Origin of the sequence: Rhodococcus sp. O3 (assembly GCF_048897285.1) — a bacterium.
Lineage (GTDB): Bacteria > Actinomycetota > Actinomycetes > Mycobacteriales > Mycobacteriaceae > Rhodococcus.
The window spans coordinates 1-50914 of sequence record NZ_JBMBTE010000032.1; the positions used below are offsets into that span (position 1 = coordinate 1).

34 protein-coding genes are annotated in these 50914 nt (G+C 66.1%); 17 read left to right on the forward strand and 17 right to left on the reverse strand.

Going from position 1 to position 50914, the window contains the following annotated elements; translation table 11 throughout:
• The 4 genes from ACN675_RS11795 to ACN675_RS11810 all read left to right on the forward strand — a co-directional run.
• On the forward strand, positions 1-261 hold a 261-nt coding region (locus tag ACN675_RS11795), incomplete at its 5' end, for a response regulator transcription factor (protein ID WP_420751043.1).
• Complete coding sequence (locus ACN675_RS11800) at positions 252-1868, forward strand: hypothetical protein (RefSeq protein ID WP_420751044.1); 1617 nt, start codon at positions 252-254, stop codon at positions 1866-1868. The genes ACN675_RS11795 and ACN675_RS11800, both read left to right, overlap by 10 nt.
• Positions 1869-1934: 66 nt before the next feature.
• Positions 1935-3251, forward strand: coding sequence for a S1 family peptidase (locus ACN675_RS11805; protein WP_420751045.1), 1317 nt, complete (start codon positions 1935-1937; stop codon positions 3249-3251).
• 165 nt (positions 3252-3416) lie between these two features.
• On the forward strand, positions 3417-4709 hold the full coding sequence (locus tag ACN675_RS11810) for a S1 family peptidase (protein WP_420751046.1): 1293 nt from the start codon (positions 3417-3419) through the stop codon (positions 4707-4709).
• Positions 4710-4785: 76 nt separating this feature from the next.
• Here ACN675_RS11810 and ACN675_RS11815 read toward each other — a convergent pair whose 3' ends face one another.
• Together ACN675_RS11815 and ACN675_RS11820 are read right to left on the reverse strand one after the other, a co-directional pair.
• Positions 4786-5283, reverse strand: a complete 498-nt coding sequence (locus tag ACN675_RS11815) for a hypothetical protein (protein WP_420751047.1) — start codon at positions 5281-5283, stop codon at positions 4786-4788.
• 348 nt (positions 5284-5631) lie between these two features.
• Positions 5632-6324 carry an ammonium transporter gene (locus ACN675_RS11820; RefSeq protein ID WP_420751048.1) on the reverse strand — a complete coding sequence of 231 codons (693 nt, stop codon included), beginning with the start codon at positions 6322-6324 and terminating at the stop codon, positions 5632-5634.
• Positions 6325-6735: 411 nt separating this feature from the next.
• Here ACN675_RS11820 and ACN675_RS11825 point away from each other — a divergent pair, with 411 nt between their 5' ends.
• Positions 6736-10005: a (Fe-S)-binding protein gene (locus ACN675_RS11825; RefSeq protein ID WP_420751049.1), complete on the forward strand. Its 3270-nt coding sequence runs from the start codon at positions 6736-6738 to the stop codon at positions 10003-10005.
• Positions 10006-10071: 66 nt separating this feature from the next.
• On the opposite strand, the gene ACN675_RS11830 is transcribed toward ACN675_RS11825, so the two are convergent.
• The gene (locus ACN675_RS11830) at positions 10072-15507 is read right to left on the reverse strand and encodes an amino acid adenylation domain-containing protein (RefSeq protein WP_420751050.1); all 5436 of its coding nucleotides are present in this window, start codon (positions 15505-15507) and stop codon (positions 10072-10074) included.
• A gap of 316 nt (positions 15508-15823) precedes the next feature.
• On the opposite strand from ACN675_RS11830, the gene ACN675_RS11835 reads away from it, so the two are divergent.
• The 4 genes from ACN675_RS11835 (at position 15824) to ACN675_RS11850 (ending at position 22181) form a co-directional block, all read left to right on the forward strand.
• Positions 15824-17494 carry a DUF4012 domain-containing protein gene (locus ACN675_RS11835; RefSeq protein WP_420751051.1) on the forward strand — a complete coding sequence of 557 codons (1671 nt, stop codon included), beginning with the start codon at positions 15824-15826 and terminating at the stop codon, positions 17492-17494.
• Positions 17487-18641 carry a glycosyltransferase gene (locus ACN675_RS11840; RefSeq protein ID WP_420751052.1) on the forward strand — a complete coding sequence of 385 codons (1155 nt, stop codon included), beginning with the start codon at positions 17487-17489 and terminating at the stop codon, positions 18639-18641. The genes ACN675_RS11835 and ACN675_RS11840 overlap by 8 nt, the downstream gene beginning before the upstream one ends.
• A 16-nt stretch (positions 18642-18657) precedes the next feature.
• Positions 18658-19692 (forward strand): alpha/beta hydrolase, encoded by a 1035-nt coding sequence (locus ACN675_RS11845; RefSeq protein ID WP_420751053.1) that lies wholly within the window; start codon positions 18658-18660, stop codon positions 19690-19692.
• A 218-nt stretch (positions 19693-19910) separates the two neighbouring features.
• Positions 19911-22181, forward strand: a complete 2271-nt coding sequence (locus ACN675_RS11850) for a glycosyltransferase (RefSeq protein WP_420751072.1) — start codon at positions 19911-19913, stop codon at positions 22179-22181.
• Positions 22182-22628: 447 nt separating this feature from the next.
• Here the strand turns inward: ACN675_RS11850 and ACN675_RS11855 are convergent, their stop codons facing one another.
• The 8 genes from ACN675_RS11855 to ACN675_RS11890 all read right to left on the reverse strand — a co-directional run bounded on the left by ACN675_RS11855 (position 22629) and on the right by ACN675_RS11890 (position 33875).
• Positions 22629-25211 (reverse strand): glycosyltransferase, encoded by a 2583-nt coding sequence (locus ACN675_RS11855; RefSeq protein WP_420751054.1) that lies wholly within the window; start codon positions 25209-25211, stop codon positions 22629-22631.
• A gap of 127 nt (positions 25212-25338) precedes the next feature.
• Positions 25339-26559, reverse strand: coding sequence for an ABC transporter ATP-binding protein (locus ACN675_RS11860; protein WP_420751055.1), 1221 nt, complete (start codon positions 26557-26559; stop codon positions 25339-25341).
• On the reverse strand, positions 26556-27371 hold the full coding sequence (locus ACN675_RS11865) for an ABC transporter permease (protein ID WP_420751056.1): 816 nt from the start codon (positions 27369-27371) through the stop codon (positions 26556-26558). Before ACN675_RS11865 ends, ACN675_RS11860 begins: the two co-directional genes overlap by 4 nt.
• Positions 27372-27519: 148 nt before the next feature.
• A complete protein-coding gene (locus ACN675_RS11870) occupies positions 27520-29304 on the reverse strand; it encodes a glycosyltransferase (protein WP_420751057.1) in 1785 nt (594 codons plus the stop codon).
• 6 nt (positions 29305-29310) lie between these two features.
• Positions 29311-30804 carry a sugar transferase gene (locus tag ACN675_RS11875; RefSeq protein WP_420751073.1) on the reverse strand — a complete coding sequence of 498 codons (1494 nt, stop codon included), beginning with the start codon at positions 30802-30804 and terminating at the stop codon, positions 29311-29313.
• Between the two features lie 365 nt (positions 30805-31169).
• Complete coding sequence (locus tag ACN675_RS11880) at positions 31170-32180, reverse strand: alpha/beta hydrolase (protein ID WP_420751074.1); 1011 nt, start codon at positions 32178-32180, stop codon at positions 31170-31172.
• A 112-nt stretch (positions 32181-32292) separates the two neighbouring features.
• Complete coding sequence (locus tag ACN675_RS11885; RefSeq protein ID WP_420751058.1) at positions 32293-33450, reverse strand: alkane 1-monooxygenase; 1158 nt, start codon at positions 33448-33450, stop codon at positions 32293-32295.
• A 221-nt stretch (positions 33451-33671) separates the two neighbouring features.
• A complete protein-coding gene (locus tag ACN675_RS11890) occupies positions 33672-33875 on the reverse strand; it encodes a cold-shock protein (protein ID WP_197255165.1) in 204 nt (67 codons plus the stop codon).
• Between the two features lie 151 nt (positions 33876-34026).
• Here ACN675_RS11890 and ACN675_RS11895 point away from each other — a divergent pair, with 151 nt between their 5' ends.
• Positions 34027-35292 carry a pyridoxal phosphate-dependent aminotransferase gene (locus ACN675_RS11895; RefSeq protein WP_420751059.1) on the forward strand — a complete coding sequence of 422 codons (1266 nt, stop codon included), beginning with the start codon at positions 34027-34029 and terminating at the stop codon, positions 35290-35292.
• A gap of 677 nt (positions 35293-35969) precedes the next feature.
• Positions 35970-37256, forward strand: coding sequence for a YibE/F family protein (locus ACN675_RS11900; RefSeq protein ID WP_420751060.1), 1287 nt, complete (start codon positions 35970-35972; stop codon positions 37254-37256).
• A 14-nt stretch (positions 37257-37270) separates the two neighbouring features.
• On the opposite strand, the gene ACN675_RS11905 is transcribed toward ACN675_RS11900, so the two are convergent.
• Entirely contained in the window at positions 37271-38713 is a 1443-nt protein-coding gene (locus tag ACN675_RS11905; protein ID WP_420751061.1) for an Hsp70 family protein, read from the reverse strand.
• 172 nt (positions 38714-38885) lie between these two features.
• On the opposite strand from ACN675_RS11905, the gene ACN675_RS11910 reads away from it, so the two are divergent.
• Positions 38886-39083, forward strand: coding sequence for a hypothetical protein (locus tag ACN675_RS11910; RefSeq protein WP_420751062.1), 198 nt, complete (start codon positions 38886-38888; stop codon positions 39081-39083).
• A 207-nt stretch (positions 39084-39290) separates the two neighbouring features.
• On the opposite strand, the gene ACN675_RS11915 is transcribed toward ACN675_RS11910, so the two are convergent.
• Complete coding sequence (locus tag ACN675_RS11915; protein ID WP_420751063.1) at positions 39291-39584, reverse strand: hypothetical protein; 294 nt, start codon at positions 39582-39584, stop codon at positions 39291-39293.
• A gap of 896 nt (positions 39585-40480) precedes the next feature.
• Entirely contained in the window at positions 40481-40657 is a 177-nt protein-coding gene (locus tag ACN675_RS11920; RefSeq protein ID WP_420751064.1) for a hypothetical protein, read from the reverse strand.
• 383 nt (positions 40658-41040) lie between these two features.
• Between ACN675_RS11920 and ACN675_RS11925 the strand changes: the two genes are divergently transcribed.
• A complete protein-coding gene (locus ACN675_RS11925; protein ID WP_420751065.1) occupies positions 41041-41973 on the forward strand; it encodes a ScbA/BarX family gamma-butyrolactone biosynthesis protein in 933 nt (310 codons plus the stop codon).
• Positions 41974-41987: 14 nt separating this feature from the next.
• Here the strand turns inward: ACN675_RS11925 and ACN675_RS11930 are convergent, their stop codons facing one another.
• Complete coding sequence (locus tag ACN675_RS11930) at positions 41988-42629, reverse strand: ScbR family autoregulator-binding transcription factor (RefSeq protein WP_420751066.1); 642 nt, start codon at positions 42627-42629, stop codon at positions 41988-41990.
• A 129-nt stretch (positions 42630-42758) separates the two neighbouring features.
• On the opposite strand from ACN675_RS11930, the gene ACN675_RS11935 reads away from it, so the two are divergent.
• Positions 42759-43637 carry an NAD-dependent epimerase/dehydratase family protein gene (locus tag ACN675_RS11935; protein WP_420751075.1) on the forward strand — a complete coding sequence of 293 codons (879 nt, stop codon included), beginning with the start codon at positions 42759-42761 and terminating at the stop codon, positions 43635-43637.
• An 80-nt stretch (positions 43638-43717) separates the two neighbouring features.
• On the opposite strand, the gene ACN675_RS11940 is transcribed toward ACN675_RS11935, so the two are convergent.
• Together ACN675_RS11940 and ACN675_RS11945 are read right to left on the reverse strand one after the other, a co-directional pair.
• Entirely contained in the window at positions 43718-45250 is a 1533-nt protein-coding gene (locus ACN675_RS11940) for a sugar transferase (protein ID WP_420751067.1), read from the reverse strand.
• A gap of 673 nt (positions 45251-45923) precedes the next feature.
• The gene (locus ACN675_RS11945) at positions 45924-47018 is read right to left on the reverse strand and encodes a glycosyltransferase (RefSeq protein WP_420751068.1); all 1095 of its coding nucleotides are present in this window, start codon (positions 47016-47018) and stop codon (positions 45924-45926) included.
• Positions 47019-47209: 191 nt separating this feature from the next.
• Between ACN675_RS11945 and ACN675_RS11950 the strand changes: the two genes are divergently transcribed.
• The 3 genes from ACN675_RS11950 to ACN675_RS11960 all read left to right on the forward strand — a co-directional run.
• The gene (locus ACN675_RS11950; RefSeq protein ID WP_420751069.1) at positions 47210-48934 is read left to right on the forward strand and encodes an alpha/beta hydrolase; all 1725 of its coding nucleotides are present in this window, start codon (positions 47210-47212) and stop codon (positions 48932-48934) included.
• Positions 48931-50322 (forward strand): O-antigen ligase domain-containing protein, encoded by a 1392-nt coding sequence (locus tag ACN675_RS11955; RefSeq protein ID WP_420751070.1) that lies wholly within the window; start codon positions 48931-48933, stop codon positions 50320-50322. The genes ACN675_RS11950 and ACN675_RS11955 overlap by 4 nt, the downstream gene beginning before the upstream one ends.
• The coding region (locus ACN675_RS11960; RefSeq protein ID WP_420751071.1) for a glycosyltransferase at positions 50211-50914 on the forward strand (704 nt) is incomplete at its 3' end. The genes ACN675_RS11955 and ACN675_RS11960, both read left to right, overlap by 112 nt.

The window sequence follows — 50914 nt, forward strand, 5'->3', positions numbered from 1 at the left end:
ACGACCGGACCGTTGTCCGAACGCGAAGCACAGGTCGCCGACCTCGTGGTTTCCGGCCTGACCTATCGCGAGGTCGGTGCACGGCTGTACATTTCCGGCAAGACCGTCGAACATCATGTGGCCAGGATCCGGCGCCGACTCGGTGCCGGTTCCCGCTCGGAGCTGATCTCCATGCTCCGTGCGATGGGGCACGGGGGCGACGGTCGCATTAGTACGAGTAGTAGCAGTGAGAAGAAGGGGGGAACTTCGGCATGTCCGTAGGCGTCGGCCTGCGCGTGGGCACCACCGTTGCATCGGTTGCCGTGACCTCCGCCGTCCCCGGTCAGCCGGGTCCCGCACCGATCGAACGTCGAAGTGCAGTGCACCTGCACCAGGACGGTACCGCGACCCTCGGCGAGATCGACCCGGTTCTCGATCAGGGTGCCAGTTCCTTCACCAACTTCCTGGAACACGTCGGCAACCAGGCCGGCATCCGCGCCGCGGACGGATCACTGTCCCGCGCCGAGGACCTGGTGGCGACCGCGATGGAATGCCTGCTGGCCGACGCCGCGCCGCTGATCGGCGACCGCGAGTACACCGTCGTCGCGACCCATCCGACGGACTGGGCGCCCTCGACCGTCGCGGTGCTCCGCAACGCCCTCGACTACGTCGGCCTGCGGCACGTGTCGCTCGTGTCCGACGCCGAGGCCGCCGCGGCCTGGTTCGAATCCCAGGTGTCGCGTCAGACCGGCCGTCTCGTCGCGGTCTATCACATCGACGACCTCGGTTCGACGGTCACGCTGGTCCGTGCCGGTATCGCCGCGGGCAAGCCCGTCCGGTTCGGGATCGCCGACGCACCGCCCGTCACGAAGCAGCTGTCGACGGCACTGGCAGGCTTCGGATGGCAGATGGCGAACCTCGATGCCGTCGTCGTCACCACCGATGAGAACGTGGACACCGCCGCAGCGCAGCTCGTCGCGCAGTCCGTCAAGGCCGGGCTGGGGACGAGGTGCGCGCTCGCGCCGGATCCGCACCAGACGATGGTGCGCGGCGCCGCGCTCGCGGCCGCGGCCGGTTCCGTCGAGTACCTCGGTTCGACACAGATCATCCCGACGACCCGCACGAGTCTGCCGCGCAAGCAGACTCCGCAGGGCAACGGGTCCGCTCCGCGACTCGTCGATCCCGACGCCACCACGGTGATCCCGAAGGTCGCGCCCCGCGAGCCGCACCGCGCGATGCCGACCGCGCAACCTCCGAAGCCCGATCGAGCCACCGCGTCGACGGCCCGGGCGGGCGACGTGGCGACGATCGCACCGGACGAGGACTCGCCCGAGCGGCGTCCCTCGCCGATCCTGCTGGCCATCTGCGCCGCGGCGGTCGTGCTGCTGGCCGTGGTGGGCGTGCTCGTGCTGACGCAACGTGGTTCGGCCGCGGAGACCGGTACGTCGGTGGCCGACCAGCGTGTGACCGCGACCATTCCGGAACTGCAATCGCCGCGCCCCACGCCGGCGAAGACCAGCGCCACGTCGACCACCACGAGTGCGCCGACGACGACGTCCGAAGCGGAGACCACGACTACCACGCTGCCGCCCGCACCCGTGGTGGCCTCGGTCGACGACTCGACGGCCACGGCGGAACCGGCGGAGACCACGACTTCACGTCAGGCGGAAGCGGTCACCACCACCACGGTGCCGCAGACCACGACCACCAGACCGGCCCCGGGTTGGCAGACCACCGAGGAGAAACCCACGCGGAGCCGGGACCGGGACACCCCGACACGAACAACGACGAGGCAGACCCCGACTCCGACCAGTACCCAGAGCGAGCCAGGGGGATCGCCGAGCACGGGTCCGGGTTCTTCCTCAACTCCCCCCGGGAACGATTCCTAGCCGAACCGCTCCCGTAGGCTGTTTCCGATCGTCGTAACCGCACATCGATCACAACGAAGGGCTTTCATGCGTCTCTCGCCGGCGTCGCGCGCCGCTGCACGTACCACTGCTCGCCGGCTGGCTGTCGCTGCCGCGTCGGCGCTGCTGCTGGTCGGTCCGTTCACTGCGACCGCTCAGGCGGACCCCGCGGACGAGCTTCCGGCCGAGTTGGTCGAGGCGGTCCAGCGCGATCTGCAGATGTCTCCCGAGGAGTACCTCGAGCGGTCGGCTCGGGCGCAGGAACTCGGCGAGTACGCCCGTGGTTTCCGGTCCGAGCGTCCCGCGGACTTCGCGGGCGCGTGGATCAACCGCAACGGCGAGCCGGTCGTCGCGGTCACGAACTCCGATGCGGCCCGCAAGGCCGAGAGCGACGGTTACACCGCGACGGTCGCGCCGGTGTCCGCCGACGGTCTCGAGTCGGCGCTCGCCGAACTGAACCGCTGGGTCGCGGCACTGCCGCGCGATGTGGCCGGTGTCGTGCAGTCCACCTCGATCGACGTGCTCAACAACCAGCTCGTCGTCGACGTCGTGAACACCCCGATCGGCCGTGCACTGAATCTCCCGTCGCTCATCGCGAACGTGCAGGTGCAGCTGACGCCGGGCCTGCCGCCGAACGATCCGGCGCCGCTCGGTGGTGACACCTACATCACCGCGGACGGCGACGTGCGTTCCACGCCGCTCGATCGCATCGGCATCTGCTCGTTCGGGTTCAACGCGGTCGACTCCAACGGTGACGCGGTGAACGTCACCGCAGGCCACTGCGACGCGGTAGCCCGCGCGCAGGGTGGCTCCACGGTGTACCTGCCGAACCGCGAGAACATCGACGAGAGCACCCGCATCGGGGCGTTCACCCGTTCATCGGTCGGCACCGACAGCCCCCTCGACTACGGGATCATCGGCTTCAACGAGGCCGGTGTCGACGCCGGGCTGAACCGGCCGGTGGTGCGCGGCGGCAACGGCTCGACGCTGACGGTCACCGGCACCGCGGTTCCGGTCGTCGGCGCCCCGGTGTGCAAGTCCGGCCAGTCGTCGTACTTCACGTGCGGAATCGTCTCCGCCGACCGCATCGAGACCCAGCTGGTCTACCCCGACGGTGACAGCACCACGATCCGCGGCTTCGCGACCACGGTGTGCACGCTGTCCGGGGACAGCGGCGGCGCGATCGTCACCGGCACCCTCGCGCTCGGCGTCATCAGCGGTTCGAACAGCGCCGGCGCCCCGGACTGCGTGGAGGCGAACCTGGTGCTCGCCCCGAACGGCGGCACGTCCAGCCTGGGCATCCCGATTCGCGACATCGAGAACGCGACGGGCACGCGGGTTCGAACCGCTATCGCACCTGCCTGACCCGCCGCCATCCACCCCGCTTCACCCCATATGATCTGACGCATCGACCGCCGCCCCGCGTTCGGGACGGCGGCTTTGCATAACAGCCAGACCAGACCGTGTAGACAGCAAGATCCCTGTAGTCGCCGAACCTGCACACGAGCAGGACCTATGAGGAAGGCATTCATGCGACGCTCCTTCGCACGTCGGGCAGCGGTGATCGGTTCGGCAGCAATGTTGCTGCTCGGCCCCACCATCGCCTCGGCGCAGGCCGAACCGGCCGACAAGCCCGCCGACCTGCCCATCGAGCTGGTCGACGCGCTTGCGCGCGACCTCGGCATCAGCCCCGAGCGATTCATCGCCGATGCCGACCGCAGTCAGGAGCTCGCGCAGTTCGCGGCGACCGCCCGTGAGAAGTTCGCGGACGTGTTCGCCGGTGTCTGGCTCGACGAGCAGGGCACCCCGACGGTCGGCCTGGCCGACGGCGACGAGCACGACGCCGCGCGCGACGCCGCCGAGGACGAAGGATTCACCGTTCAGCCGGTCGAGCGCAGCGAAAACGAGCTGGAAGGCCTGTCGAAGCAACTGAACGACTGGCTCGACACCCAGCCGCCCGCGGTCGCCGATCTCGTGCGCGGCATCGCGATCGACCTCGTGCACAACGACGTCGTGGTGCGCGCCTCCGATGTCGCCGGCCTGCAGCTCCCCGACGCCCTCCAGAGCGCGCGTGTGCTGCTCGCCCCGGCCACCCTGGAACCGGAGCTGCTGAAGCTCGAGCCGATCGCCGGGCTGGCCTCGGCCGATGCGCTGTTCGGTGGCGACGCCTACGCGGCGTTCGGCGCCGGCACCGGCCTGCGCTGCTCGCTCGGGTTCAACGGTGTCGACGGTTCCAATCAGCCGGTGAACATCACCGCCGGTCACTGCGACCCGAACCGTGCCCAGGCCGGCACGCAGTACGCCTCCGAGGTCTTCCAGGTCATCGGTGACGGACTCGGCCAGAAGGTCGGCACGTTCGAGAAGACCAGCCTCGACCACCGCGACTACGCGCTGATCCGCCCGACCTCCGAGGCTCGCGGCCGCTTCGAGAACAACGGCGTGCGCGTCCCGTTCGCAGCGCCGCTCGCCGTCACCGGCACCGCCGAGCCGGTCGTCGGCGCGCCCGTGTGCAAGTCCGGTGTCCGCACCGGGTACAGCTGCGGTGTCGTGACGGCCGCGAACCAGTCCGTCGAGATCGGCCACCGTGTGCTCGACGGTGGTTTCTCCACCAACCTGTGCGCCCTGCAGGGCGACAGCGGCGGCACCCTGGTGACCGGCACCCTCGCCTTGGGTATCTCCAGCGCGTCGAACGTCGGCCAGTACCAGATGTGCGAGATCGCCGGCGTCGTCAGCGGCATCCTGGGCGAGAGCCCCGAGCTGTACGCCACCCCGATCTCCGCGATCCTCGCCGAGAACCCGGGTCTGAAGGTCCGTACCTGGTAACAGGTCCACACATCGAAAAGGCCGCCTCCTGGATGGGAGGCGGTCTTTTCGGTTCTCGGGTACCGAGCGGGAGCGCTCAGGCGCAGACCGGCGAGGTCAGCTGCGCGAGGGAGACGAAACCGCAGGCGTTGTCCTTGGACAGCTTCCACACGCCGTCCTCGGCGACGAAGACGACGGTGCCCGGGTTCGGGTTGCCTCCGATGATCATGTCGATACCGGCGGTTGCGGTGCCGTCGCCGCCGTCGACCACGTCGACGACGGTGATGACCGCGTCGTTCGCCTTCGCTGCGGCAGCCACCTGGTTGATGAGCTCCGGGTCCTGCTCGGCGCCCTGAACGAGCGGAATCTTCTGCTCGAGCGGCACCGTCTCGTCGAAGGCCATCGCCAGGGACGCATTGAGCTCAGCGGCCGTCGGGACCGGCGGATACGCGGCAGCCTCGGTGGTGGTGGTAGCGGCGGTGGTGGTCGTCGAGGTTGCCGCCCCCTTGTCGTCGCTCTCGTCCGAGCCGCAGGCCGTCATCGTGAGTGCAGCGGCAAGTGCCGCGGTGGCGACAGTCGTCTTCCCAAACTTCAAGTTCTTGTTCCTTTGCATTCTTCGGTTCGAATCCGACAGCCCTGTGTTGGGCGATTCCCCCTTGCGAACCGGGGATCAGGATACCGGGGTCCGCCGGCCGCGACCGGGCGGGCGATACACGCCGAGCGAGACGCCTGCCACCTTCGCGCCGCCGGAATAGTTACGATCCGTACTTTCCGTCACCAACGAAATTGAGGTACCACCAGTGCTGGGCGTAATCGTCGATATCCTCGAGTACCTGATCCAGATCTTCATTTACTCCGGCTCCGTCGGCTGACGGAATCCATCCGGAAAACGGGTTCGGCCCGGCACCGAGGGGTGCCGGGCCGAACCAGTTTCACGACGAAATCACGCGTAAGGCGTGGTTCCCGGAGGAGCGACGAGGGTCTGGATCAGGCCGATTCCGGCGACGACCAGGGTCGGACCACCGGCGACGATCGTGCCGATGACGCCACCGACACCGGCGCCGGCAGCGCAGCCGGCAAGGAAGCCCGGAAGAATCCCGACCGGGGTACCGACCAGACCGCCGATGACACAGCCGATCACGGTTCCCGACAAACCGCCCACTGCAGTGGCGATACCCAGCTGCTGGGAGAAGTTGCTCTGGGCCTTCATGTTCTCGTCGACCGACGCGACGTCCTGCAGCTTGAGGCTGACCGGCGTCAGGCCGCGAGCGACCTTGTCCTCCGGTGCGACCGGGGTGGCCTTCGACAGGTCGGTGACCGGGGTCAGCGTGAGGGTCTTGCCGTCCTCGCTGATCTCCCGCTCGAGCGGCAGCTGGAGGTCGCCGAGCTGGATGGCGAGCGGCAGGCTGACGACGGCGTTGCCGTCGGCGTCCTGGAGCTCGACGCTCTCGCCGTCACCCGAGACCTTGAAGGCGCCCGCGTCGATGACGGTCACGACCGACTGGCCGTCGATCTTCGACTCGTAGTTGATTTCGTCCTGCGCAGCCTCGACGGGCGCCGCGTACGACGCGCCCGCAGTGATCCCCATCGCCGCGATGGTCATGGTGGCCACCGCTGCAAGCTTCCTGAGCTTCATTTGTTCCCGTTCTGTGACATGTGGCGCACGCCCCCGACGGACGCCCCCCTGGATGGATCAGCTTTGCACCGCAAAGTTTCACTCCCCATAGCGAGAAACCCCAGCGTGCAGGCTGTTGCAGATCATATCCGAAATCACACCCAACTTCGTTACCGGGTGGTGCCACACATGTGAGCGAAAAGCCGTGTGACGGTCGCCGATTCGAGACCCGGTAGGGACTTAGGTCATCCTGAGCAGTTGGGGTAAACGGTCCGACCTCTACCTTGTGGCATAGAACCATCAGCACTTCGTCACAAGTTACCCGCCAGTAACAAGATTGCCAGCAGTTACCGGCGAGTAACTTGTGACGCGCTACGATGCTGGGGCTGATACCAGGCGGCCCGGAGCCGCCCCCGACACGAAAGGCCACGTATGAATGCCCTGACGATCACGTTGGGCACGATCGGCGTGCTGCTGAGCCTCGTGTGTTGGTACTCGTTCATCGGCGGGGCCCTGAAGATGGTCAACACCGTCCGGATCGGCCAGCCGGCCCCGGATCGGTGGCGTCCGTTCTTCCCGCGCTTCAAGCAGATGATCGTCGAGTTCCTCGCACACACGCGAATGAACAAGTTCCGTACGGTCGGCTGGGCCCACTGGCTCGTGATGGTGGGCTTCCTGCTCGGCGCCATCGTCTGGTTCGAGGCATACGGACAGACGTTCAACCCCGAGTTCCACTGGCCGATCATCGGTGGCACTTCCGTCTACCACTTCATCGACGAGATCCTCGGCCTCGGCACGGTGATCGGCATCCTCACGCTGATCATCATCCGCCAGCTGAACCACCCGCGTCAGCCGGGCCGGTTGTCGCGTTTCGGCGGCTCGGACTTCAAGGCTGCGTACTTCGTCGAGACCGTCGTCCTCATCGAGGGCCTCGGCATGATCTTCGTGAAAGCCGGCAAGATCGCCACCTACGGCGGCGGCCACGCGAGCACCGACTTCTTCACGATGAACCTCGCCAAGCTGCTGCCGGCGAGCGCCGTGATGGTGTCGATCTTCGCGTTCGTCAAGCTGATGTCCGGCATGATCTGGCTCTACATCGTCGGCCGCAACATCACGTGGGGTGTGGCCTGGCACCGGTTCGCTGCGTTCTTCAACATCTACTTCAAGCGTGAGGACGACGGCGACGTCGCGCTCGGCGCGGTCAAGCCGATGATGTCCGGCGGCAAGCCCGTCGACATGGAAGACGCCGACCCGGACAAGGACACCTTCGGTGCCGGCCGGATCGAGGACTTCTCCTGGAAGGGCTGGCTGGACTTCACGACCTGCACCGAGTGCGGTCGCTGCCAGTCCCAGTGCCCCGCCTGGAACACCGGTAAGCCGCTGTCTCCGAAGCTGCTGGTGATGTCGCTGCGCGACCACGGCTACGCCAAGGCCCCCTACCTGCTGGCCGGTGGCCGCAAGGACCTCGGCGGCGACGAGGTCGGCCTGGTCGACGCCGAAGGCAACGTCAACGAGGCCGCGCTCGCGAAGATCCCCGAGGCCGCCCGCGCCGAAGCCGACCGCAAGCTCGTCGGTGAAACCGCCGAACTCGTCGAAGCGGGCGAGTTGGCGCCGGTCATCGACACCGAAACGCTGTGGTCGTGCACGAACTGCGGTGCATGTGTCGAGCAGTGCCCGGTCGACATCGAGCACGTCGACCACATCGTCGACATGCGTCGCTACCAGGTGCTCATCGAGTCGGACTTCCCGTCCGAGCTCGCGGGTCTGTTCAAGAACCTCGAGAACAAGGGCAATCCGTGGGGCCAGAACTCCAAGGACCGCCTGAACTGGATCTCCGAGATGGACTTCGAGATCCCGGTCTTCGGTCAGGACGCGGACAGCTTCGACGGCTACGAGTACCTGTTCTGGGTCGGTTGCGCCGGTGCCTACGAGGACCGGGCGAAGAAGACCACCAAGGCCGTCGCCGAACTCCTCGCCACCGCGGGCACCAAGTTCATGGTGCTCGGCGCCGAGGAGACCTGCACCGGTGACTCGGCTCGCCGCGCGGGCAACGAGTTCCTGTTCCAGCAGCTGGCACAGCAGAACATCGCGGTGATCGACTCGGTGTTCGAGGGCACCGAGAAGTCCAAGCGCAAGATCGTCGTGACCTGCGCGCACTGCTTCAACGCGCTGAACAACGAGTACCCGGAGGTCGGCGGCCACTACGAGGTCGTCCACCACACCCAGCTGCTCAACCGCCTGGTGCGGCAGAAGAAGCTGGTGCCGGTCGCGCGTCTGGGCGAGGACGTCACCTACCACGATCCGTGCTTCCTGGGTCGCCACAACAAGGTGTACAACGCGCCGCGTGAGCTGATGGAAGCCTCCGGTGCGACGCTGCGCGAGATGCCGCGTCACGGCGAACGTTCCATGTGCTGTGGTGCCGGTGGTGCCCGCATGTGGATGGAAGAGCGCATCGGTAAGCGCATCAACATCGACCGCGTCGACGAGGCACTGACGACCGCGCCGTCGAAGATCGCGACGGGTTGCCCGTTCTGCCGAGTGATGCTCACCGACGGTGTCACCGCCCGCCAGGAACAGGGCCAGGGTGAAGGTGTCGAGGTCGTCGATGTCGCGCAGCTGATGCTGTCGTCGATCTCGCGGCTCGAGGCAGGCCAGCTCAGCGCGAACATCAAGGTCGTGCAGGCCGAGAAGCCGCACACCCCGGTCACCGCCGAGGTCGAGGCCGAGGAACTCGAGGCCGAACGTGTCGCCGAGGTCGAGGAAGCCGCAGTTGCTGCTGCTCCGGCAGCTGCCGCAGCCCCGAAGGGTGGCGGCCTGCAGATGAAGGGCGGTCTGAAGGCCCCGGGTGGCAAGCCCGGTGGTCTGCAGATGAAGGGCGGCCTCAAGGCTCCCGGCGCGAAGACCGAGGCCCCTGCTGCTCCGGCGGCCGAGGCACCTGCGGCTCCGGCAGCACCTGCTGCCAAGCCGGGCGGGCTGGCCATGAAGGGTGGCCTGAAGGCTCCGGGCGCCAAGAAGGCTGCGCCTCCGGCCGCTGCCGCACCGGCGGCGGAAGCACCGGCCGCCGAGGCTCCGGCGACCCCGGCCGCACCGAAGGCCAAGCCCGGCGGACTGGCCATGAAGGGCGGCCTGAAGGCTCCGGGCGCCAAGAAGGCCGCGGCTCCGGCCGCTCCGGCACCGGCTGCCGAAGCTCCCGCCGCCGAGGCTCCGGCCGCAGCCGCACCCGCCGCAACGGAACCGCCGAAGGCGAAGCCGGGCGGACTTCAGATGAAGAGCGGGTTCAAGGCTCCGGGCGCCAAGAAGGCATCGGCACCTGCCGCTGCGGCTGCTCCGGCACCGGCTGCCGAAGCTCCCGCATCCGAGGCTGCGGCTGCTGAGGCTCCGGCTGCTGAGGCTCCGGCCGTCGCGGCAGCCACCGTGACGGAACCGCCGAAGGCCAAGCCGGGCGGGCTCCAGTTGAAGAGTGGATTCAAGACGCCGGGCGCCAAGAAGGCTGCGGCTCCGGCCGCTGCGGCCCCGGCACCCGCCGCTGCACCCGCAGCGGAAGAACCCACTACCGAAGCGGAGACACCGGTGGAGACGCAGGCGTCGGCGCCCGCTGCGGATGTTGCCGCAGCGAACTCCGAGGCACCGGCACCGCCGGCCGCGAAGCCCGGTGCGTTGGGCTTCAGGTCCGGCGCCAAGGCCCCCGGCCGACGCAAGTAGGCAACACGACGCAGCGTGCCCCTCACCGAAAATCGGTGAGGGGCACGCTGCGTTTCGAGCGGCAGACTAGTCGAGGAGCTCACGCAGGACCGGGCCGATCACGACGAGCGCGTCGGGTGCGGTCATGTCCCAGTGCGCCGCAGGTACCGGGTGATCGATCACGGTTCCGCTGGCTGCCTCGTTCCATCCAACTGCTCCGGGCCCGGCGACCTCATGATCGGCAGCGGCGGTGAAGTACACGATGTCCCCGTCGAACTGCTGTGGCCGATAGTTCTCCATCAACCGGACGTTCCGCTCGGCGTCGGCTGTCAGCTTCCCGACCACGTTCGCGACGTGGGCGCGGGGCAGCCCGGTCAACGACTGCAACCGCGCAACGATCACGTCCGGATCCCACGGGTCGTTCGCTGCCGACACAGCGGAATCGAGGCCGAGACCCGCGAGGATCTCGCTCGTCGACACTTCACGACTGCCGGCCTGCGAGGCGACGGGCGGTACGAAGCTGTCCAGCATCGCAAGCATCTCGACCTTCTCCCCCATTGCCTGCAACTGCACCGCCATGGCGTGCGCCACCACGCCGCCGAGAGACCATCCCAGCAACCGGTACGGGCCGGACGGGTAGACCCGCCGGATTTCGGTGACGTAGCGGTGTGCGAGTTCGTCCAGCGAGGCCGGGCAGAACCCGTCGTCGACGACGCCCGGGCTCTGCACACCGTAGAGGGGGGTGTCCACATGCTTCGACAGGCCCGAGTAGGGCCAGGCCAGGCCGGTGATCGGATGGATGCAGAACAGCGGAGCACCGGAACCGCCGGCGCGTAGCGGCAGCACCGTCGAGAACGGATCGCCGACGATTGCGACGTCGTGTTCCAGCCTGCGCGCCAACGCCCCGGTCGTGGTCTCGGTCAGCAGCCACTGGACCGGGACCGGTCTCCCGAGTTCGTTCTGGATCTGCGCGACCGCGCGGATCGCAAGGAGCGAATGGCCGCCGGACACGAAGAAGTCGTCGTCGAGTCCGATCCGCTCACGCCCCAGGACGTCCTCGAACGCTCGTGCCACAACGTGTTCGATGTGGGTGGCCGGCGGCCGGTATTCCGCGGGGGACGGCGTCGCCGGAACCGGGAGGGCCCGTCGGTCGAGCTTGCCCGACGGGGTCAACGGCAGTGCGTCGAGTGCGACGAGGAAGGTCGGCACCATGTACGCGGGCAGGATCTCGCCCAGTCGTCGACGAACCGCGTCCACGTCGACCGAGGTTCGGGGAACCAGATACGAAACGAGGACCTCTGTACCCGAGGCAGTCCGGCGCGTCGTCGTCACGACATCGGCGACGTCGGCGACGGCCCGGACGGCAGCGTCGATCTCGCCCAGTTCGATACGCAAACCCCGCAGCTTGACCTGATGGTCGATTCGCGCGATGAAGTCCAGGCGTCCGTCCGGTCGGCGGTACACCAGGTCACCCGTCCGATACATGCGCCCGGGCGCGACCGGGTTCGCGACGAACCGTTCCGCGGTGAGACGCTGCGCACCCAGGTAACCGCGGGCCAGGCCCTCCCCGGCGAGGTACAGCTCACCGATCCCGCCGAGCGGCACGGACCGCAGGCGGTTGTCGAGAACGAGGGCGGTCGTGCCGGGAATCGGGCTGCCGATCGTGACCTGCTCGCCGACCTCCTCGGCCGTCGCCACGATGGTCGACTCCGTTGGTCCGTACGCGTTGATCATCGAACGGTCGGGCACCTGGGGATGCGACGACCACTGCGTTGCGAGTTCGGGCGGCAGGGCTTCACCTCCCACCGCGACGACACGCAGCCCGCCGGATCGGGCGGGATCGAGGGACGCCAGAACCGCGGGGGTGGACAGGAAATGCGTCACCCGCTGGTCGATGAGGAACTGCTGCAGGTCCTCGCCGGCGAACACGTCGTGCGGCGCCACGACGAGGCAGGCGCCCGAGGCGAATGCAAGCAGCATTTCCAGTTGCGCCGCATCGAATGCCGGGTTGTAGCCCTGCAGCACACGGGAATTCGGCGTCACGCGATAGGCACTCACTGCCCAGGATGCGAGTGGCCCCAGCCCCCGGTGGGTGACGACGACCCCCTTGGGCAGCCCGGTGGAACCCGACGTGTAGATGACGTAGGCCGCGTCGTCGATCGACACCGGTGCATTCACAGGCTCCGCGGAACCGGTGAGCGAGTCCACTTCGACCCAATCGACCCACGAGCCCACACCGTCGGCAGGTTCCTTCTCACAGATCGCGACATCCACACCCGCTCCGCGCATTTCCTCGTCGATGCGGTGGTGCGGCTGGTTCGGATCCAGCAGCAGGTAGGCGGCGCCGGTCTTCGCGACCGCCCAGATGGCCGTCACGAGCCCGGCCGAGCGTGGCATCATCAGCGCGACCACGTTCCCGCGGGCGACACCGGCCTCAACGAGTTCCTGCGCCAATCGGTTCGATCGCTCGTCCAGTTCCCGATAGGTCAAGGTCGTGTGGGTATCGGCCACTGCCGGGAGTTCCGGATGGCGCGCCGCCGTATCGGAAAGGATCCGAGCCAACGTCCTGGGTGCGCCGGGAGCTTCCCCCTCGAGCGGACCTCCGGATTCCAGCGGAATGTCCCGGACCTCGATGGCCGGGTCCGCAGCAACGGATTCGAGAATGCCCTCCAACTGGCGGGCGATCGACTCCGCAAGAGATTCACCGAAAAGGTCTCGAACGAAACGTATTTCGATATCGATGCCCGCCACGTCGGCGCCGGTCGACAGTTCACGGAACGCGACGATCAGGTCGAGGTCCGCCGCCACGGACTCGTCACCGATGCCCGAGATCAACCCGACCTGTGGGTGCCGTCCGCCCAGGAGATCCGCGAGCTCGGCGTAGGGAACATCCACGGCTCGGAACGCCTGAGCATCGAAATCCTTTGCCACCCGCACCAGCTCACCGAACCTGTACCCCGGGTCGACCACGGTCCTGAGCGGGATCACGTTGCTACCGGTTCGAGATTCGATCGGTGCGCCGATCACGACGTCGTCGTCCTGCCCGAGTCGCGACAACAGCACCGAGAGCGCTGCGTGTACGAGAACGAACGTCGAGGCTCGCTCCCGCCGAGCCAGCACGACCAGCGCGCGATGAATCTCCACCGGTACGTGGGCTGTGGCCGTGCCGAATGTCCGGGCCGAGCCGGAGGCGGAAGTGCGCTCAACCTGCAGCGGCGCTGGGGTTTCGATACCGTCGAGAGCGCGTCGGCGTTCCGCCGAGGCCGCTGATGACGTGTCCCCGGACTCGACCGGGCGGAGCCGATGTTCGTGATCCCAGTAGCCGAATCTGCCCTGGCGGTACATCCGGCTTCCGGGAGGACCCACGGGATTCGCAACGAATGTCGTTGCCGTCCAGCCGGGCCGGCCTTCGAATCCCCGGGTCCACGCCGAGGCCACCAGATAGATCTCGCCCATCGAGTCGGGCGGTACCGGCCTCAGTCGCCCGTCCAGCAGGATCGCCGAGACGCGACTGTCCGGCAGACCGGACCCCTCCACCGCGTCGGACGGATCGAGGCGACCGAGAATCTCGTCGATCAGTGCCAGGCCGGGTCGGATGCGCTGCCGCGCGCCCTCGTCGTCGGGGCTGTTCGCGATCGCGAGGGTCCGGAGCAGGTTGGAGGCGCCGAGCTGGGTCATGGTCAGGCTCGCCGGCGGTCCGAACGGGGTGGATACGTAGCCGACGCAGGCCGCGTGGTCGAGGCGGATCGCATGCCGACGCTCCGGGTCCGGCGGCGTGTCGGCAGCGCGGGTTTCGTCCACGTCGATCCGGAGCACTCCGGCCGGGACGAGGAGCGGATCGGAGGCGATCGCGGCGACCACGCCGGCGTCCGCGAAGAAGAGGGCACGAACCGGTTCGGGAAGTTCCGGGTCGATCGGGACGAGAGTGGCGCCGCTGCGGATCACACCCCACGTCGCCGCGACCCGCTCGTTCGAGGGCGGCAGGACCACCGCGACCCGATCTTCCGCACCGAACCCGCGCTCGACGAGGTTCGCGGCGATCTGCCGGGAACGTTCCTCGAGGTCGTACCTATCGACGGTGTGCAGTCGGTTGGTGCGGTCGTCGGTGCAGTAGTCGCCCAGCACGTCGATCAGGGTTTGTTCGACGCCGGCTGCCGGTGTGGCGATCCGGGAGACCACGGCGCGCTCCGCTGTGGTGAGAATTTGGTAGTCGCCGATCGCGACGGTCGGCCCGGCAGTGACGAATGTCTCCAAATATCGCAGGAAACGTTCGTGGTGGCGTTCCAGTTCGTCCGGTTCGTAACGCGTGGGATTTGCTTCGAAGTCGATTCGTAGTCTGTTCGGATGAATTCCGGGGTAGATCGAAACGGACAAATCTTCGACCGGCCCGGTGCTGAGGACGTTGTATTCGCCGGTCACTTCGCCGAGCACAATTTCCCGGTGGAAGAGCATGATATTGACGAGGGGTCCGAAACCGGCGCTGCCGGCGGTGAGTCCGGACATTTCGCGGTACATGTCTTCGTATCGGTACCGCTGGTGCCGCAATGCCCCGGTGATCTCGGCCTGGATCGTCCGGACGAGGTTCTGCGGGGTGGCGGTGGGTTCGACGCGCATTCGTAGCGGCACCACGTTGGCGAGAGTTCCCCCGGACCGCTTCGCGGCGGCTGTGGTGCGAACCGCGACGGGCAGGCCCAGCACGATGTCGCTCTGTCCGGTCATGCGGGCGAGGAACGCCGCGAACGCAGCAATGACGATGGGTACCGCGGTGGTGCCCCAGTCCGCCGCTGCCGCATCCACATACCCCAACAGATCCGGACTCATCTCGTGCCGCACGAGGCGGGACGGCATGCGCGGGGGACCGGATCGGTCGGTCAGGCGCGCCGGCCGGGGCAGGTCCGCGACTCGCTCCGCCCAGTAGGCCCGATCGTCCTCGAATCGGGCACTGGTCCGGTACGCGTCCTCCATTGCGTACAGTTTCCGCAGGTCCACGGCTTTCGACGGCGGCGCCTCGGTGCCCTGTATCGCGTGCGTGTACAGCTCGGCCACCCGATTCATCAGCGTCATCGCGCCGTGGCCGTCGAGCACGAGGTGATGGGCCACGCTCAGCCAGAAGTAACGGTCTTCGGCGATGTGGAGCAGCTCGGTGGCGATCAGCCGATCCCGGTACAGATCGATCGGTCGGCTATACCGCTCGACCATGTAGTTCCGGGCCGCCTTTACCGGATCGTTGTCTTCCCGGAAGTCCCGATACCGAAGCGCGTCCTCGATGGTCGGATCCACGACCTGGTAGGGCTCGCCGTCCCGGTCGAGGATCAGCAGCCCGGGCGACAGCAACTCACGGGACGCCCGGTCCGCCGCATCGACGAGCACATCGAATTTCAGAGGGCCGCGAACGTCCACGTACTGGGCAATTGTGTACGGAACATCGGGAGAAATCTGCTGAGCAACGAAGAGTCCCCGCTGTGAGTGTGCCAGCGGAAACGGCGACAATGATGTTGATTCGCCGTCGCCCGACTTCGGCACGCCCGACCCCTTTTCGACACTCGGTGATCCCCGTACGCCACTGCGTACGTACAAAGACTTATCCTAGCGGGGAAAGAATCGTTACCTTTCGTATACATGACTGCACTCGGGGAGCGGTCGTATGTGTTCGACATCCGGTTACCGATCGGCGGAGACGGAAGCCTAGGAGTTGCATTTCATGGATGATCGGCCCAGCACTGAGCCGACCGGCGCAGGCGCCCTCCGGGAGGGGAGGAACCTGCGACGCCCACTGCTCGTGGCCGGTGGTGTTGTCGGGGCTGCAGTGATTCTGTGGTTCGGCTTCTCCACTTGGAGGGTGTACGACGGCCTGCAGGACGCGAAGGCCAGCGCCGAATCCGCCGTCGACGCCGCACTCGGCGGAGACATGAGTGCCGCCGGCGACTCCGTGGCCGCCGCAGAGTCGTCGGCAGCGAGCGCAGTCGACTCCTCCGAATCGGTTCCCTGGCGAGTCCTCCGCCTCCTCCCTCGCGTCGGCGCGCCATTCGAGACCGTGCACCAGATAGCAAAGGTGACCCAGGGACTCACCGCAAATGTCGCAAAACCGACCGTCGAGGCCGGCAGCGCATTCTCCCTCGACACGCTGGTTGCCCCCGGCGGTCGCATCGACGTCGCCCTGCTGCGCGACGCGGAGCCGATCCTCGCCGATGCGGCGATCGCGACGCGCCCGATCGCCGAGCAGGCGGCACGCATCCCCGAGGCCGGCTTGTCCCCGGTCGACAACGCCCGGGTCCAGGTTCGGGATCTGACCGCCCGGCTCGCCGATGCGCTCGACGAAGGTGCCGACGTCGCCCAGGTTCTGCCCGCGATGCTCGGCGCCGACGGACCCCGCAACTACTTCATGGCGTTCCAGACGCCCGCCGAGGCACGTGGTACCGGCGGCCTGGTCGGCGGCTTCGGCGTCGTCAAGGCAGAGAACGGCGTCGTCGGGATCGACACCCTCGCATCGAACAACGACGTCCCCTACTGGGAGAGGTTCGAACCGGTGGATCTCGGGCCCGATTTCGCGGCCACGTACGCGTTCTCCGACTCCGTCACCACCGACATCCGCAACAGCAACTTCAGCTCCCACTTCCCGTACACCGGCCGGATCTGGCAATCCCTGTGGGAGCAACAGTCCGGTCAACGCGTCGACGGTGCAATCGCCACCGATCCGATCGCGTTGAGCTACGTCCTCGAAGCGATCGGGCCCGTCACGCTGCCGAACGGGGATGTGATCGACGCCGGCAACATCGTCGACGTCACGCTCTCTTCCAACTACCTGCGCTTCGCCGACGACAACAACGGCCGCAAGCAGTACCTCCAGGACATCGCCGCCGCGGTGGTCGCGAAGATGACCGGATCCATCGAGTCGCCCAAGGCGCTGATGGACGCGTTGTCGAGGGCGGTGAGCGAAAACCGCATCGCGGTGTGGAGCGATCGTCCCGAGGAGCAGGAGGTTCTCGCCGACAGCGCCATCGGCCACACGGTTGCGGACACCCCGGCGCCCTATGCCGAAGTCGTGATCAACAACCACGCCGGCAACAAGATGGACTACTACCTGCGCCGCGAGATCGAGTACCGGGCGGAGACCTGCACGGGTGACACCCGCAAGTCGACCGTCACGGTCCGCCTCCACAACGACGCGCCCGAGGAAGTGGTCGGCTATCCGCGCTACGTCGCCGGGATCATGGAGACCCGAACCGAGAAGGTCCCCATGGGATCCAACCTCCCGATGGTCAGCCTCGTCGCCACACAGGGTGCCCGGCTCGACAAGGTCACCGTCGACGGCAATTCGGCGTTCCCGCTCCGCGGAACCGAAGTGGGGCATCCGGTTTTCCATATCCGCACAGCCGTCCCCCGGGGCGAGACCGTGGAGGTCGTGTTCGAAATGACCGAGCCGAGCGCACCCGGCGTCGCGCAGACGCCGATCCAACCGCTGGTCGACACCCCGACCGTGACCGTCGACGTTCCGGTGTGCAATGCGTGACCATTTGATGACCGAAGAGGGACGTTCGGTCGTAATCCTCGGCACGCGTGGCTATCCCAGCTACTACGGCGGTTTCGAGACCCTCGTGCGCAAGCTCTCCCCCTATCTCGTGGATCGCGGATGGGACGTGACCGTCTACGGACGCAACGGCACCACCGTGGTCGACGATCCGGGGCGCGATCGGCGCGTCAAGACGGTCACGACCGCCGGCGTCGAGTCCAAGGCACTGAGCACGCTGTCCTACGGGTTGACCTCGGCCGCCCATGCCGCGCGGCACCGCCCGGACGTCGCACTGATCATGAACGTAGCCAACGGTTATTGGCTGCCGCTGCTCAAGGCGCGCGGGATTCCCACCGTCCTCAACGTCGACGGCATCGAATGGGAACGCGACAAATGGAGCACCTCGGCAAAGACGGTGTTCAAGGGCGGTGCTCATCTCACCGCCCGGTTCGCCGACTGTCTGATCTACGACTCGCACGAGATCGCCCGCCGCTGGCAGCGTGATTGGAAGCGGGACGGAATCTTCATCCCGTACGGCGGCGCCGTTCCCCCGCAGCTGGCTCCCGTGGACGGACTGCCGTCACGGTCGTACGCCCTCATGGTGGCCCGCTTCGTTCCCGAAAACTCGGTGCGCGAATTCTTCGCTGCGGCAGAGAAACTCAGTCGGGATTGGGATGTCGTGATCGTCGGATCGTCAGGGTACGGCGACGAACTCGACGCCGAGGCCGATCGGCTGTCGCGATCCTCGGACCGCATCCACTGGCTCGGGCACGTCAGCGACGACGACAAGCTGTTCGCCTTGTGGCAGCACGCCGGCGTCTACTTCCACGGACACAGCGTGGGCGGCACCAACCCGGCCCTGGTGCAGGCGATGGCGTGCGGCGCACCCATCGTGGCGCGCGACACGGTGTTCAACCGGGAGGTTCTCGCCGACTCCGCCCGATTCGTACGGCCCGACGGCGACGCCATCGCAACGGAACTCGCGGCGGTCCTGTCGGATCCCACACTGCAGTCGGACCTCGGTCAACGCAGTCGCGAACGTCAGGCGAGCCACTACACCTGGGACGGTGTGTGCGCGGCGTACGAGAAGGCGATGATCTCGCAGATCGACGCACGAGCAGCAACCGGCCGCAATGCCCACCTCTGAGAATGATGGACGAGAAATGAATCGACGAACCCGGTCACCCAAGGTCCGTGCGGCCGCACTGTCCTCGCTGCTCACCGTCGGCGTCGCACTCGCCGGCCACTCCGCGGCGGTCGCGGATCCCGTCGGAGATACGGGAACCGACGTGGCCTCCTCGACCTCCGCTGACGGTTCGAGACTCGAATCGGTGACCGACATCGACGACCGACACCTCGTCCTCGAGGTCTACTCGGCGTCGATGCAGCGAGTGGTCCCGGTGCACGTGCAGCGGCCCGCGGACACCAGCGTCGCCCGTCCCACGCTCTACTTCCTCGACGGCGCCACCCGCAGCGAGAAGACCGACGTCGAGGAGTTCCTCGCCGACGAGAACGTCAACGTGGTCTCCCCCATCGGCGGCGAGAACGCCTACTGGACGGACTGGAAGAATCCCGACCCAAATCTCGGGGTGAACAAGTGGCGCACGTTCATGACGGAGGAGCTTCCCCCGATTGTCGACGAGGCGTTGGGCACCAACGGGATCAACGCGGTCGCCGGCATGTCGCGTGTGGGCACGGCCGCGCTGCAGCTGGCAATCGCAAAGCCGGGGCTCTACAAGGGCGTCGCGCTCTACAGTGGTTGCGCCAACATCAGCGACCCACTCGGCTACGCGATCGTGACTCTCTCCATGGACCAGTACGGCCAGGGCGATCCATCCAACATGTACGGTCCCGCAAACGATCCGGAATGGGCGGCGAACGATCCGTACGTGAACGCCGAAAAACTCCGGGACACAGAGCTGTTCATCTCCACCGGCAACGGGCTCCCCGGCAGGTACGAAACCCTCGATGGCCCCAACATCGACGGCAGCGTAGCGACGCTATTCCGCCAGGTCTACGCGGGTGGCTCGATCGAGGCGGTCACCAACTACTGCACCCACCGCCTCGCAGATCGCTTGACCGAACTGGATATTCCGGCGACCTACAGCTTCCGCAACAGCGGAACCCATTCGTGGGGCTACTGGAACGACGACTTCCACGATTCGTGGCCGGTCTTGGCACGAGCACTGGGACTCTAAACTGTCACAGCTCCGCCTGAAGTAGATCCGTCAGTGCCGCTTCCAGCTTCCCGGCTCCATTGACCTCGACTTGTACTTGGAAGGAAAGTGCTTTGACCACCCCACCGGACAATACTGCGTCCGAGCTAGCTCGGAAATCGCGGCAGCTGGATGAGCAAGCGAAGGCTCGCTTCGACCTCTTACGGCGAGAGCGTCAGGAGTTGAATCAAGCTGACGGGATGCTGCCGGGTGTGAGCCGCATCAAGAAGCTCGTGTCTATTGTCGCCCCGGAGGGAACCGGCCGGCGACACGCGATTCGTCGGGCAAGAGAGAGCGCGCGGACAGCTCTGGAAACGACCGCGCCGTTGGATTCCCCCCAGCGGAACAGGATTCGAGCAGTTACGACTCGAATTCACAGGTCCTTGAGAGAAAAGCGACTCCGAGACGATTCCTCGACCATAGTTCCTACTCCTGGGCGGTCGTGGGGGCCGGTCACGGTGACAACGTCCCAGAATCCGGTGGTCACCGTCGTAATACCGACCTACGGGAAGTGGGAGTACACCCAACGCTGCTTGACCTCGATCGAGGCGGAGCTTCCGACCACTCCGTTCGAGGTCATCGTCGTCGACGACGCCTCGCCGGATTCATCTGCCGACCGAGTTGCGCTGTGCGGCGGCGTCCGCCTGGTGCGATCTGAGCAGAACATCGGTTTCGTCCGAGCCTGCAATTTGGGCGCCTCGCACGCGCGCGGACGCTATCTCCTGTTCCTCAACAACGATACCGAGGTCCTCCCCTGCTGGATGGATGCTCTCGCGGGAGTGCTCGATCGCGATCCCGATGTCGGACTCGTCGGGTCACGGTTGATCTATCCCGATCATTCACTTCAGGAATCGGGCGGAATCGTCTGGCGCGACGGCACTGCCTCGAATTACGGCCGAGGCGACGACCCCGATCGATCGATCTATGAGGCTGTTCGTGACGTCGACTATTGTTCGGGAGCCTCGATCATGGTTCGTCGCGAACTCTTTGATCAGATCGGCGGCTTTGACGTAGAGTTCGCACCCGCATACTACGAAGACACCGACCTCGCATTCTCCGTGCGAGCTGCTGGCTATAGGGTCGTTGTACAGCCCAGTTCGGCTGTCATCCACCATGAGGGAATCTCAAACGGAACCGACACTTCGTCCGGCGTCAAGCGCTATCAAGAGATCAATCGCGCGAAGTTCGTCCAGAAATGGTCGAGCATCCTCGCAGACCAGCTGGAACCCAACCCCAACAATGTCTGGCTAGCACGTCAGCGCACACGCAACTCCGGTCACGCGGGCGGCATCGTCGTTGTAGTCGAGGATGCAATCCCTTCGCCCGACCGCGATTCCGGGTCCGTTCGCTTTATGGCGATCTTGCTCGGCCTTGCCAAGCTCGACCAGCGTGTCGTCCTTCTCGTCAATGTGGTGCCCACTGATCAACGTCATCTCGACTTCCTGCACGAGCACGGCATCACCGTTCTTTGGGGACGAGAACGAGAAGAGTTCCTGTTTTCAGCAGGACGCCACATTACGCTGTCAATAGTCTCGAGGCCCGACGTTGCAGCTCAATGGCTGTCCCGGGTCAGAGCATCTGCACCAAATTCCTTGGTCGTCTACGATACCGTCGACCTTCACTTCCTGAGGCATGACCGAGCAGCTCAGGTAGCCGAAGAGTGCGGTGACTCAGTCACAGCAGAATGGTGCGCACGTGAATCCAAACGTTACCGCGAGCTGGAACTGACGCTTGCGCAGGACGCCGATGTGACTCTTGTCGTTTCAAAAGTCGAGCAGGAGATACTCGGGGAACTTGTGCCCACTTCGGCAGTCGAAATCCTGTCGAACATCCACGTCACCGACAGCACACGCCAGTCGCCCGATGGTCGATCCGGACTTCTCTTTGTCGGGAACTTCAACCACTCTCCTAATATCGATGCGGTGCGCTGGCTATGCGACGCGATATTCCCGTTGGTCAGGGAACGCCACCCTGAGACCGTGCTGCATATCGTCGGAAACAATCCACCAGACGAGATAGCCGAGATGGACCTCCCCGGTGTCGTTGTGCACGGGTGGGTTTCAGATCTAGTGCCGTTCTATCGAGCTTCCCGTGTTGCGGTAGCCCCGCTACGCTACGGAGCAGGCGTAAAAGGCAAAGTGGGAGAGGCCCTTTCTCTTGGTCTACCTCTCGTCGGGACATCCGTAGCGTGCGAAGCGATGCACCTTAAACATGGACGCGATGTCCTGATAGGAGACTCGGCGGAGACGTTCGCCGAGCACATTTGTACACTCCTCGACGACGACGACGTGTGGCAGACTTTGTCGGACACAGGGGCAGAAACCATCGGTCGAGAACTCGGTCCTGACCGTGCGCGAGCACTACTTGCTCAGTTGATCGACCACTCGAGTGGTTCCTCCGAGCACATCTCTGCAAGCGGCATTTCGCAGGGTTCCGACGATGATGTGCTTCCCCAAGGAAGCAACGCGTGACGCAGTGTTCGGTGCCACGAATGTGATGGCGTAGTGGTGGCGACGATGTTGGTGCAGCCAGTAAGGCGTACATCCCTTCGGGATACCAGCATCGTCGCCATCGCGATTCCGGCCCGTGGATGCCACGTCGATCGCGGACGCGGGCAGAGTGCCGTGGGGGATCAAGGTTGTCCCGGCCTATCGCAACAACTCCGTGGGCCCGGATCAGGTGTACCGCCCAGCGCTACCTGAACCTGGCGGCTTCGCACAGTCGGGAACCCAGAGGACCTTGCGCCGATCCGCCGATCGTCGTCGAACTGATCATTAACCGCAACGGATTCCCTTTGGATATCACGTGTTCGAAGTAGGAATCCTCGAATCCTTCGAATCCCGGCCATAGGCATCACACTAGGCTGATGCGACCGGGGAGATCGCTCAAGTGTCCACACGCCGACCGCCCAAGCGTAGCTATCCGCGGGGACGCAGCCGCATTATCAGGTCAGAACCCGCTCCACGTGCTTTCCTGATCACAGACGCGGCGCCTTCGGCTCGGTATAGACGCCACGCATGTTCCAGCTTCCTGGCGGCCGCGCTTCGCCGGAACTTGTTGCGGAACGACCACACCCGTTCCGATCGAACCTCGTACGCTTCCACGAATGCGGCCGATACCGAGGGGTACTCGCTGTCAGCAACAGGCGTCCAATCACTCTGCGTTCTCGGTCCGTCACGAAGCACCAGCTCTGCGGCATCCAATAGATTGGCCAAATAGATTTCGCCCTGTAGATGCGGCGACCACCGCAGCAATGCTTCTCGCCGAGCCTGCGAGCCGACATATCGTCGGACCGACAAGTCCTCCAGCAACGTCGTGAGAGACGTGATCCATTCGTCGGTCGTCGATGCCAGAAAACCAGTTCGTCCGTGGTCGATCGCGTCACGGAAGGGCTGGGTCGGCGTGGCGACCACTGGCGTCTCTACCAGCGCAGATTCAAGCCATTTGATGGCGGACTTGGCCTCATTGAACGTGCTGTCCGCAGTCAGCGGAGCCAGGCATACATCGACATCGCGAAGCAGACGAGGCAGCTCATGCCAGGGCACAAAGGGAATCCGCTTGATTCGGTCGGAGTACTGACTCATCGCATCTGTCGTCCTTATGTATCCTCCTAGCCAAAGTTCAAGATCGGAGAACTTGGACATTATGGCTGTGATCGCCAGCTCGATGCTCGCCCAATCTGCGTCATGAGCGGTACTTCCAGAAAAGTACCCGATACGAAGCGGTCCTCTGGATCGTGCGGTTGCGAGCGCAGTGTCACTGACTTTGGCGAGTAGCATTCCTACCCCGTTGTCGAACTGTCGCGATGGAAGTCCCGTCACTTCGGTTGCATGGCGGCACAGTTCAGCTGTAGCACCGATGAACATGTCCGCGGTCTCCATCATGGTCCGATACCGAGCCACACCATGCCACCAACGTGAAACATCCGATTCGCTCAGACTTCGGAGGCCATGCACTTCGTTCTCGAGATCCGGGTCGAATACTAGGTCGTCGACGTCGTAAACGATTGGCACCGCGGGATTTTGAACCCGCACACTCCGAACCAGGTCGAGCATCTGTACGGTCGCGGGCACTCTGTATATGACGATCGCATCGAATTCACGAACCAGCAACGGGAGATCCTGATCCCTGTAGTGGCGGATATCAACGTCGATGCCGCGCAAACGCAATGCTTCTGCAGGAAAATGGGCGCGATATCGGAGCGGCGCCCCCTGGATTCCGATAATGAAAAGAACGCGGCGGATGGCAGTGTCCAACTCTGGTGTTCTACCCCGTTCAGATTCAGCGGGCCGCGAATCTGTGGACACCAGCTCGGAGTACATGTTCACCAGCGCAGTCGTCTGGTCGGACAGTTCACGAATCTTCGACGCCGACCCGCGTCCCATCATCCGGCGGGTGCCGACGGGGTCGACGATCAAACTCCGCAAGGATGCTGCAAGTGCGTCGGAATCCGCTGCGGGAACGACCAGCCCGTTCCAGCCGTGCTTCACGGCTTCCTCAGGACCCAACGTGTCGCTGCAGACAACCATGAGGCCCGCGATCAGAGCTTCGCGCGTCAGAATCGAGTGGGACTCACGTGCGATCGATGGCAGTACAAGTACATCGTGCTCAGCCAAGACATCGGGGAGGTCAGCCGGATCGTAACGCGGCAAGAAGCGGACGGCCTTCGGGAGTGCGTTCGTGCGAGGTTCTGTCGTTCCGTACATGTCGAGACTCCAGCCCGAAACATCCGCCAGTTCCCGCGCTGCGGCTTGGAGAACGAGCGCACCCTTGAGGACTTCATTTCCCCCTGCGAACATCATCCGCAGTGGTTGCGCGTCGTCGGATTCGGACTGCAGAGCTGGAGTCTGGGTACGTAGCTCACCGCTGGGCACCCCGTTCTCGTCCACCCGGAGGACTGTATCGGGCACTCCGTTCGCCCGGAGCACCCGCGCAGCGCTTTCCGACGGCGCAAGAATCACATCCGCGGCGCGGAGGTGTGACGCCAGTACCGAATTCCGCTTCGACAGCCAACTACTTTCCACGGCGCATGGGCAGGCACCACAACTGACAACCAGTGAACACGGCCTCAGTTGGGACGACACCAGGAACTGACGCGCACAGAACCACCAGAAATCATGCATGGTCACGACTACGCGGGCACCGGAGTTCTTCGCCGCGCGGACCAACGATCCGCCCAATGTCTGGAGTGAATGGAGGTGAACGATATCCGGTTGAATTTCACCAAGCCACTCGCAGAAGTCCTTCTCAACCTCGGGATTGATGCTGTTCTTCGGATCTGCCCAATCGACCCAGGGTGTCGTAACGATCCACCGCACTGTGACGTCGGCATCACGATCGGTCCACGTAGACAAGGCACGGAGGCTCGAATCGAGATACCCCGCATACACGTAACTCTCATGGCCGGCTTCCGCAACCGCGCGCGCAAGGCGCTGAGGAGCGAGTGTACCGCCGCTGATGAAATTCGGCGGATAGTGTGCCGACACCTGAACTACGCGCATTCATGAATCCTTCTCATGCCTGCGTCGAAACGCGCCGCAGGCATCTCGCAGCCTTGGAAATTCGTTCGTGATGTATTCCTGGATCAGAACGAAATCTGATCGACCGACTTCACCACGACAACCCGAGTCATTGCGCAATTCGTTGTGTAGGTTCGCTCGTCAGGGACCATGCGGTGTTCATCCCTAGATAGCCGGCTGACGCCGTGAGGATGCCTCTACCGACATTGAGCCGGGCAACACCGCGCACCTCGTCGAAGACGTGCTGCATCGTTTCGTCATAGACCGTGCTGGTCAGTGTGTATTCGCCGGGAGCGAGCGGGAGAGACTCCAGGATCAGCTCGGCAGCTCCACGTCCCTCCACACTGCCGACGATGAGTCCCTCGTCGCGCGTATTCCCAGTCCAGAGTTGTGTTCCGTCAGCTGATTCGATGGAGATCGCGAAGATTGGGCTGCTGATGCGTTCATGGGCTGTGAAGCGCAAGCAGATGACGACCTGAGAACCTGCGGGCACAACTCGGTCGAACTGCTCCCTGTTCCGGTCGAGCACTTCGACCGCGTCGACGACAGCCTCGCCTGATCCCCACCGAACCTTTCCGTCCTCGGTCGTGCGAATCCCCGCGCGAGTCGAGTCGAGGTACTTCTCGATCACTGCGTCAGCCGGCCCGACTTCCTTGAGCTGCCCGTGTTCGAGCCACGCAGCGTGATCCGACATGTTCCGCAGCTGACCGAGCGAATGGGACACGACGACTACGGTCCGACCCTCGCGACGGAACTGCGCGAACTTCTCCGCACACTTCTCCTGGAACGCTGCGTCACCCACGGCGAGCACTTCGTCGACGAGGAGCACCTCCGGGTCGACGTTGATGGCGACGGAGAAGCCGAGGCGCACATACATGCCGGAGGAGTAGTTCTTGACGGGCTGGTCGATGAACTCCTCGACGCCTGAGAACGCAACGATCTCGTCGAACTTGCGCTCGACTTCCTTGCGGGTCATACCGAGAATCGAGGCGTTGAGATAGATGTTCTCTCGTCCGGAAAGCTCCGGATGGAACCCCGATCCAACCTCCAGCAGGGCTGCCATCCGGCCGTGCGTGGTGATCTTGCCGGAGTTCGGATGCAGGATCTTGGCGAGACACTTGAGCAGCGTCGATTTGCCGGAACCGTTGTCCCCCACCAACGCGAATGTGGAGGACGCCGGGACCTCGAGGGATACGTTCTTCAACGCCCAGAAGTCTTCGTGCACGGACAACCGCCGCCGCATAACCGCACTCTTGAGCGACTGGTTGCGCTCGTGATAGATCCTGAACTTCTTGGAAACGTCGTCGACCACTACCGCCGGCGTGCTCACAGCGCCTCCGCCAATCCCTTTTCGTGCCGCTTGAAGACCCAGTACCCCACCGCGAAAGTGCCTACCCCCCAGGCCACACACGCCATGCTGGTGGACAGGTCGGGCCACCGGTTGTCGTAGAGCAAGTTGCGGAACACCTCGACGAAGTGCCCGATCGGATTGAGCTGATACAGGTCCAGTACGGTGACCGACCCGAAGAGCGGACCGATCCGGTCGGACTGCTCGGTGACGAGTGAAACGGGGTAGACGATCGGCGTCAGGTAGAACATCAGCTGCAGGACGACCGTCATGATGTGGTGCGTGTCGCGGAAGTAGACGTTCGCGATCGAGAGCATCATCGAAATCCCGGTGGTGAACAACCACATGAACACCATGGCGACGAGAACGAGCGGAATCCACGGCAACGGATTCGCACCGATGACGAGCAGAACGACCAGCAGTACCAGCATTTCGATCGCCCACGTATAGAGCCATGCGATCGAGTTCGATACGACGAGCGCGATGCGGGGGAAGTAGACCTTCTTGACCAGGTTCTCGTTGCCGACGAACGCGATCATCCCGCCGTTGGCGACATTGGTGAAGAACGTCCACGGAAGCAGCGCGCACAACAGCCACACGGCGAAGACGTCGACGCCACTCGGATCGCCGGGTTCCGGCTGGATGCGGATGATGAAGGCGAACACCACCGTGTAGATGACCATCGCCGTCAGCGGATTCGCCAACGACCACAGCTGACCGAGCGCCGTCGCCTTGTACTTGCCCTTCACCTCGCGGCGGACGAGGTTGAGCACCAACTCGCGTGAGTCGACCAATTCACTGACTATCGACAACGGCAAGCGCCTCCTGCATCGGTGTTTACTGCCGCGACCAGGACCTGAACGTCCCACTGGGCATGGCCCCCACCACCCTGCGCGTCGTCCGACTCTATCGGAGCGGCCGCTCCCCCGAATGACGTGGTGGTCATGCTGCCTCCCGTCCGCGGTTCCCGAGATAGCTGCGCAGCACCCGCTGGACCGACAGTTCGGCGCGGATCTGCTCACCGCTGGCGAGGGCGCGCAACCGGCCCGACAAGTGGCCGATCTTGCGGGCGGCAAGCAAGGGTCGCGACCCTCCGTCGGCCAGATGCTCCCAACCGGACTTGTCGACCTGTCCCCGCGTCCCCACGACCTGCGAGGGCGAAATCCGGTATCGCACAACCACACGGGCGTCAACGTCGATCGAATCGACCGCTGCGCCGACGAGAGAGAGCCACCGATCGTGCAGCCATCCGGCCGGCACGGGCGCCGCATACTGCACGAGGCGCGAGTCGATCATCATCGCGGCCCCGGTTGCCATCGGGTGCCGCAGCAGCAGTCGCATCCGTTCGGCAGATGTCGCCTCGTGCCACGCGGCCGGCACCGGGAAACGATCACGCAGCTTCGCTCCGGTGGGCACGCCGTCCTGATCGATCAGCATCCCGTCACCGACCGTGACGAGAGCGCGGCCCGACGACAGACGGTCGCGCTGCATTGCCAATCGGTCGGCTTCCCAGACGTCGTCCTGATCGGACAGCGCGATGTATCGGTATTTCGACGCGGCGGCCCGCAAGCCTGCCTCGAAGTTCGCGGCGATCCGAGTGAACAGGTCGCTCGTGCGGATCTCAGGAGCGCGGACGACCGTCACCGGGATCGGTCCGTGGGTGGCGAAGTAGTCGACCACGAATTCGCTCGATCCGTCGGACGAGCGATCGTCCACGAGGTAGATCGCATCCGGTTTCGTCGACTGACCTGCAATCGAGGCGATCTGCTCCGCGAGGAACCGCATCCCGTTGTGGGTCACCAGCACCACTGCAATGCCGTCGACGACCTCCGCACCGATCGACGAGCGGAAGGGGCTCGGAGCCGGACCGCTGTGGCCGAGAAGGAAGTCGCGCACACCGGCGACAACCGCACGGAACTTCGCTCCGCGGGCATCTTCGATCGTCAACGCCAGGATGGTCGCGATCGTGAGTCGACGCAGCGTGACGAGGAACCATCGTCGTTCCCGTCGGCCGTACCGCCGGAACATCTCCAGGCGGTTCCGGGTGATGTAGTACCGCCGCAGTGGGCTGTGGTGGGTCACCGAGACCCGGCGGCCGAGGATCCGGACGGATCCTCCGCTGCCGATCGGATGCGCAATCTGCACTCGATCGTCCGCGAACACCTGATACCCGTGGACCCTCAGTCGCAGGCACAGATCCGTGTCGACCGAATCGATGACGAGCGTTTCGTCCGTCAGTCCGGCCGAACGCAACCCCTCGGAGTTGAAGACCGCTGCGGACTGGATGATCTCGGGTGTCGGCCGCAGTCCCTCGGAGAAGTCACGGTGGTACCGCATGTCACTGATCACCCCGGGTCCGACGGCACCCCAGGCATGCGGCCGTGTCCTCTCCAGCTCGTCGACCGCAGAGTTCATGGCATCGAACAGGGCCTCGTCGACCACGGTGTCCTGATCGAGCGTCATCACGAACCGCGCGCCCGCCACCAGAGCCGCAGAGAATCCCAGGTTCAGGCTGTGCGCGATTCCGCGATTCTCCGGCTTCATCATCACCGTGACGTTCGGGCACGCATCCAAGCACCGGTAGAACAACGGATCGAGGGTGCGGCTCCCGTCGTCCACGACGTAGACCCGGTCCACGAGACGCGCCACCGTGACGACTCGATCGAGGAGTTCCGTGGCAGGTTCGTAGCAGGCGAAGACGACAGCGTCGATCAGGGAAGTGTGCATCGGGGATCAGTACGCGCCCGCCCCGGCGGCAACCGCTCGGAGGGTCTTGACGACGATGAGCAGGTCCCCGACCATCGACCAGTTCTCCACATAGGACAGGTCGAGTCGCACCGACTCCTCCCACGACAGGTCCGACCGTCCGCTCACCTGCCACAGCCCGGTCATCCCGGGCTTGACGAGCAACCGGCGACGCACCGTTCCGTCGTATTCCGCCACCTCGCGCCGCAACGGCGGACGCGGGCCGACCACGCTCATCTCCCTGCGCAGCACGTTGATGAACTGTGGCAGTTCGTCGATGCTGTACCGGCGCAACATCCGGCCCACGGGCGTGACACGTGGATCGTCTCGCAGCTTGAACAGGACCCCGGCGCCTTCGTTCCTGTCCATCAGCGTCGCTACCTTTTGGTCGGCACCGACCACCATGGACCGGAATTTCAACATCATGAACGGTTGCCCGTCGAGTCCGATACGTACGGATTTGTAGAAGACCGGGCCTTTGCTGGTGAGTTTGATCGCGATCGCCACCGCAATCATCAGCGGACTCGCGATGAGCAACACGAGAGCGGAAAACACCACATCGAATGCAGTTTTCGCGAAGCTCTTGGCACCGTGATATTGGGGTTTCTCCACGTGGATGAGCGGGAGACCGGCCACGGGGCGCATTTCGAGGCGAGGCCCGGAAACATCGATGATTCCCGGAGCGACCACGAGGTCGATCTCGGAATCCTCCAATTCCCACAGCAGATCCCGAATACCGCGATGACCCACCCTCTCGGTATCGGTGATCACGACGGTGTCGGCGCCGGTCTGCTCCAGCGCGGGGACGACGTCGCTTTCGCTGCCGAGCACGGGGACCTCGGTGCCGGCCAAATGGATCGTTCCGCCTCTACGGCCGTCCGGGCCGGGGATACAAGCCCCCACCACGTGGTACCCGTCGGCGGTCCCCCTCGAGAAGGATTCGATCAGGTCACGGATGGACCGCTCGCCACCGACCACCAGCACCGCGGTCTGCAACTGACCGCGTTCGCGCCAGCGCGTCACTCGCCTGCGCCAGAGCCAACGGCCGAGTAGCAGGCCACCCAATCCCGTCGGGAGGGCGATTGCGAGATAGAGGCGGGCCAGGTCGAGCCCCGCGAGCAGCGCCACGATCGCGATGACGCCGAACATCCAGAACGTCGACGAGATGATCCGGCGATACTCCTCGTCCCCGCTTCCCACCACGCGAGGAGATCGGGTGCGGAAGATCGCGAGGACGGACAGCCACAGGGCAACCAGAACAACGGTCACGAGGCCGTAGCCGACGAAACTGACGGCCTTGGACTGGACCTGCACATCGAAAGTCCCGAATCGGACCCACTGCGCCGCCAGGACCGCCGCCGCCACGATCAACGTGTCGGTGATGACCAGTCGCTTCACGTACGTCGCCACCCACAGTCGACGCGCGACGGCACCCCGGTGGGATACGGCGATCGCGTCTTCTGCGGATGCGTGCGTGGGCAGTGCCACGAACCCTCCTGGCACTCGAATTCTTGAACTCACGGAGCTTACAGAATCCGGATCGTTATCAAGTTGAAATCCGTTACTTAACACGCCAAAGTGTGTTCCGTTACACAAAAGCCGCACGGATTCCCCTGGGCGCAGGCAGCAGCACAGCTTTTCCCGTTATTTCACGTAACGAGCACCTACCGCGTCGTTCGAACGGTCGAATTTCATTCCGCCAGCAGCGCGTCAGCAATTCGAAGTGATGTAATTCCGTGGTGCATAACGGAACCGACGTCCGGGGAGCCGACAGGGCCCGCGCTCGGGCACAAATGCACGGCCCCATCGCGTCGAGGAGTATGCGAGCGAATCCAGATGTCGATCTGCTACTCGTCGGCACCCATTGCCGCCGCCAGCTGCGGCCACGACTCGTGCAACTCGTCCTGCCAGTAACCCCACGAGTGCGTCCCGACCTCACGGAACCGGACCGTCGCGTGGATGTCCAATTCCTGCAGGCGGTCGGCGAGCCGGTGCGTGCACACATTGGTGGCCGCCTCGAGGAGGCCTCCCCACACGATCTGCTCGATCAGCATCGGCGCCTGCGGGGAGCGTGGCAGGAACGGACTGTCGTGGGGACCGGGGAGCCCGCTGCCGTTGGAAATGTACAGAGACAGCCCCCGGAGCTTCTCCGCGTTGAGGTAGGGGTCGTGCGCCTCCCACCCCGGGCCGTCGTAGGGTCCCCACATGTCCGTGGCGTCCTTTGCGCCGGCCACCTCGACGACGGACCGGACGTATGCCTGGCCGAGAGGGTCGCTGGTCTGCGCGCATCCGCTGTACGACGCGACCGCCCGATACAGCCCCGGCGCCTGGATCGCCAGATCGAGCACGGACGTGGCGGCCATGGACAGGCCCGCGATCGCGTTGACGCCCGAGGCTCCGAGCGTGCGGTCCAGCACGGGAGGCAACTCCTGCGTGAGGAAGGTGCCCCACTTGTTCGTGCCGGATGCGGGATCGTCGCGCAACCAGTCGGTGTAGTAGCTGATCATGCCCTCGGCGGGAATGACGACGTTGACGTTCTTGTCCGCGGTGAACTCGAGGATGTCGGTCTGGTTGAGCCAGGTCATCGCGTCCTCGCCGCCACCGGCCCCGTTGAACAGGTACAGCGTCGGCCGCGGCACGCTCGGGTCGGCGGGACGGATCACGTTGAGGGTGATGGTGCGGTCCATGGCCGGGGAGTGCACGAACACGTCCCAGCGCCGGTCCCCGACCTGCTCGATCCGCTCGACGACCGCGAGCCCGTCACCCGGTTCCACCGCGGATCCCGGCGCAGCCCCGGCGGGAGCATGGACGAGCGCGGCGAGCACCACACCGGCGAGCACCACTCCGGAAAGCCACACCGGCCGACGCACCGCGCTACCGGCACCGCCCTTCCGAAGAGCTTTCACGTTCAACTACCCCCCGCAACCCGCCCCGACACGGACGGACGCACACGCGTCCGTGTGACCAGGATTACGTAACGGAGGGGTAACGCGCAAGGATTTTGGCTTCTTTGCGCGGGTCGATGTTGATTCGCGTCGGGTCGTAGCCGTAGTGCTCGAGCACGCGACGATCCATGACGCGGCGCCACAGGGGTGGCACGAGCGAGACGAGGACGAGCACCGCGTACCCGGCGGGCAGCTGCGGTGCCTCCGGCATGCTGCGCAACGTCTGATAGCGGCGCATCGGGTTCGCATGGTGGTCGCTGTGCCGCTGCAGGTTGTAGAGGAACAGGTTGCTGCACACGTGGTCGCTGTTCCAGCTGTGGGGCGCGGCCACCCGCACGTAGCGGCCGTCGGGCCGCTTCTCCCGTAGCAGACCGTAGTGCTCGAGATAGTTCACGGCCTCGAGGAACATCACGGCCATCACCGCTTGCACGACGAGCCACGGTGCGATCCGCCAACCGAAGGCCGCGAGGAGGGCCGCGTACAGCGCGACGCTCATCGCCCAGGCGTTGAGGATGTTGTTGCGAATCGGATTCCACGGCGACCGCCCGCGGCGACGCAGCCGCGCGCTCTCGTAGCCCCAGGCCGAGCGCAGGCTGCCGATCACGGTCCGCGGCAGGAAGCGCCAGTAGCTCTCGCCGAAACGAGCGGTCGCAGGGTCCTCGGGCGTCGCCACCCGCAGGTGGTGACCGTGATTGTGCTCGACGTAGAAGTGCCCGTAGAAGGGCTGGGCGAGCGCGACCTTTGCAAGGCGCCGTTCGAGCTTCGTCCGTTTGTGTCCGAGCTCGTGGGCCGCGTTGATACCCACCCCGCCGACAACGCCGAGCGTGGCGGCCATCGCGAACTTCTCGAACGGGCCCATCGGGCAGTTCACCCAGGTCCAGCAGCCGAACACCAGTCCCGCGTACTGCAGCGGCACGTACAGATACGTGCACCAGCGGTAGTACTTGTCGCGCTCGAGGGACTTCATGACCGCCTCAGGCGGATTGGTCCGGTCCTGGTCGACGAACCGATCGACGAGCGGCGCGATCACGGCGATGACGATCGCCCCGGCAGCCCAGAAGACACCGAGGTGCAGGAAGCGCACGAGAATCCATGCCATGAACGGGCTCAGCGGAACGGCCAGTCCGAACAGCCAGAGATGGCGTTTCGGGTCCCTCCATCGCGAACCGATCTCGTCGTCCATCGGCACAGCCGACCCCCCGGACCCACCCAATTCCACCACATACTTCCAGCCGCATTGCTACGCGCCGGCTGTCCTCGCCCCCGAACACAGCCCCATCGCCTCGAAGAGTAATGCACGGAGGTTGAGCCCTCATGTGGTCCGTGATGGAGCCCACAAACAGCACAACGGTGGTGCCAGGTCACAACCCCTGGGCACCACCGTTGTGAACGGGGGACGCGAAATCAGATGGCGCGGACGCCCTGCGCCTGCGGGCCCTTCTGACCCTGACCGATCTCGAACTCGACGCGGGCACCCTCATCGAGGGTCTTGAACCCGGTGCCCTGGATCTCGGAGTAGTGGACGAAGACGTCCGGCCCCCCACCGTCCTGTTCGATGAACCCGAACCCCTTCTCCGCGTTGAACCACTTCACAGTTCCCTGCGCCATTTCCGCTGACTCCCTCTACATCCACATCCGGACGTCACCCCGACGTCGCGGTCAAGTGGCCATCATCGCACTGATTGTGACGATCGTCGCGGCGGACGCGTCGGAGGTTTCGGAAAATCCGGTTGAAATGGAGTTGCGCGCCGGTGGCACCATGGACGCCGTGACTATCGGAGAGCAAGGCCACCTTCACCACCGCATCACCCGCCCGCTCGAGCAGTCCTCGAAGCTGCAGAACGTGCTGTACGAGATCCGCGGGCCGGTGCACGCCCATGCCGCGCGACTGGAAGCGGAAGGTCACCGCATCCTGAAGCTGAACATCGGCAATCCCGCCCCGTTCGGCTTCGAGGCGCCCGAGACGATCGTGCAGGACATGATCGCCGCTCTCCCCCACGCCCAGGGCTACTCGGAGTCCAAGGGCATCGCGTCGGCGCGCCGCGCGATCGTCACACGCTACGAGCTGGTGCCGGGCTTCCCCAAGCTCGACATCAACGACGTCTACCTGGGCAACGGCGTCTCCGAGCTCATCACCATCACGATGCAGGCACTGCTGGACGACGGCGACGAGGTCCTCATTCCCGCGCCGGACTATCCGCTGTGGACTGCGATGACCTCCCTCGCCGGTGGCACTCCCGTGCACTATCTGTGCGACGAGTCCAACGACTGGAATCCGGATATCGCCGATATCGAGTCCAAGATCACAGATCGCACCAAGGCCCTGCTGGTCATCAACCCGAACAATCCCACGGGCGCGGTGTACTCCCTCGAGGTCCTGACGCAGCTGGTCGAGCTGGCCCGCAAGCATCAGTTGCTGCTGCTCGCCGACGAGATCTACGACAAGATCCTCTACGACGACGCGAAGCACATCTCGCTCGCGACGCTGGCACCCGACCTGCTCTGCCTGACCTACAACGGCCTGTCGAAGGCGTACCGGGTGGCCGGCTACCGCTCCGGCTGGATGACCATCACGGGCCCGAAGGAACACGCTGCCGGCTTCCTCGAGGGCGTCGATCTCCTCGCCTCGACGCGCCTGTGCCCGAACGTCCCGGCGCAGCATGCGATCCAGGTCGCGCTCGGCGGCTACCAGAGCATCGAGGACCTGATCCTGCCCGGTGGCAGGCTGCTCGAACAGCGCGATGTCGCGTGGGAACGGCTCAACGCGATTCCGGGCGTCAGCTGCGTGAAGCCGCGCGGCGCCCTGTACGCCTTCCCGCGGCTGGATCCGGACGTGTACGAGATCCACGACGACGAGAAGCTCGTGCAGGACCTGCTGCTGCAGGAGAAGATCCTCATGGTCCAGGGCACCGGCTTCAACTGGCCGAACCACGACCACCTGCGGATCGTCACGTTGCCGTGGGCCCGCGACCTCGCCGTCGCAATCGAGCGGTTCGGCAACTTCCTGTCGAGCTACAAGCAGTAGCGTTCACGCAGGGCAGCGTTCTCGCAGGGCAGCGTTCTCGCAGGCCACGGGCTCGGTCCGCGCGTCGGGCCGGGCCGCACCCGGCGCCGCGGTGGGTTTCGATCCGAATTTTTCGGACACCGAAGCCCGCCGTGACACGCCCGAGACGCACGACACGCCGATTGTTGTGGAATGTATATCTGGAGTCCCCACCAGTGCATTTCCGCAGGTAGAAGGTCCCTAATAGGTCCCGAATCGGACAATCGGACCAAGTGGTGAGGCGGGACACACCTCAGAAGACTTTCCCGAACACGGACATAGGAAGTAAGTTTGTCCATGGCACGGCGCGACCGTGCCGGGCTCCCTGACCGACGCCATCCCCCCTGTGCGAGGTCAGGTGAAGGTGGCGGGGACACCCCCCTGCTCCCCGCCACCACCAGCCCAACTCATTCTCTTCCGGCCCCGAGCGCATCGAACGCTCAGTCGCCACGGCCCGTGAATCTCGGCGGGAAACTCACTCGCGATCACGATTGAACCACAGATTTTCTGGGTAATCCACACAGAAGGCTCTTTCCGGGCCGATTTTTTCGTGCCCGAGGCACGATCTTGATGCATCCACTTGTGCGGGGTGCACAAACGAGACCTGCGCGGCCGCGCCCCCATCCGGTCATCACGAATAGGGTGGCTAGCCTGTCCCGGTGAGTCACGGACACGGACACGGGCACGGGCACAGCCACGACGGCCCGGTCCCGCTCGGCCCCACCGCGGCCCGCGTGGTCGTCGGACTGCTGACAGCCATCGGCCTCGCCGTTCTGCTCGGTACTGCTGCACTGTGGCCCAGCAGCAGGTCCATCGACATCCCCGCGCCTTTCCAGACCTCGGGCGGTGACGCCGTCGTCACCGAGGCGGGCACCGTCGTCATCCAGGACACGGGCTCGTGCGGCAGCACCTCCTCCGGCCGTGTGTTCACCGGCGACCCGGTGCCTCCCGCGACCGACGCCTACGAATGTTCCCGCAGCGTCATCGCCATCGAATCGGGTCCCAACGAGGGCACCCGAACCCTGCTCGAGATCGCCCCGGGGCCGGGACAACCGGAGTTGCACGCCGGGGAGAAGATCCGGCTGGTCCGCCAGACCGATCCGTCGGGCGCGACCCAGTACTCCTTCTACGACTACGCCCGCGGTCTGCCCCTCACGCTGATCATCGTCGCGTTCGCCGTGGTGATCGTGGTGGTCGCACGGTGGCGGGGACTGAGGGCTCTGATCGGCCTGCTCGTTGCGTTCGGGGTGCTCGTCGGTTTCATGCTGCCGGCACTACTCGACGGGAAACCGGCCGTGCCGGTCGCGCTCGTCGGCGGGTCACTCATTCTCTACGCCGTGTTGTACCTCGCGCACGGAGTGAACCTGCGTACGAGTTCGGCGCTGCTGGGCACCCTGGCGTCGATGGCCCTCGCGGCGCTGCTGTCCTATCTGGCGATCCGCCTGACCAATCTGACGGGTCTGTCGGAGGAACAGAACACCGACGTGCAGTTGTACCTCGAGCACGTGAGCATCACGGGTCTGTTGCTCGCCGGATTCATCATCGGATCGCTCGGTGTCCTCAACGACGTCACGATCACGCAGGCGTCGTCGGCGTTCGAACTCGCGGCGATCGACCCGTCCGCGAGCCGCCGCGAGGTGTTCACCTCCGCGATGCGGGTCGGTCGCGACCACATCGCGAGCACCGTCTACACGCTGGTGCTCGCGTACGCCGGCGGTGCGCTACCACTGCTGCTGTTCTTCAGCATCGCCGGACGATCGATCTCCGACGTCCTCACCGGCGACGCCGTCGCGATCGAAATCGTGCGGGCCTGCGTGGGCGGCATCGCCCTGACCCTGTCGGTGCCGCTGACCACCGCTATCGCGGCGCTGCTCGCCCGGCCCGTCGGATCGGGTGGCGGGCCCGCACCCGTCGTCGAACGGGCCCGGGGGCGGCACGCCCGCTGATCACCGCTCGGACGTCACCGCGCGGGCAGCTCGAGCCTGGGCAGCTCGATCCGCGGCAGCTCCACCGTCGGCAGGACCGGGACCGGGATGTTCAGCCCCGGGATCATCGGCGGGGGCGGCGGCGTCTCGGGGGCGACCGGCACCTGCCGCTGCGTGGTCGGCTCGGGTTCCGGTTCTTCGGTGGTCGTGGTGACCGGTGCCGGCGCCACCGCGGGCCTCGGTGACGGCTTCGACGACGGCGGCGTCGTCACCACCGTTTCCGCGGGAGCGGACTCGTCGACCGGCTCCGAACCGAAGACGGTGTTGCCGGCTCCGAGCGCGACACCGATCAGGGCCACCACCATCAGAGCGGTTCCCGCGAGGCCCGCGCCGCTGATCTGCTTGCCGCTCACCCGGGGCCCGCGGGCCGTGAGCATCCCCCGCCAGGACCGCGACTCGTCCGCGTCCGCGGCATTCGCGGGATTCTCCTTCGGACGGGCGATCCGATCGGTGCGCTGGTCCGTGGCTGCGAATCCGCTGACACCGACCGGCGTCCCGGCCGGGCGCGTAATGCGCTCGGTCGCCCCCGGCGGCGGGACGATGCGCGTGGTCATGCCCGGTATCGAGTCCTTCGGCCGACCGGCCAGGAGAGCGCCGCCCTTCGCCAGAACCAGCTCCGGCTCGTGCGGCACCACCAGCGGCAACCTCAGCCAGGACCGCAGAACCTCCTGGACGAGCGGGATGTGCGCGCCGCCACCGAGCAGCACGATCGCCTCCGGATCCCGGCCGGCGCGCTCGACGATGTCGCGGACGAACCGCGCGGACGATTCGACGCACTGCGCGATCAGCGGGTCGAACGTGTCCCGCGACATGAGAATGAGCCCGGCAGCGCCCGGCACCGCGACCGCGTCGCTCGCGGACAGCTGTTCCTTCGCCTCGCGGCACTGCGCGTCGAACTCGGTGACGGTCGCCGGATCGTCGGGCAGCCACACGCCGTTCGTGCCGAGCTGGTGTTCACGGATCGCAGCGTCGAACACCCGTCCCCCGACGGTGTCGGTGCGTCCCGCGAGGACCTCCCCGGACGGAAGGTCGACGACGGTCACGGTGAGGCCGGAATCACCCAGGTCGTAGAACACCGCCGTGTCGGTGCAGAGCTCACCGCTGGCACGCAGATACGCCAGCGCCGCCTCGGACTCGGAGACCAGGTCGAACCGCTCGAGACCCTGTTCCGCCATGGCCTTGCGGATCCGGTCGGCCTGCGCCGCGTCTCGGTACACCACACCGAGCGCGTCGATCGGCTCCCCTGCCACGCCCGTCTGGAACAGCACGCCCAAGGTCTGTGCGGCGAGACGAGCGGGGTCGTCGCGACCTGTGTCCACCACCTGGAACTGAAATCCCGCCGAGGGCGTGGTCCGGTCGATCGGACGCACGATCCGGACGGCGCTCTCCCCAACGGTCACCCCGAGTACCGAACTCATCAGCCGCCTTCTGCAATTCCGGCGCCGCTCCAGTGCTCACCCCCGGCGCCCCAAGACGCCCCGATGTTACCCAACGGTCTCGATACGGCATACGGGGAATTGAAGGGACCCGTTTTCCACCGCTGTGGTACGGCTCCGGCGCGGCCGGCCGGGCGGTGCACAGGAACAGAGGATGCGGGTCCTCTTCGTATGCACGGGAAACATCTGTCGATCGCCCACGGCCGAGCTGCTGACCACCTCGTTCGCAGCCGAGGGCGGGCGACCCGGCCTCACCGCGCACAGCGCCGGCACCGCGCCCTGGTCGGTCACGGTATGGAATCGACGGCCGCGCCGGTGCTGCAGCAGCTCGGCGGCGACCCGCAGCCGGTGATCACCGCGGCCCCGCAGATGATGCGCGTCACGTTCACACTGCAGGCGGCCGCCCCGCTGCAGCAGGCCAGTGGTGCCTCGACCGTCGCAGAACTGTCGACGACCCGGGTGCATGCGACTGCACCCGGGCTCGACGACATCACCGATCCGATCGGCTGCGACGAAGAGACCTTCGCCACGGTCGGAACCGAGATCGCGGATCTCCTGCTTACCCCCGCCGGCCCGGATCCACGACCGAGCTTCCGTTCAGCGGCCGCATCCGCGCCTGCACACCGTGTAGGCGGGGAACCGGCTCGACGCGCGGGACTGCTGCGCCCGTTGCGGCCGCCGTCGTCGCCCTTCCGGAATCGTCGGACTCGTAGAAGTACCGGTATTCGTAGGCGCCGGGTTCCTTCGACGGGGTCATCGTGACGAATTCGTCGGACAGGGCGTTCACCGGATGCGGGCACGTTCCGGGGACGTGTCCGTCCAGCCACGGTGGTGCCTGAGCAACTTGGCGCACGAAGCGAAGCTTTCCTACGAAACCCGGCTGCCCTGATAGATCTCACCGACCGACGCACCGGACGGGATCGACACGAACAGACGCGTCGACGCTTGTACCGCGGTGCGGCGAGGAGCGTCGGATTCGAATGTGCGAACGGCAGTGGATGATCCACCACACCATCGGGCGCGTGGCGATCCCACCCCGCGACGACCGCGGCCGACTCGCGCTGCTCGGAATCGGCTGTGAAGAGATCTCGTGCCGGACTCGGCAGAACGTGCACTTCGCGTTCGGCGTCGCACGCCGGGAATCGGGCATTCGTCGCTCGCTCCAGCGGTTCGTCGTCGTCACCGCTCGCGACAAGGACGGTGGGGTGTCCCATTTCGTCGACGACCCCGCGCTCGAGAGCAGACCGGAAGAGAGGGAAAAGGAACATCTGCTCGAAAAGGACTGGTGTGCACCGAATCTCATCGATACGGGGGTCGACGGTCCAAGAGCACCCCCCTCGGGCTCGGACATTCCGTCGGATGCGACGAACAGGCCCTCGACGCCGTCATCCACCGTGGGAGGCAGCACGCCCTGGGATTCGGGCGGATACCGGCGGGCGTCCGTCGACTCGGCGTCGGGCAACCCGACCGGGTTCGGTTGCACGACAATACTTCCGATCGATGGTGTGCATCCGGACCCGAGGGTCCGATCTTCCACGTGCGCGGAAGCAGGCCCGCAGCACGTTCCACGGACCTGTTCGCGAGACCGACGGACACCTTCGGTCGGAGTCCGCTGAGCCATCGGGCGTCGCCGCAAGGCAACGGGTGCGTCTCCGTATGTCCTCCCCGACACCATGGAGTTACGGCACAGCCCCGCCAGGCTCCTCCCCTTTGCCGGCGGGGCTTACCCGTCTTCCGGTACCGCCGTGCTCACACGACGCCGAGCGCACTCAGCACGAATGCAACCATCCAGTCGAAGATCTCCTGGGGCCCAATGACACTCGACCCGGTGGGCGGCACCCGAGGAGACTCCTCGGCCGCATGAGCGGGAGCCGCCGCCGCGGTAGCAGCAGCGAGGACGACCGCGGAGACCACCGCGGTTCTCATTCGACCAGATGCCACTTCGACCTCCGTTACATCCACTTTCGTTGTCGCCAGGGCCCGTTCGACGCACCGCAGTCTGCGCCGACCGGGATTACCCCTCGCAAGCCCGGTCGGCGCAGTCCGCGAGCGGCGAGAGCGACTCGACCGGCTCGTTGATCGATCCGGTCGAGAGGTCCCGCCACCCGGTCCCCGACTGGAAACTACCGTAGCACGAAACCGGTCAAACGGTTTTTTACTATCGCGTGACTTTTTTCGTCATCTTTCGGGCTTTTCGGACACCACGGGGGTCGGCGAGCCGTAACGCCCCTGTTCGGCGGGCTGTTCTATAGTCGCCGCCGAGCGGCTTCGAAGATTCGTTCACACGGACAGGCAAGGAGGCCCACACGATGGCCGGGGGTACGCATGGGGGCGAGGCACGTCCTGTTCTGAGCTTCGAGTCGACAGTGCCGCGCCGCTTCGTGCATCGCCGGGCAGTCGCGGAAGTCTTCCTCACCGACTGCGTGGCCACGGACACGGTCGATCACTTCACCCTCGGTGCGCAATGGCCACGATCGCACAGCTTCTATCGATCACACAACGGCCGCTACGACACGATGCTGATGGTCGAGACGCTGCGCCAGGCGACGATCTACTTGGCGCACACCAGGTATCGAGTACCCCTGGGCCACCCGTTCGTGATGCACACCCTGCGTGTGGACGCCACACCGCACGCCCTGGCGATCGACGACCGGCCGGCCGAGGTGACGATCGAGGCACAGGTCGGCGACCATTTCTACCGGGGCAACATGCTCGCGCGCTTCTCGGTCGTCTACGTCTGCCGCATCGGCGACACCGAGATCGGGCGCGGTTTCGGCACCGCGAGTGTATTCACTCCCGCTGCGTACGCCCAACTTCGTTGGGGCGGTTCGGGTCCCCGAATCATCGGCACGCCGGTCTGCCCCGAACCGATGGCAGGCAAGATGGTCGGTCAGTTCCGTTCGGAGGACGTGGTCCTCGGAACGGAGCACGGCCCGAACCGGTGGACATTGCGGGTGGACGACGAGCATCCGGTCCTGTTCGACCACCCGAGCGATCACGTTCCCGGCATGCTCGTTCTCGAAGCTTTCCGGCAGGGGGCTCGCGCGGCACTCGCCATGCCGCACGCGGACATCGAGTCCGTCGAGGTCACGTACCACAGATTCGCCGAGAACGACGCGAATGCCACGGTGTCCGCCGAGCCCGACCCGGATGCCCCTTGCACAGTTGGCATTTCGGTCGAGCAGTGGGGGCAGCACATCGCCAGCGGCCGGGTCCGCCTCCTATCGGACGGTTTCCTGTGACGACACGATCGGCGTCACGACGCGACTGCGGACCACCGTGCGCTGCGGATCGTCGCGATCTTCCAGTGCCGGTCGGCCGGCATGAGTCCCGGCAACATCAGCGACCACATCTCGTCCAGCCGCTGCTCGAGGTCCTCTCGCCCGGTCAGGACGTTCGAGACCAGCTGCACTCCGGTGAACGCGCCGATTCCGAAACGTGCGAGAACGTCCGGCTCGATGGTATCGAGGAGGTCACCTTCGGCGCGGGCGCGCTCGGAAAGTCCCTCGTACGCTCTGATCCAGCCGAGATACGGTTCGGCGGGTCCGGCGACCACACTCAGTTCCAGGGTCAGCCGGATACCGGCTCGCACGATAGGGTCGTGCACCATCTGATGGCCGAATTCGTAGCTGAGCATGACCATCTGCTCGAGGGCGGAACTACCGGTTGCAGCGATCGCGTCGACGGAGGCGATGGAGATGCGGTGCTGTTCTCCGATGATGGCCTGCGCCAGCTCTTCTTTCGACTTGAAGTGGAAGTAGAGGGCGCCCTTGGTGGTGCCGGCGATCTCGACGATTGTGCCCAGCGTCGATCCTTCGAAGCCTTTCTGCTCGAAAGCCTTTGCCGCGCCCATCAGGATCTGTTGTCTGGTTGCCTTCGCCCGAGCCTGCCTGACCACGTTCGCTCTGCCCCTAACCGACAAGTGAGATGAATAGTGACGGAATTTGCTGACAACCCCGCTTCCGACCGGTCACAGAACACCATAGCCCGATCCGTCTCCCCCGGATCGGTACCGCCTGCGCCGCGAATCGTACTCTTCGGCGCGACCGGATTCATCGGAAGCGCAGTGCTCGAGGCCCTGACCAGTGCGGGGGCAGACTTTACCGCAGTGGCACGGCGGCCGGACGCGGTTGCCGAGTCGGCTCCGCGTGTCGTCGCGGCGGATCTCACCGATCCGGCGAGCCTGCCGGGCGCGTTGAGCAGCGCGGATGTGGTGGTGCATGCCGTCTCGTACACCGGTGGCGACCCGGAACAGGCCGACGCGGTCAACCGGATCGGCACCGAACACCTGGTCGCGGCAGCTCGAGAACGCGGCGTGCCGCTGATCTATGTCAGCACGGTGGGCGTGTACGGATCCGGACCGCACCGCGGGATCGTCGAGGGCACTCTGGACCCGAACCCGGTATCCGTCCTCAGCATCAGCCGGTTCGCTGCCGAGAAGGCCGTGCTCGACTACGGGGGGACGGTGGTCCGGGTCGGTTTCGTGTACGGACCCGGCGACCGCTGGTTCGCTCCCGGCCTGGCGTACATCCTCGCCCGTCTGGGTGCGTGGGTCGACGAGGGCCGGTCGGTGCTCTCGCTCATCGGCGTCGGAGACCTCGGCCGGCTGCTCGCGGCGCTCGCGCGGCAGGCACCGCCGCTTCGGCCGGGCGGCACCGTGCTGCACGCGGCGTATCCCGAGCCGCGGACGGTACGGGAGATCGCGGCCGAACTCGCGGCCGGTGGCGCGTTTCCCCTACCGGAGACGAGTCTGACGTTCGACGAGGCCGTCGCCCGCGCGCCCGAACTCGGACTGTCCGAACGCAACATCGATCTGGCCGGGCACGACCACCACTACGACTCGGCTCGCATCTGGGAGACGACCGGGCTGCCCGTTCCGGCCGCGCGTCCCCGGCTGAGCTTCTGAAGGTCCCGGTCCGGGCCGGACTACCGAAGGACGCGGTCCCGGTCGGCCCCCGGTCGGCCGGGACCGCTCTCCGACACCGATCAGTACGCGCCGTCGCTGGCGACGACCGCCTTGACGGTCTTCGCCACGATCAGCAGATCCTGCACCATCGACCAGTTCGACACGTAGAACAGATCGAGGCGAATCCGGTCGGCCTCGGACAGGTCGGATCGTCCCGAGACCTGCCACAACCCGGTGATGCCGGGGCGGACGAGCATCCGGCGTTCGACGAAGCCCGGCACGTCGCCGCCCTCGCCGGGTGTCAGTGGGCGGGGACCGACCATGCTCATCTCGCGCTGGAGGACGTTGAACAGCTGCGGCAGCTCGTCGAGGCTGGTACGGCGGATGAAGCGTCCGACACGGGTGATCCTGGGATCGGCCGAGGACTTGAAGAAGGTCGCGTCGTCCTGGCCGGCGCCCGCGCGGATCTCGTCCTGCAGACGGTCCGCGCCGACCACCATCGAACGGAACTTCCACATCCCGAACATCTCTCCGTTCAGGCCCACTCGCTGCTGGCGGTAGAAGACGGGACCGCCGTCGCCGAGTTTGATCGCCAGCGCCACGGCCAGCATGACCGGTGAGAACACGAGGAGCGCGATCGTCGCGGATACGAGGTCGAACACCGTCTTCGCAGCCCGATTGGAACCACGGAACTGCGGTTCCTCGACGTGCATCAGGGGAAGACCGCCGACAGGCTTGATCGCCAGTCGAGGCGCGGCGACGTCCATCACCGCCGGCGCGACCGCAAGGTCGACGCCGTAGGGCTCGAGTTCCCACGCGAGATCGCCGAGGTCGGCGCTGCCCCACTGGCCGCTCGCCGCGACCGCGACGGTGTCCGCACCGGTCAGCTTGACCGCGCGGAGAACCTCGGTTTCGTCGCCGAGCAGCGGGATCTCGCGGCCACCGATGATGACCGTCTGGCCGTGCTCTCCGGAGTAGCCGGGAGTGCACACACCGACGACGCGATAGCCGGCGTCGGCGTCTCGATCGAAGGACTCCACCATGGCCTGCGCGGCGCGCTCGCAACCGACCACCAGGACCGAGCTCTGGAACCGGCCGCGCTCGCGCAGCCGCTCGAGGTGCTGCCGCCACCACCAACGCGAGATCAGCAGTCCGAACAGGCCCACGGGCAGGGCGACCGCGAGATATGCACGTACCACGTCGAGTTCGACGAGGAGCGCCAGGATTGCGAGACCGCCGAAGAACTGCATCGTGGCATAGGTGACGAGGCGGTACTCCTCGAGGCCACTCCCGGTCACGTTGGGGTCACGGGTTCGACGGAACGACAGGGTGAGAAGCCAGATCGCCGCGAGCGCAACCGACAGGGCGGTCTCGTCGAGCGCTTCGGACGCCGTGAACGACATCCGAAGGTCCGGGTTCCCGAATCGAATCCATTGCGCCAGTGCGACCGCCGCGATGACGACGCCGACATCGGACAGTCGCAGCCATCTCGCGTAGGCCACCTTCCACTGACGCCGGTTGCTTCGCCAGCCGGGGTCCGACGCCTCCGCGGTCGATCGGATCGAGATCCGATCCGTCAGCTCACCGGGACCGGTGCCATTCGTAACGTCCATCTTCGGCTATTCCCTCACGTACTCCCCTTCAGGCCCCCGACGCGATCGAACAGAACAGTTGCCGCACCCCTCGGTGTGACGGGCGATCGCTCTTCCGAGCCACCGCGGCACGAATGCTTGCACGCTGGAGTGCACGAAAACCCGTACAGTGCAGGAGATCACACGCTCTCGCTGCCGATCACCCGGGTTTTCACCCCATGTCCCCACACCGGACGCCCATCCACTCCCCGCAGGCCCGGGTGAAATTCACCCTCGAATCACCCTTGACACCTCACGTTTTCGACCGCCGATTCGAGGACGGCACGCGAGGGCGGACGTCGAACTACGACGCGACGGTGAATCGAGCTCGTGCGATGCGGGTCGCCGGAGATACAGGACGACCATGCGAGAACTAGGTGTGGTGTCGAAATTCCTTGCGTGCCAGCGGTACCGGGATCATCCGAGCTCGAGCGTCAACACTCGAGCCGGACGCTCCCGATACCCCGGCCGCCATCCCCCAGGTCCACGGGTGTGCGTGCGATCCACCAGAAGAGGAGAACCTGCACAAATCCGCACCCCCGGACTCACCCCATCACCAATGGTGACGAAGCTACCCCACCAACTGTGTGCAATCAAGGTGCAAAAACACCGGCAATCGTGACCCACGTCACTGGCGATTCGGTGGGTTCCGTCGTCAGTTTCCGACCCATGCAACGATTTCGGCGCGGAACCGTTCCGACGAGAGATCCGCGGTCGAACCGGCCGACGGACGCGGAACCCGATCGATCTCCGGAATGCAGTCGGCAACCGCCTCCCAGCGGTCCTCGCGGAAGCACAAGCCGTCGACACCTTCGGTCAACCACTCCGACGCACCCCCGAGGCTGTTCACGATCACACGGGCGCCGGCCGCGCGGGCCTCGACCGGCATGATCCCGAAATCCTCGATCGCCGGAAAGACGTACACGAGCGCCCGTTGATACAGGGTGTACAGCAACGCATCCGACGGGCGGCGCAGCACCCGCACCGGAACCCGCGCCGATTCGGCGAGCTCGCGCAGCCGCGCCTCCTCCGGCCCCGAGCCGGCGATCACCGCGGGCAGCCCGGCCCGCTCCGCAGCCCGGATCACCCAATCCAGTCGCTTGTACGGAACGAACCGGGACGCGCCGAGGACGAACGAGTCCGGCAGGCTCGCCACCAGCGCCGATTCGTCGTCGTCCAGTTCCGTACGCCAATCCGCGACGGCGGTGATCCGGCGCGTGTCCACCGGCGGGAACACGACCCGCGCGTCCACGTCCCACGCCTTCTCGATACGTCGACGCACGAAGTCGCTGTTCGCCGCGAAACGCGCCCCCTCGCGTGCGCGGCGTCGATCGATCCCGCGCAGGACCGGCGATGCCAGCCGCGCCGCGGGTGACGTGCCGCGTTCGTCGAGTTCGGGGGTCCACAGGTAGCGCGCCGGTGTGTGAACGTAGACGTACTTGCGGAATTCGGCGGGCGGCGTGCGGAACGAGACGTGGTGCGCGAAACAGTGCGAGCTGACCAGGGCGAAGTCGTAGTCGCCCGGACGGTCGCGCCACACGAACGGCATGGCCGGCAGCGCCAGGGCCTTGCTGCGTCGCAGCGGGGTGCGCGCGAGTCCGCTCTCGACGACGGTGCGGCCCGGGTATCGGCCGGCGTTGTCCCACAGGCACAGCACGTCCGCGTCGGGGAAGCAGCGAACGAACTCGTCCAGAACCTTCTCCGAACCGCCGTCGCGCTCGATCCATTCGTGTACCAGAACTCCAGGCATGACAAATCCCTCCGGGGCCGACGACGCGGCCACGGCCGGATACCTTAGGCCGCGACGACCCGATCCGGTAACGCCGGACGTCCCGAGCCCGATCGAATACATCGTGAGATCAACGGAATTCGACCCGACGCCACGGTCGGACACGGAGATTTCACCCCCAGAATCACCCCCGGATGACTTGGAGAATCACCATGGGCGTGCAATACCCGACCTGGTTCGGTCCGGACGATCTGCCTCTGCTGGGGATCGTCCACGTTCCGGACTCGGGCCGTGCACGTGCCGCGGTGGTGTTGTGCCCACCGCTCGGGAAGGAACACGTCGACACCTACCGCGGGATCAAGGCCCTCGCCGAGTCCCTCGCCGATCGGGGTCTGCTCGCGGTGCGGTTCGACTACGCCGGAGCCGGTGACTCGGCGGGTGCACAGGACGACCCGGACGCGGTCGCCGGGTGGCTGCGCAGTGTCGTCGAAGCGGTCGGGCTGGCCCGCGCCACCGGTGTCTCGTCGATCTGCCTCGCCGGGTTGCGGTCCGGGGCGCTGATCGCCGCCGCAGCAGCTGCGACGGAGGCGATCGATTCGATGGTGCTGTGGGACCCGATTCTGTCCGGCCGCAACTACCTGCGTGAGCAGCGCGCCCAGTACACGTTGAGCATCGGCGCGGACGATCCGTCCGATCCGCGGGTGTCGATCCTCGGTGGGGTTCTCGACCCGGCTGCCGTGTCCGCGCTCGGCGCACTGACGATCGACCCGGCGCGCCTATCCGGCGTCCGCACGCTGCTGGCGGTGCGCACCGCCGTGGCCGACACTCCGGCCGTGCGCACGCTCGCCGACGCCCTCGACGGTGACGAGATCACCCTCGTCGACCACGAGGCGTTCACCAACCCCGCCAGCTTCCATGTCGCCCTGCCCACCGGACACATCCGTGAGATCGCGGACTGGATCGCCGAGGGTGCCCCCGCCACCGGCACCGAGGTCCGGTTGGAGGTGCGCGACCGGGCGCGGGTCGCGTCGACCGCCGACGGCCGGCCTGTCGTCGAAACCCTCGAGGAATTTGGGCCGAACGGACTCTTCGCGATCCGCACGCACGCTGCTGCCGGTGGAGACGGGGCGACGCATCCCACCCTCCTGTTCCACGCGACCGCGTACGAGCACCGCGTCGGACCGGGCAGGCTGTGGGTCGAGATCGCGCGCTCGCTCGCAGCGGACGGGGTGTCCTCGGTGCGGTACGACCGGCGCGGCACCGGCAACACCGGCGTCGTCGACCCCGACAATCCGGTGGCCCTGTACTCCGACGGCTCGGACCGGGATGCCCGCGACGCCGCCGACGCGGCGGTCGCGGACCCGCGCGATCTGGTGATGACCGGGTTGTGTTCCGGCGCCTGGTATTCCGCGGCCGTCGCGTTGCGGGTGCGGCCGCGCGCGGTGATCCTCACCGACCTCATCCTGTGGTCGGTGTATCGCCGGCGGTCGTTGCGCGAACAACTGGCTCCGGGGATGCCCGCGGGCGATCAAGCCGGTGGCGACCTGTCGGCGCGGGCTCGGATCAAGGCACTGCTGCAGCGGCACCTGCCGTATCCGGCGTGGCGGCTGCTCGGCCGGTTCGGCGTCACGCAGGTCCCGGAGGTGCTGCTCGAGGCGCTGCGCAAGGCGGGGGTTCCGACCACCGTGATCCTGTCCGCCGAGGACCACGCGTGGTTCGTCGGCCAGCGCGGCGAGGAAGGGCTGCGGCGGCTGCGGCGTCGCGGCGGTGATCCGGAGATCCACGCCGTCGGGTTCGGCGACCATCCCGCGCTCCACCGCGACCTGCGCGAGCGGATCCGGACGGTGACCACCGAGACGGTGCTGCGCCGATTCGGGATCTCCGTGGAGACCGAACGCACCGTGGACACCGAACACACCGCGGAGGTCCTCCGGTGATCGGTCTGCTTGCCGTCGGGATCCCCGCCGCGGCAGTGCTGTTCGCGCTGCTGTACCGGCGGCCGCAGAACGGGCTGTTGCTCGTCGCTGCGCTGACCCCGCTGCACGGCCTGCTGACGATCCTGCCCGGTGGACCGTCCCTGACCGGCTGGAAGGAGGGTGTGCTGGTCCTGACGTTGCTCGCCACGTTCGTCACCCCGAACCGCGACCGGACGATGCCGCCGTCGATGCCGTGGTGGCCCGCCGCGGTCGCGTGGGTGGCGATCGGAACACTGTCGGCGCTGCTCATGTCCGGTCCGGCCGCCGTCACCGCACTGAAGATCACCTACTTCTACCTGATCATCCCGATCATCCTGTGGCGCACACCTTTCGACGCCCGCGACCGCGACCGGCTCGTCACGATCCTGATGGGCACGACCGCGTTCGGCGCGGTCGTCGGCCTCGCGCAGCAGGTCCTCGGGGCGGACCGGTTGGTCGCGCTCGGCTACTCGTACGACGAGCACATCCGCACGACCGGTGGAATCCTGCGCAGTTTCGGCACGTTCACCGGACCGTTCGCGTTGGGGCTGTTCGTGATGATCGGTCTCATCGTGGGCGGTGCGGTCGCGCTCGCGGATCCGGGGCGGCTGCGTAACACCCTCTTCCTGTGCGCGACGCCGGTGATGTTGCTCGGCATGGGTGTGACGATCGTGCGCGCCTCGTACATCGGGCTGGCGGCGGCGCTGCTGTGGCTGGCGATTCATCGCCACCGGGCGCTGTTGGTGCTCTTCGGTGCCGGTGCCGTCGCGCTTCCGGTCGCGCTGCTGTTCGTGCCGGGTTCGGTGACGTCCGCGTTGTTCTCGTCGTCGAGTCTGGGTGAGCGCGGTGACGGCTGGGCAGACACCGTCTCGTCGTTGTTCGTGCATCCCTTCGGGCAGGGCCTGGGTGCCACCGGGGCCGCCGCGGACAAGGCCGCCGAGCTCGCCGATCCGCTGTATTCGACGCTGTCGCTCGACGCGGCGATCGCGCTCGGCCGGATCCCGTACCAGCCGGACAACTACTACATGAAGCTCATGGTCGAACTCGGGCCGATCGGGCTGTGGATCTTCGGCCTCCTGCTGGTGTCCGCGGCGGTGTCGACGCTGCGGGCATCGCGACTGTTGCACGGTCAGGACTCGGCGCTGGCACTGGGCGTCAGCGCGTCGGTGATCGCCGCCGCGGTGGCGTCGACCGTGTCGACCTATTTCGAAATCTTCCCGCTGGACGTCTACTTCTGGCTACTTCTAGGGACTGTCGGATGCGCTCTCACACAACAACTCTCGTCTCGATCGGAACCCGGATCGGATTCGGGGCCCTCGCGCTGCGCCCCGGCGGCAGCGGGGTCCAGACATACGCTCGCGAGCTCCTGAACGCACTCGCTCCGAAGCTCGGGTCGGCGAGCCTGCGGGCGGTGGTGCAGAGCGATGCCCGCGCCGAACTGCCCGGGCGGGTCACGCCCGTCGAACGCCCGGTGTGCGACGGGGCGCAGCGTGTCGCCTGGGGACTGGTCCCGCTGCGCGACGTCGATGTCTTCCACGCGCTCGACGTCGATCTGCCGCTCGCCCAGCGCGGCCCCACCGTGTCGACGTTCCACGACCTGTCGGTCTTCGACGTGCCGTGGGCGTTCGGCCGCGGACGCGCCGCCGGGGAGCGGCGTCTGCTGCGCCGGGCGATGCGTCGCGCCGACGTCCTCGTCGCCGTCTCCGAGTTCACCGCGGACCGGTTGCGCGCCCACTGCGGACGGGACGCCCACGTCACTCCCCTCGCGCCCGCGCCCTGGGCGGTCCCGCCCGGTGCTGCGGAGGTCGCCGAGGTCCGCACGCGGTTCGGGCTGCCCGAGCGGTTCGTGCTGCAGGTCGGCACCGTCGAACCTCGCAAGGACGTCGCGCTGGTCGCCGCCGCGTGCCGACGACTCGACGTTCCCTTCGTGCTCGCCGGTTCCGGATCGACCGGGCCCGGCAA

Coding starts and splice junctions, on each gene's coding strand:
- ACN675_RS11800 (WP_420751044.1), top strand. CDS start 252: ATGTCCGTAGGCGTCGGCCTGCGCGTGGGCACCACCGTTGCATCGGTT.
- ACN675_RS11805 (WP_420751045.1), top strand. CDS start 1,935: ATGCGTCTCTCGCCGGCGTCGCGCGCCGCTGCACGTACCACTGCTCGC.
- ACN675_RS11810 (WP_420751046.1), top strand. CDS start 3,417: ATGCGACGCTCCTTCGCACGTCGGGCAGCGGTGATCGGTTCGGCAGCA.
- ACN675_RS11820 (WP_420751048.1), bottom strand. CDS start 6,324: ATGAAGCTCAGGAAGCTTGCAGCGGTGGCCACCATGACCATCGCGGCG.
- ACN675_RS11825 (WP_420751049.1), top strand. CDS start 6,736: ATGAATGCCCTGACGATCACGTTGGGCACGATCGGCGTGCTGCTGAGC.
- ACN675_RS11840 (WP_420751052.1), top strand. CDS start 17,487: ATGCGTGACCATTTGATGACCGAAGAGGGACGTTCGGTCGTAATCCTC.
- ACN675_RS11845 (WP_420751053.1), top strand. CDS start 18,658: ATGAATCGACGAACCCGGTCACCCAAGGTCCGTGCGGCCGCACTGTCC.
- ACN675_RS11850 (WP_420751072.1), top strand. CDS start 19,911: ATGCTGCCGGGTGTGAGCCGCATCAAGAAGCTCGTGTCTATTGTCGCC.
- ACN675_RS11855 (WP_420751054.1), bottom strand. CDS start 25,211: ATGCGCGTAGTTCAGGTGTCGGCACACTATCCGCCGAATTTCATCAGC.
- ACN675_RS11870 (WP_420751057.1), bottom strand. CDS start 29,304: ATGCACACTTCCCTGATCGACGCTGTCGTCTTCGCCTGCTACGAACCT.
- ACN675_RS11885 (WP_420751058.1), bottom strand. CDS start 33,450: ATGGACGACGAGATCGGTTCGCGATGGAGGGACCCGAAACGCCATCTC.
- ACN675_RS11890 (WP_197255165.1), bottom strand. CDS start 33,875: ATGGCGCAGGGAACTGTGAAGTGGTTCAACGCGGAGAAGGGGTTCGGG.
- ACN675_RS11895 (WP_420751059.1), top strand. CDS start 34,027: ATGGACGCCGTGACTATCGGAGAGCAAGGCCACCTTCACCACCGCATC.
- ACN675_RS11905 (WP_420751061.1), bottom strand. CDS start 38,713: ATGAGTTCGGTACTCGGGGTGACCGTTGGGGAGAGCGCCGTCCGGATC.
- ACN675_RS11910 (WP_420751062.1), top strand. CDS start 38,886: ATGCGGGTCCTCTTCGTATGCACGGGAAACATCTGTCGATCGCCCACG.
- ACN675_RS11920 (WP_420751064.1), bottom strand. CDS start 40,657: ATGAGAACCGCGGTGGTCTCCGCGGTCGTCCTCGCTGCTGCTACCGCG.
- ACN675_RS11925 (WP_420751065.1), top strand. CDS start 41,041: ATGGCCGGGGGTACGCATGGGGGCGAGGCACGTCCTGTTCTGAGCTTC.
- ACN675_RS11940 (WP_420751067.1), bottom strand. CDS start 45,250: ATGGACGTTACGAATGGCACCGGTCCCGGTGAGCTGACGGATCGGATC.
- ACN675_RS11945 (WP_420751068.1), bottom strand. CDS start 47,018: ATGCCTGGAGTTCTGGTACACGAATGGATCGAGCGCGACGGCGGTTCG.
- ACN675_RS11950 (WP_420751069.1), top strand. CDS start 47,210: ATGGGCGTGCAATACCCGACCTGGTTCGGTCCGGACGATCTGCCTCTG.